Consider the following 55,939-nt stretch of genomic DNA (forward strand, 5'->3'; position numbering starts at 1 on the left):
TGTGAGACTCTTGATACTTTCGCTATCTGATCCGAAGATCAGCTCGCTTCCATCAAGCGCCCACACTTATCGGCTGTTAATTTTTAAAGAGCATTTCTGCGAGAAACCTGAAGTTTCCCAGCAGCGCTGCGTTTTCAGCAGCAGAGAAGCGAGATTATGAACCGTGTTTCTCAGTCAGTCAACAACTTTTTGAACTGCTTCGTTGCGACGACTGGGTTCAACTTCATGTGCGCCGGGGCTCGACAACCCACCCTCCATCGCACCGCTTCCCTTCTTCCCCCGCGCTGCGTTTCCGTTAGCGCGAAAGAGGCGTGATTCTAAGCACCTGCCCCGGTCTGCGCAACCCCCTTTGTGAAAATATTTTGAAAAAGCCCCCGTGCGCTAACGCGCACGGGGGCTTCGGGCTCACTGCCCCGGGCGATCTTACCGACGACCGACACCCGCCGCTCGCCAGGCGCCACCCAGCCACCGCCAAATCAGCGGTTCTTGAATACCGGCTTCCGCTTCTCGACGAATGCCGCCATCCCTTCCTTCTGATCTTCGGTCGCGAACAGCGAATGAAACAGTCGACGCTCGAAATGGACACCCTCGGCCAGTGTCGTCTCGTACGCGCGATTCACCGACTCCTTGACCATCATGACCGCCGGCAGTGAGAACTCGGCAATCGTCGTCGCAGCGGCAATCGCTTCATCGAGCAGTTTGTCGGCCGGCAGCACGCGCGACACGAGCCCCGCCCGTTCCGCCTCGGCCGCGTCCATGAAGCGCGCCGTCAGGCACATGTCCATTGCCTTCGCCTTGGACACGGCGCGCGGCAGACGCTGCGTGCCGCCTGCGCCCGGCATCACGCCCAGCTTGATTTCGGGCTGGCCGAACTTGGCCGTATCCGCTGCGAAGATGATGTCGCACATCATCGCGAGCTCGCAACCACCGCCAAGCGCAAAGCCCGCCACGGCAGCAATGATCGGCTTGCGGATCTCGCGGACGGTCTCCCAGTTACGGGTGATGTAGTCGCCGCGATAAACGTCCATATAGGAATAGGTCGCCATCATGCCGATGTCGGCCCCGGCCGCGAACGCCTTCTCGCTCCCCGTCACGACGATCGCACCGATCGCGTCGTCTGCGTCGAATGCCTTCAGCGCAGCGCCCAACTCATCCATCAGCGCATCGTTCAGCGCATTCAGCGCCTTCGGACGGTTCAGTGTGATCAGCCCGACTCGCCCCCGGGTCTCCACCAGGATGTTCTCGTAAGACATCTATTTCTCCTCGATCAATGAAATGAGAAACGCCTCGCACATGCGAATAGTTTGATGCTACCATTCTCCGACCAACCGGTCGGTTAATTAATCGATCCAACCCTTCCCTATGTCCATCAGGCTGCCGCCATGACCCATGCACTGTTCACGAAGCACGAAGACACGCTGAAACACGCCCTCGCCGCCATCGAGAGCCGCGGGTACTGGAGCCCGTTCGCGGAAATGCCTAGTCCCAAAGTGTACGGGGAAAGCGCCAACGCCGACGGCGAAGCGGCGTTCAAGGCACACCTCGGCAACACGTTCGTGCTCGACCAGCCGGCGTCCGGCGGAACCGTCGGCGCGGAGCAGTCGCCGTACGGGATCGCGCTGGGCATCCGCTATCCGAAATCGACACCCGACGAACTGATTGCCGCCGCCGCCGCGGCCCAGCGCGCATGGCGCGAAGCCGGCCCGAGCGCCTGGATCGGCGTCAGTCTGGAAATCCTCGCACGGCTGAATCGCGCGAGCTTCGAAATTGCCTACAGCGTGATGCACACGACGGGCCAAGCGTTCATGATGGCATTCCAGGCCGGGGGCCCGCACGCGCAGGATCGTGCGCTCGAAGCGGTCGCCTACGCCTGGGACGAGTTGCGCCGCATCCCGGCCGATGCACACTGGGAGAAGCCGCAAGGCAAGAACCCGCCGCTCGCGATGCACAAGCGCTATACGATTGTCCCGCGCGGCACCGGCCTCGTGCTCGGCTGCTGCACATTCCCGACCTGGAACGGCTACCCCGGCCTGTTCGCCGACCTGGCGACCGGCAACACGGTAATCGTCAAACCTCATCCGGGCGCGACCCTGCCGCTCGCGATCACGGTCCGCATCGCCCGCGACGTGCTGCGCGAAGCCGGCTTCGATCCGAACGTCGTCACGCTCCTCGCGACCGAGCCGAACGACGGCGCCCTCGTGCAGGACCTCGCGCTGCGTCCTGAAATCAAGCTGATCGACTTCACGGGCAGCACGCAAAACGGCACGTGGCTCGAACACCATGCCCATCAAGCACAGGTGTATACCGAGAAGGCCGGTGTCAACCAGATCGTGATCGACTCGACCGACGACCTGAAGGCCGCGGCCAAGAACATCGCGTTCTCGTTAGCGCTGTACTCCGGCCAGATGTGCACGGCACCGCAGAACATTTACGTGCCGCGCGACGGCATCCGGACGGCAGACGGCCATGCAAGCTTCGACGAAGTCGCCCAGGCGATCGCCGTCTCCGTGCAGAAACTGACCGGAGACCCGGCTCGCTCGGTCGAACTGATCGGCGCGATCCAGAACGACGGCGTGGTCGCGCGTATCGACGACGCCCGCAAGCTCGGTCGTGTGCTCGCTGACAGCCAGACGCTCCAGCATCCGACATTCGCCGACGCTCGCGTGCGCACGCCGCTCGTGCTGCAACTCGACGTGGCCGACCAAGCGAAATTCACGCAGGAGTGGTTCGGCCCGATCTCGTTCGTGATCGCGACCGACTCGACCGCGCAATCTCTCGATCTCGCCGGCAAAATCGCCGCGGAACATGGTGCGCTGACGCTCTCCGTCTACAGCACCGACGACAAGGTCCTCGACGCTGCGCACGATGCAGCGGTGCGTGGCGGCGTCGCGCTGTCGATCAACCTGACGGGCGGCGTATTCGTCAACCAGTCGGCTGCATTCTCCGACTTCCACGGCACCGGCGCGAACCCGGCCGCCAACGCGGCGCTCGCCGATCCGGCGTTCGTCGCCAACCGGTTCCGCGTGGTGCAAAGCCGCGTCCATGTTGCGCCGAAGGCTGTACCTGCGGAAGCCGGCCAAACGGCATAACTCGAATGGCCGACGTGCAAACGCCGTCACGTTCTCTACCATGAACGAATCTGCCAACCGGCAGGTTCGTTGCACATCGACACCCCCATGACCGACGCCTACATCTGCGACGCGATTCGCACCCCCATCGGCCGCTACGGCGGCTCCCTGAAAGACGTTCGTGCCGACGATCTCGGTGCGGTGCCGCTCACGGCGCTGATCGAACGCAACCGCAATGTCGACTGGTCGGCCATCGACGACGTGATCTACGGCTGCGCGAACCAGGCCGGCGAAGACAACCGCAACGTCGCGCGCATGTCCGCGCTGCTCGCGGGCCTGCCGACCGCCGTGCCGGGTACGACGCTGAATCGGCTCTGCGGTTCGGGCATGGACGCCGTCGGCACCGCCGCGCGCGCGATCAAGGCGGGCGAGGCACGCTTGATGATCGCGGGCGGCGTCGAAAGCATGACGCGCGCGCCGTTCGTGATGGGCAAGGCTGCCAGCGCATTTGCGCGTAAGGCCGACATCTACGACACGACGATCGGCTGGCGCTTCATCAATCCGCTGATGAAACAGCAATACGGCGTCGATTCGATGCCGGAGACGGCCGAGAACGTCGCGGTCGACTACGGCATCAGCCGTGCCGATCAGGACCTGTTCGCGCTGCGCAGCCAGCAGAAGGCCGCGCGTGCGCAGCAGGACGGCACGCTCGCCGAGGAAATCGTCCCGGTGACGATTCCGCAGAAGAAAGGCGACCCGCTCGTCGTATCGCGTGACGAGCATCCGCGAGAAACGTCGCTCGAGGCGCTCGCGAAGCTGAAGGGTGTCGTGCGCCCGGACGGCTCGGTGACGGCCGGCAACGCGTCGGGCGTCAACGACGGCGCATGCGCACTGCTGCTCGCCAACGCGGAAGCCGCCGATCAGTATGGGCTGCGCCGCCGCGCACGCGTCGTCGGTATGGCGACCGCAGGCGTCGAACCGCGCGTGATGGGGATCGGCCCGGCGCCGGCCACGCAGAAACTGTTGCGCCAGCTCGGGATGACGATCGACCAGTTCGACGTGATCGAGCTGAACGAAGCGTTCGCCTCGCAAGGTCTCGCGGTGTTGCGCATGCTCGGTGTCGCCGACGACGATCCGCGCGTGAACCCGAACGGCGGTGCGATCGCGCTCGGTCACCCGCTCGGCGCATCGGGCGCTCGGCTCGTGACCACGGCGCTTCACCAACTCGAGCGTACGGGCGGCCGCTTTGCACTCTGTACGATGTGCATCGGCGTCGGCCAGGGCATCGCGATCGCCATCGAGCGCATGTAACCGACGCGCCGCGCGCCTATAACGAAGTCATGAAGGAGACACTGCATGTCATATCAGGCGATCCAGTTGGATATCGATCAGACTGCCCGCGTGGCCACGATCACCCTCAACCGCCCGGACAAGCTGAACAGCTTCACGCGAGCGATGCACCGCGAACTGCAGTCTGCGCTCGATGAAGTCGAGACGGCCGGCGCACGTGCGCTGATACTGACGGGTGCGGGGCGCGGCTTTTGCGCAGGCCAGGACCTGGCCGATCTCGACTTCACGCCGGGCGCGTCCACCGACCTCGGCACGCTGATCGACGAGCATTTCAATCCGCTGATCCGCCGCCTGCAACGCATGCCGATTCCGGTGATCGCCGCCGTCAACGGGACTGCGGCGGGCGCCGGCGCGAATCTCGCACTCGCCTGCGACATCGTGTTCGCGGCACGCTCGAGCAGCTTTATCCAGGCCTTCGTCAAGATCGGGCTCGTGCCCGATTCGGGCGGTACGTGGTTCCTGCCGCAACGCGTCGGCATGGCACGCGCGCTGGGGCTGGCCCTGACCGGCGACAAGCTCGGCGCCGAACAGGCCGAACAATGGGGCTTGATCTGGCGCGCGGTCGACGACGATGCGCTCGCCGCGTTGGCGCGTCAGCTCGCCAATCAGCTCGCGCAGCAACCGACGCTCGCAATCGCGTCGATCAAGCAGTCGATGCGCGACAGCGTCACGAATACGCTCGATCAGCAGCTCGACCTCGAACGCGACCTGCAGCGTAAGCTCGGCCAGTCATACGACTACGCGGAAGGCGTGAAGGCGTTCATCGAGAAGCGTGCGCCGCGCTTCGAGGGGCGTTGACATGACCACCTCCAACGACGCGCTCACCCCCGATGCGCTCGCCCGTGCGACGGCACGGGCCATGTACGACGCAGACGCCTGCAGCCGCGCGTTCGGCATGGAAATCGCCGAAGTGCGGGCCGGCTACGCACGCCTGCAGATGCGCGTACGGCCGGAATTCCTGAACGGACATCAGACCTGTCACGGCGGCATCATCTTCACGCTCGCCGATTCGACGTTCGCGTTCGCATGCAACTCGTACAACCTGAATACCGTTGCGGCCGGCTGCTCGATCGAATACCTGCGTCCCGTGTACGGCAACGACCTGCTGACGGCCGAAGCGATCGAGCAGACGCGCAGCGGCCGGCACGGCATCTATGACATCCGCGTCACGAACCAGACAGGCGAAACGGTCGCGATGTTTCGGGGCAAATCGGCCCAGATCAAGGGCACGGTGCTGCCGGAAGAACGTTGACGTCCACCGCTCGCTCATAACAATCACTGGAGACAGGCATGACTACCCCGCTACCGCTCGAGCCGATCGAGACCGCCTCGCGCGACGAGCTTACCGCACTGCAGCTTGAACGCCTGAAGTGGTCGCTCCGGCATGCGTATGACCACTCTCCCGTCTATCGCCGCAAATTCGACGAAGCGGGCGTGCATCCCGACGACCTGAAGACGCTCACGGATCTGTCGCGCTTCCCGTTCACGACCAAGAGCGACCTGCGCGACAGCTACCCGTTCGGGATGTTCGCGGTGCCGCAGGACCAGATCTCGCGCATTCACGCGTCGTCGGGCACGACCGGCAAGCCGACCGTCGTCGGCTATACGGCGCGCGACATCGACACTTGGGCCAATCTCGTCGCGCGCTCGATCCGCGCGGCCGGTGCGCGGCGTGGCGACAAGGTTCATGTCAGTTATGGATACGGGCTGTTCACCGGCGGGCTCGGCGCACACTACGGCGCCGAACGCGCGGGACTGACCGTGATTCCGTTCGGCGGTGGCCAGACCGAAAAGCAGGTGCAGTTGATCCAGGATTTCCGGCCCGACATCATCATGGTGACGCCGAGCTATATGCTGTCGATCGCCGACGAGATCGAGCGCCAGGGCCTCGACCCCGCACAAAGCTCGCTGCGCATCGGCATCTTCGGCGCGGAGCCCTGGACCAACGACATGCGCGTGGCCATCGAGCATCGGATGGGCATCGACGCGGTCGACATCTATGGGCTGTCCGAAGTGATGGGTCCCGGCGTCGCATCGGAATGCGTCGAGACCAAGGACGGCCCGACCATCTGGGAAGATCACTTCTATCCGGAAATCATCGACCCCGACACCGGCGAGGTATTGCCGGACGGCGAACTTGGCGAACTGGTCTTCACGTCGCTGACGAAGGAAGCGCTGCCGATCATCCGCTACCGGACGCGCGACCTCACGCGTCTGCTGCCCGGCACCGCCCGCACGATGCGCCGGATGGAAAAGATCACCGGGCGCTCGGACGACATGATGATCGTGCGGGGCGTCAACGTCTTCCCGACGCAGATCGAGGAGCAGCTGCTGAAACAGCGTGCGCTCGCACCGCACTATCAGATCGTGCTGACGAAGGAAGGTCCGCTCGACGTGCTGACGCTCAATGTCGAGCCGTGCCCCGAAACTGCCCCCGACACGGCGGCGATCCATGCGGCGAAACAAGCGCTCGCGCACGACATCAAGTCGCTGATTGGCGTGACGGCCGTGATCAATGTGCTGCCCGTGAACGGGATCGAGCGTTCGGTCGGCAAGGCACGCCGCGTGATCGACAAGCGCAAGGGCTGATACCCCCAGCCCCCCGCCCCCCGACCGCCGCGCGCAACAGCAATCGCGAGGCAAAAAAACAGCCCGACCGGCCAACACCGATCGGGCTGTTTCGCTTTGATGCCGGGCTACACGTATACGCCGGCACCACCGCGCATCACGAATTCGGGAACAGCAGCCACATCCGGCCGATCTGCTTCATCCGTCCGGCCTGGTCGCCGGCGTCGTCGCCCAGCCCCCAGAAATAGTCCGCCCGCACGCCGCCCTTGATCGCGGAACCCGTGTCCTGCGCGAACACGAGCCGGTTCATCGGCGTATTCGTCAGCGGACGCGTGGTCTGCAGGAACACCGGTGTGCCGAGCGGGATCGACGACGGATCGACCGCGATCGAACGCTCCGCCGTGAGCGGCACGCCGAGTGCGCCGATCGGGCCGTCCGCGCCGCCGTGCGGCGCATCTTCCTTCGTCGGCATGTCGCGGAAGAACACGAATCGTGGATTCGTATCGAGCAACGCATCCACGCGAGTCGGGTTTGCCTTCGCCCAAGCCTTGATGCCCTGCATCGTCGCCTGCGCGGGCGTCAGCTCGCCGCGATCGAGCAGCCACTTGCCGATCGAGCGATACGGCTGGTTATTGGTGCCGCCGAAGCCGACCCGCATCACCGAACCGTCGTCGAGCAGCACGCGCCCCGAACCCTGTACCTGCAGGAAGAACGCCTCGATCGGATCATCGACCCACACGAGTTCGTTGCCGTTCAGGATGCCTGCCCGCTCGAGCTGGGCGCGAGCGGGCAGCGCGGCACCGGCGCGATAGCCAGCCGGCCAGCGGTACAGCGCGTACTGGTAAGGGCCGCGACGCACGCGGGAGCCGTGCAGCAGCGGCTCGTAATAGCCGGTCACGAGCCCGTCGAGCGTGCCGTCGGTGTTCGCCAGCTGAAACGGCGTGAAATACGTTTCGAAGAATGCACGTGCGCTGCCGACGTCGAGCTCGTCGAGTCGGTCGGCGGCCGCGCAGGCGCGCTGCCATGCGGGCTGGCGCGCGAGCCGCACGCAGTTCTGCCGCAGCGCGGCCGTCGCGCCGATCAGCGAATCGTCCTGCCACCCCGGCACCTGCTGCCACGCGACCGGCGTGAGCCGCTTCGCGGCAACCTGCCCTGGCACGATCGCCGCGCCGGTCGGCGGCTTGAGCGCCGACGTCCGCGTCGGCGCGCCGCCGCATGCGGCAAGCAGCGCTGCCGTCGCGGCCGCCACAACCCAGCCGGCCGCCCGGGGCCCAAACCACATACAATGTTCGTTCTTGATGGAAACCGCCATGTCAGATTTTCTCGACCAATATCCGATGCTCATCTTCGCGCTCGAGGCTTTCGTAGCGCTTGCCCTGCTGATCTTCATCGTCGTGTGGACGTCGTCGGGCAGGAAGAAGCACGCCCGCGGCAACGACCGCCAGCCGCGCTGACCGGCCCCGCACGCTCAATGCAGCGTGCGCGGCATGTGCAGCGCGAACTCGTCGACCGGCGCGTCGAACCGCTCGCCGTCCTCCGCCACGCAGAAGTACGCACCGCGCATCGTGCCGACCGGCGTCGCGATCACGGCCCAGCTCGTGTATTCGAACTGTTCGCCCGGCTGCAGCAGCGGCTGGTGCCCGACGACGCCGAGCCCCTTCACTTCCTGCACGTGGTTTTCGCTGTCCGTGATGATCCAGTGACGCGCGATCAGCTGCGCCGCGACCTGCCCGGTATTGCGGATGGTCAGCGTGTACGCGAATGCGTATTGACGTCGATCGGGGTCGGATTGTTCCGGCAAGTAGCTGGTTTTCACCGAAACGGTGAACTGATACTGACTCATGATGTTTCCGCTGTAGGTAACCGCCCGCGCCAACTCGAGCGGCAGGGCCGCGGGCGCGCCGCACTGGTTCGGCATTCTATTCGGAATCGGGCCGCAACCGCACGGCCCGTCGCCGCGCACCGGGTCGCCGGACGGTAGAATGGCGGTTTTGCGCCGCAGCGTCCCCGCTCCCCTGTCATGACTCAATTCCGCATCGCTCCCAGCATCCTGTCGGCCGACTTCGCACGGCTCGGCGAAGAAGTCCGCAACGTGGTCGCCGCCGGCGCCGACTGGATTCACTTCGACGTGATGGACAACCATTATGTGCCGAACCTCACTATCGGCCCGCTCGTCTGCGAGGCGATCCGCCCGCACGTGCAGGTGCCGATCGACGTGCATCTGATGGTGCGCCCGGTCGACCGGATCGTGCCCGATTTCGCGAAAGCCGGCGCAAACCTGATCAGCTTCCACCCGGAAGGTTCGGACCACATCGACCGTACGCTGTCGCTGATCCGCGATCACGGCTGCAAGGCCGGCCTCGTGTTCAACCCGGCGACGCCGCTGAACTATCTCGACCACGTGATGGACCGCCTCGACTTCGTGCTGCTGATGTCGGTGAACCCGGGTTTCGGCGGCCAGTCGTTCATTCCAGAAACGCTGAACAAGCTGCGCGAAGCACGCGCGCGCATCGACGCATACACCGAGCGCACCGGCCGCGAGATCCTGCTCGAGGTGGACGGCGGCGTAAAGGCCGACAACATCGCGGAAATCGCGGCAGCCGGCGCGGATACCTTCGTCGCGGGTTCGGCGATCTTCGGCAAGCCCGACTACCGCAAGGTGATCGACGAGATGCGCGCCGCGCTCGCCACCGTCGAGCGGAGCTGACGTCGTGGCCGATTCCTCGCAGACCCGTCAGGCACCGACCGCAGCCGACGGCACGATCCGTTTCGCGACGCCGCGCATCGACGCGGCGCTGATCGACCTCGACGGCACGATGGTCGACACGGCCGACGATTTCACGGCCGGGCTGAACGGGATGCTCGCACAGCTCGGCGCGCCGGCCACGTCGCGCGACGAGGTGATCGGCTACGTCGGCAAGGGCTCCGAGCACCTGATCCACAGCGTGCTGAAGCCGCGCTTCGCGCCCGACGAGGCGCACGCGCGCTTCGACGACGCGCTCGCGATCTATCAGACCGAATACGCGAAGATCAACGGCCGCCACACGCGCCTCTATCCGGACGTCGCAACCGGCCTCGACGCGCTGCGCGCGGCCGGCATCCGGCTCGCGTGCGTGACGAACAAGCCGCACCGTTTCGCCGTCGAGCTGCTCGAGCAATACGGGCTGATCGATCGCTTCGGCATCGTGCTCGGCGGCGACAGCGTCGCGCGCAAGAAGCCCGATCCGCTGCCGATGCTGACGGCCTGCGACGCGCTCGGCGTCGCGCCGGACGCGGCGGTCGCGATCGGCGACTCGGAAAACGACGCGCTGGCGGGCCGCGCGGCGGGAATGGCGACGCTGACGGTGCCGTACGGCTACAACCACGGCAAAGCTATACAAACGATAAATTCGGATGGTATAGTCGATTCGTTGCTGGTCGCGGCCCGCGCGATTACCGCGCACAACGCCGGCCGGCCAACCATCTGATTATTTCTTCCATCCGCATGTTTCTGAATAAAAAACGGAGTCTGAGCAGCATCGACCGGGGAGCCTGGCCCTGGCGTCGCTGGTCGCGCTAACCTCTTCGATGAGGTACGCTGAGGCACGTCTTCAGCGCCGTTTTTTATCTCGCTGCGCATCCGCGCGCCGATCGTCGCACCACCTCGAGTTCTACCGTGTCCGAACGCTTGCGTTCAGGATCGGCCGCAGGCTCGCGACGTTCACGCCCGGAGTGCCGGCCGGCAACAGGCACTTCTCGATCGACCGCCCTTTCGCCGACGGCAGCCCGCGCAGCGTCAAGTGATCCCTGGCGCACTCCGCCGCTCGTCCCGAACAGGACCGGAACATGACCGAACTCGAATTCCAATCGCTGGCGAACGAAGGCTACAACCGCATCCCGCTGATCGCGGAAGCGCTCGCCGACCTCGAAACGCCGCTGTCCCTCTACCTGAAGCTGGCCCAGCCTGAACGCGCGGGCGCCAACTCCTTCCTGCTCGAGTCGGTGGTCGGCGGCGAACGCTTCGGCCGCTATTCGTTCATCGGCCTGCCCGCACGCACGCTGGTGCGCACCCGCAACGGCGTGTCCGAGGTGGTGCGCGACGGCCAGGTCGTCGAGACGCACAACGGTGACCCGTTCGAATTCATCGAGTCGTTCCAGGCGCGCTTCAAGGTCGCGCAGCGCCCGGGCCTGCCGCGCTTCTGCGGCGGCCTCGCCGGTTATTTCGGCTACGACGCGGTGCGCTACATCGAGAAGAAGCTCGCGAACACCGCGCCGCGCGACGATCTCGGCCTGCCCGACATCCAGCTGCTGCTCACCGAGGAAGTCGCGGTGATCGACAATCTCGCCGGCAAGCTCTACCTGATCATCTATGCGGACCCGGCCCAGCCAGAGGCCTATACGAAGGCAAAGCAACGCCTGCGCGAACTGAAGCAGCGCCTGCGCACGACCGTGCAGCCGCCCGTGACGTCGGCGAGCGTGCGCACCGAGACGTTCCGCGAGTTCAAGAAGGAAGACTATCTGGCCGCCGTGCGCCAGGCGAAGGAATACATCGCGGCCGGCGAACTGATGCAGATCCAGGTCGGCCAGCGGCTCACGAAGCCGTACCGCGACAATCCGCTGTCGCTGTATCGCGCGCTGCGTTCGCTGAATCCGTCGCCGTACATGTATTACTACAACTTCGGCGATTTCCACGTGGTCGGCGCATCGCCGGAAATCCTCGTGCGCCAGGAAAAGCGCGGCGATGACCAGATCGTCACGATCCGTCCGCTGGCCGGCACGCGTCCGCGCGGCAACACGCCCGAGCGCGACGCGGAACTCGCGACCGAACTGCTGAACGATCCGAAGGAAATCGCCGAGCACGTGATGCTGATCGACCTCGCGCGCAACGACGTCGGCCGCATCGCGGAGATCGGCTCGGTGCAGGTGACCGACAAGATGGTGATCGAGAAGTACTCGCACGTGCAGCACATCGTCAGCTCGGTCGAAGGCAAGCTGAAGCCCGGCATGACGAACTACGACGTGCTGCGCGCGACGTTCCCGGCCGGCACGCTGTCCGGCGCGCCGAAGGTGCGCGCGATGGAACTGATCGACGAGCTCGAGCCGATCAAGCGCGGGTTGTACGGCGGCGCCGTCGGCTACCTGTCGTTCTCGGGCGAGATGGATCTCGCGATCGCGATCCGCACGGGCCTGATCCACAACGGCAACCTGTACGTGCAAGCGGCGGCCGGCGTCGTCGCGGACTCGGTGCCCGAATCCGAATGGCAAGAGACCGAGAACAAGGCGCGCGCGGTGCTGCGTGCGGCCGAACAGGTCCAGGACGGCCTCGATAGCGACTTCTGACCGGAGACTGACCATGCTGCTCATGATCGACAACTACGACTCGTTCACCTACAACCTGGTCCAGTACTTCGGCGAACTGGGCGAGGACGTGCGCACGTACCGCAACGACGAAATCACGCTCGACGAGATCGCGCGCCTGAACCCCGACGCCATCTGCCTGTCGCCCGGCCCGAGCAACCCGCAGCACGCGGGCATTACGCTGGACGTGCTGCGCGAATTCGCGGGCAAGAAACCGATCCTCGGCGTCTGCCTCGGCCATCAGGCGATCGGCGAAGCATTCGGCGGCCGCGTCGTGCGCGCGAAGACCATCATGCACGGCAAGGTGAGCCGGATCGAAACCGACTGCCGCGGCGTGTTCGCCGACCTGCCGAAGCATTTCGACGTCACCCGCTACCATTCGCTCGCGATCGAACGCGAATCGCTGCCCGACTGCCTCGAGGTGTCCGCGTGGACCGACGACGGCGAGATCATGGGCGTGCGTCACAAGACGCTGCCGATCGAAGGCGTGCAGTTCCACCCGGAATCGATCCTCTCCGAGCACGGCCACGCGCTGCTCGAGAATTTCCTGAAGCAGAATCGCGCGACGGCCCGGGCGGCCGCGCCGGCGGCCTGACGGGAGACGCACGATGACGATTACCCCGCAGGAAGCGCTGCAACGCACGATCGAACACCGCGAGATCTTCCACGACGAGATGCTGCACCTGATGCGGCTCATCATGCGCGGCGACATGTCTCCCGTGATGGCGGCCGCGATCATCACCGGGCTGCGCGTGAAGAAGGAGACGATCGGCGAGATCACCGCCGCCGCGACCGTGATGCGCGAATTTGCGAACCACGTCGAGGTGCAGGACAACTCGAACTTCGTCGACATCGTCGGCACGGGCGGCGACGGCTCGCACACGTTCAACATCTCGACCGCGTCGATGTTCATCACGGCCGCGGCCGGCGCGAAGGTCGCGAAGCACGGCAACCGCGGCGTGTCGAGCAAGTCCGGCAGCGCCGACGTGCTCGAGGCGCTCGGCGTGAACATCGATCTGCAGCCCGACCAGGTTGCCGCGTCGATCGCCGAAACCGGCATGGGCTTCATGTTCGCGCCGAACCATCATCCGGCGATGAAGAACATCGCGGCCGTGCGCCGTGAGCTCGGCGTGCGGACGATCTTCAACATCCTCGGCCCGCTGACCAATCCGGCCGGCGCGCCGAACCAGCTGATGGGCGTGTTCCATCCCGACCTCGTCGGCATCCAGGTGCGCGTGATGCAGCGCCTCGGCGCGCAGCACGTGCTCGTCGTATACGGCAAGGACGGGATGGACGAAGTGTCGCTCGGCGCCGCGACGCTCGTCGGCGAATTGCGCGACGGCGAGGTGCACGAATACGAGATCCATCCGGAGGACTTCGGCCTGCAGATGGTGTCGAACCGCACGCTGAAGGTGGAAAATGCCGAAGAATCGCGCACGATGCTGCTCGGCGCGCTGGACAACAAGCCGGGCGTCGCACGCGAGATCGTCACGCTGAACGCGGGCACCGCGCTCTATGCGGCCAATATCGCCGAATCGATCGCGGACGGCATCCAGCTCGCCCGCGAAGCGGTCGCGAGCGGCAAGGCGCGCGCGAAGGTCGACGAACTCGTGCGTTTCACGCAGCAGTTCAAGCGCTGACTCCCTTTACGAATCAAGCAGGAACCCACATGAGCGACATTCTCGACCGAATCATCGCCGTCAAGCGCGACGAAGTCGCGGCGGCCATGCGCAGCACGCCGCTCGAGGCACTGAAGCTGGACGCATCCGCGCGTGACCTGCGCGACTTCGTCGGCGCGCTGCGTGCGAAGCAGGCGGCCGGCAACGCGGCGGTGATCGCCGAAATCAAGAAGGCGAGCCCGTCGAAGGGCGTGCTGCGCGAGCATTTCGTGCCGGCCGACATCGCACGCTCGTATGCGGAGCACGGCGCCGCGTGCCTGTCGGTGCTGACCGACGAGCAATTCTTCCAGGGCAGTGTCCGCTATCTCGAGGAAGCGCGCGCGGCCTGCACGCTGCCGGTGCTGCGCAAGGACTTCATCGTCGATGCGTACCAGATTCTCGAAGCGCGCGCGATGGGCGCCGACGCGATCCTGCTGATCGCGGCCGCGCTCGACACGCCGCTGATGCAGGACCTCGAGGCGTATGCGCACTCGCTCGGCCTTGCGGTGCTGGTCGAAGTTCACGACCGCGACGAGATGGAACAGGCGCTGACGCTGAAGACACCGCTGCTCGGCATCAACAACCGCAACCTGCGCACGTTCGAGACGTCGATCCAGACCACGCTCGACATGCTCGACATGATTCCGCCGGACCGCATGGTCGTGACCGAGTCGGGCATCCTGTCGCGCACCGACGTCGACACGATGCGCGCGGCGAACGTGAACGCGTTCCTCGTCGGCGAGGCGTTCATGCGCGCCGAGCAGCCGGGCGAGGAACTCGCGCGGATGTTCTTCTGATGGCGATCGAAAAGGAAATCAAGCTTGCGCTGCCGGCCGGCCAGGCCGATGCCGCGCGGCGCTTTTTCGAGACGCTGACCGGCGAAGCCGGCGATGTCATCGCGCTCGCGAACGTCTACTACGACACGCCCGATCTCGCGCTGGCCCGTTCGAAAAGCGCGGTGCGCGTGCGCCGCACGCCGCACGGCTGGCTGCAGACGTTCAAGACGGTCGGCAGCGCGGAAGCCGGCCTGCATCGCCGCCATGAATGGGAGTTGCCCGTCGCCGGCGATGCGCTCGAAATCGATGCGCTCGTCTCCGCGTGCGACGTGCCGAACGCGGCCACCGCGCTGCGCGACGCGGCGCCGGCGCTGCACGCGCTGTTCCGGACGGATTTTTCGCGTACGCTGTGGCGCATCGCAATCGGCGGCGCAACCGTCGAGGCCGCGGTGGACATCGGCGAGATCGTCGTCCAGGCGGAAAACGATACGCGCCGCGAACCGATCAGCGAAATCGAACTCGAACTGATCGACGGCCCGGAAGCTGCGCTCGCGACACTCGCCGCCGAACTGCAGCAAGCGCTGCCGGGCCTCGCCCCCGAAAACATCAGCAAGGCGCAGCGCGGCTACCGGCTGCGCGCGCAATAAACCCGCATCACGCATGGCAACCCGCAAGACTCTCCGCACGCCGCAACAGGCGTCGCTGTTCGACGATCCCGTGCCGGAAACGGCGCAGGACGATGTTTCCGCCTCGGCGCCCGCGCCGGCCGCGGCTGGGCGCAGGCCCGCAAAGAAGGCCGCGGCAGCCGCCCCGGCCTCCGCCGCGCCGCAGCCCGCTGCCGCCGCGCACGTCCCACACCTCGCCGCGCAGTTCGACGCGCTGCCGGCCGTCTGGCGCGACGTGCTGAAACCCTTCATCGACAGCGATGCGTATGCACCGCTGTGCCGCTTCGTCGACGACGAACGCGCGGCCGGCAAGACGGTCTACCCGACCGACGTGTTTCGGGCGTTGCGCCTGACGAGCCCGGACGACGTGAAGATCGTGATCCTCGGCCAAGACCCTTACCACGGCGACGACCGCGGCACGCCGCAGGCGCATGGCCTGGCGTTCTCGGTGCCGCCGGCCGTGCGCACGCCGCCGTCGCTGCGCAACATCTTCAAGGAAATCGCCGCGAATTTCGGCCACGACACGCCGCGTCACGGCTGCCTCGATACCTGGGCGCGCCAGGGCGTGCTGCTGCTCAACACCGTGCTGACGGTCGAGCGCGGCGCGGCCGCGAGCCACGCGAGGCGCGGCTGGGAACAATGCACGGACACGCTGATCCGCGAACTCGCCAGCCGCCATCGCGGCCTCGTGTTCATGCTGTGGGGCGCGCATGCGCAGGCGAAGCGCGCGCTATTCGATGCGAGCGCGCACTGCGTGCTCGAGGCGCCGCATCCGTCGCCGCTGTCCGCACACCGCGGCTTCCTCGGTTGCCGCCACTTCGCGCTCGCGAACGACTATCTGGTCGAAGCGGGTCGCGAGCCGATCGACTGGCGCCTGCCGGAGGTGGCCGAAACGCTCGCGTAACCGTTCCGCGTTCAACTTCCCGCTTTCGTCTGCATCACGTGAAAACGCCGCGCCCCTTTCGGGACGCGGCGTTTTTTTATCTGGCGACGCAGCGGGTGCAACGCACCCGCATCGGCCTTACGCGGCAGCGATCGCTTCGCGGGCGCCGGCGAGCGCGGCGCTCTGTGCATCCGGCCCGAGGTTCAGGCCTTCCGCGTGGATGAAGCTCACGTCGGTCAAGCCGATGAAGCCGAGGAACGTGCGCAGGAACGGCGTCTGGCTGTCGTTCGGCGTGCCGAGGTACTTGCCGCCGCGCGCCGTCACCACGTGAACCTTCTTGCCCTTGATCAGGCCTTCCGGACCGTTCTCGGTGTAGCGGAACGTGACGCCTGCACGGGCGATCCAGTCGAAATACGTCTTCAGTTGCGACGAGACACCGAAGTTATACATCGGTGCGCCGATCACGATGATGTCGGCGGCCTGCAGTTCAGCGATCAGTGCATCGCTCTTCGCGACGATCGCATTCTGTTCCGCGCTGCGCTGGTCGGCCGGCGTGAAGAATGCGCCGAGCACCGATTCATCGAGGTGCGGCAGCGCGTCGGCCAGCAGGTCGCGAACCACGACCTTCGCGCCGGGGTTCGATTGTTGCAGCTTTGCCGTCAGTTCGTTGGCCAGCAGCGTGGATTGCGCACCTTGCGAGCGCGCCGCGGAATTGATTTGCAGAATGGTCGTCATGTCAGGCTCCGGTTTGGTTGCGCTTCGGTAGCGCGAGTGACGCCATTGTGCGTGGCCGCATGGTCGCGAAAAAGCGGGTTCAAGGCGACGGATTGTTGCAACAGCAGAACAATCGTTGATCGCGCCCCGAAACCCGCTCGTGCATGCTCAGCCCTTCAGCCAAGCTTCCCGGGCCTTGTGCGCGGCAGCCGGCTTTGCGGCGGCCGTGAGCCGGTAGCGCGCGACTTCCGGCCCGTCGAGCTTCAGTTTCGCGGTCCGCAGCTCGTCACGGCGGAATGCGTGCACCTCGACCTTGTCGCCCGGGCGGTAGCGCGCGAGCAGCGTGTCGAGATTCGTGCCGGTGACGCGCAGCCCGTCGAGCGCGATCAGCGTGTCGCCGGCCGACAGCCCCGCGCGATGCGCGCCGCCGCCTTCGTATACCGCCGCCAGCGTGCAGTCCGCGCCGCCGCGCAGGCGCGCGCCGATCGTCGGCTTCGCGGCCGCGCCAGGCGCGACTTCCGGCGCGAGCGTCACGCCAAACGGCGCGAGCAATTCGGCGAGCGGCAGGTCGCGCGTGCCGTGCACGGCGTCGGAGAACAGCCTGCCGAGCGCGACGCCCGTCGCTTCCTCGATCAGCGTCTCGACCTCGTTTTCCTCGACGCCCGCCTGCTTGCCACGATAGAACTCGCGTCCGTAGCGTTGCCACAGCAAGCGCATCACGTCGTCGAGCGACTTGCGGTTGCGCGTCTGCGCGCGGATCGCGAGATCGAACGCGAGCGCGACGAGCGAACCCTTCGTGTAGTAGCTGACGATCGCATTGGTCGCGTTCTCGTCCTGGCGGTAGTACTTGATCCACGCGTCGAACGAACTTTCCGCGACGCTCTGCTTCAGCCGCCCCGTGCCGCGCAGCACGCCGCCGATGGTGCGCCCGAGCGCCGCGAAATATTCGTCCTGCGACATCAGCCCGCTGCGCACGAGCATCAGATCGTCGTAATACGAGGTGAAGCCCTCGAACAGCCACAACAGCGACGTGTAATTTTCGCGCGCGAGGTCATACGGCACGAACGCGGCCGGCTTGATACGCTTCACGTTCCACGTATGGAAATACTCGTGGCTGCACAGGCCGAGGTACGTGCGATAGCCCTCCGTCGTCTCCGGCCGGCCCTTCACCGGCAGATCGGTGCGGTTGCAGATCAGCGCGGTCGACGCACGGTGCTCGAGGCCGCCGTAGCCGTCGCTGACCGCGAGCGTCATGAACACGTAGCGGTCCATCGGCGCCTTCTTCGACTTCGGCTCGAACAGCGCGATCTGCGACTCGCACACGCGCTTCAGGTCGGCGCGCAGCCGCTCCATGTCGAGCTGCGTCACGCGCCCGGCGATCACGATGTCGTGCGGCACGCCGTGCGCGTCGAACGTCGCCAGCGCGAATTCGCCGATCGTCACCGGATGGTCGGTGAGTTCGTCGTAGTTCGATGCGCGGTACCCGCCGAACCCATAGCGCCGGGTGCCGCGTGCCTCGGGCAGCGACGTACCGACGCGCCACGTGCGGAATGCCGGGCCCGCCGGTTTCGCGATGTCGACCTCGCACGGCGCAGCCTCGTGGCCGGCGACGCTCAGGAACACGGCCGTGGCATTGAAGAAGCCGCCCGATTCGTCGAGATACGCGGAGCGGACCGACAGGTCCCACGCGTACACGTCGTAGCGCAGCGTCAGCGCGCCGTTCACCGGTGCGGCCTGCCACGTGTTCTTGTCGGTTTTCGCGATCCGCACCTTGCGGCCCGCGTCGTTGAACGCGGCGAGCGTCACGATGTTGCGCGCGAACTCGCGCACGAGGTAGCTGCCGGGAATCCACACCGGCAGCGAGAAGCGCTGGCCTTCGGGATCGGGATCGGCGACCGTCACCGACACTTCGAACAGGTGCGCGGCAAGATCTTTCGGGGCAATCGAATAACGGATCGGCTGGGTCATCGTGGGAATCGGACGAAAATCGGACGGAATACGGCAGCGGAAACGAAGAGAGGCGCCGGCTGATATCGCGGGCGCCCCTCGCTGGCCGGGCCATGCAGCCCGGGGTGTCGGTCAGTTTACTTGCTCGACGCGAGCGCCTGGTTCAGCTGGTCGGCCGACACCGCGCCCGGCAGGCGGCGGCCGTCGGGCAGGAAGATCGTCGGCGTGCCGGTGACGTTCATCCCGCGGCCGAGCGCGAGGTTCTTGTCAAGCGCGGTCGTATCGCAGGTGCCGGCGCCGGTCGGCACGCGATGGTCGAGCATCCAGCTCTGCCAGGTTTTCGCGCGGTCGGTCGCGCACCAGATCGCCTTCGACTTCGCGGTCGAATCGGGCGACAGTACCGGATACAGGAACGTGTAGACGGTCACGTTGTCGATCGACTGCAACGTCGTCTCGAGGCGCTTGCAGTAGGGGCAGTTCGGATCGGAGAACACAGCGATCTTGCGTGCGCCGTTGCCCTTGACGACCTTGATCGCGTTCGCGAGCGGCAGGCTCGCGAAATCGATCTTGTTGAGGTCGGAAAGGCGCGCGTCGGTCAGGTTCTTGTGCGTCTTGGTGTCGACGAGATCGCCGAGCAGCACGTAGTCGCCGGCTGCATCGCTATAGATGATCTGCGTACCGAGGTTCACTTCGTACAGGCCTGCGACCGGAGATTTCGACACGCTCTTGATCGGCGCGTCGTTGCCGAGACGCGCTTGCAGCGTGGCTTTCAGCTTGTCGGTGGTCTGGTCGGCCTGCGCGGTGCAGCCGAGCGTCGCCATCGTGACGGCCAGCGCCAGCGATGCGATGCGGATCGTTTTTTTCATCCTGTAGTTCCTTCAGCTCAATCGGAGTGCACGTCACAGTGTACGCCGTAACGGAACCCTGTCCGACAGGCCGAAGGCGCGAAGGTTCGATCAGCCGAGCGCGGCCGACACGAGCCAGCGCTTCACGAGCGGTTGCGCACCGACGAACGCCATGCCCGCGTTGCGCACCGCCTTCGCAAAGGAGCCAGGCACCGCGAACAGCCGCTGCAGCCCGTCGGTCGCGACCATCAGCGCGCGGATGTCCTCGCGGCGCGAACGCTCGTAGCGGCGCAGCAGCACCGTATCGCCGAGGTTGCGGAAGCTCTCCTTGTTCGCGATCGCATCGGCGAGCGCCGCGACGTCGCGCAGCCCGAGGTTCATCCCTTGCCCCGCGAGCGGGTGGATCAGATGCGCGGCATCGCCGACGAGTGCGACACGCGGGGCGATCAGCTTGTCGACGGTCTGCAGCGCGAGCGGGAAGCCGGCCGCGGGCGTCACGCATTCGAGTGCCCCGACCTGACCGTGCGACACGCGCTCGACTTCGGCCGCGAGCTGCGCCGGATCGAGTGCGAGCAATTCGTCCGCGTGCGCGGTGTGCGCGGACCACACGAGCGATACGTGACCGTCCGGCAGCGGCAGCAACGCGATGATCTCGCCTTCGTGAAACCACTGGCAGGCCGTCTCGCGGTGCGGCAGCGATGCCTTGAAGTTCGCGACGACACCGGTTTGCCGGTAGTCGCGCCGTTCGACCTTGGCCCCCATTTGCGAGCGCACCCACGAATGCGCGCCGTCGGCGCCGACGACGAGATCGGCTTCCAGCACCTGCCCCGACGACAGCGTAAGCACGGCCGCGTCGTCGTGCACGTCGAAGCCCTGCGCGCGCGCATCGAACCACGTGAGGTTCGGCTGGAACCGCAGCGCGGCATCGAGCGACGTCTCGATCAGCGACGATTCCGCGATCCAGGCCAGTTGCGGCACGGAGGCCTGGTACGCGGAGAAATGCAGTTCCGCGTGCGCATCGCCGTACACGCGCATGTCGTAGACCGGCGCGAGCCGGCCATGGTCGAGCGCCTGCCAGACTCGCAGCCGCTCCAGCAAGGCCTGCGAGCTGGACGACAGCGCGTAGATGCGCGTGTCGAACGCGAGATCGGCCGGGCGCGGCGTGGCCGGCTGGGCGAGCAAGGCGGTCTTGTAGCCGGACTGGGTCAGCGCGAGCGCGGCCGTCTTGCCGACGAGCCCGCCGCCGACCACGGCGACGTCGAAGGTGTGGTGGGCAGTCATGGCGGGCATTATAGCCGCGGGGCCAATCCCTTACGCGGCCGGACTTTGCGGGAAATCAGCATAATCGCGGGCCGGCCCGGCAGCGCGACGGCCCGCCGCATCGGGCATTCGGGGGAAGGCCGGAAACCGGGGCGTCGGCACGGTACAATAGCGCCTTTGAACGTCGGCCCGCCGCGCCCCACGCGCCGGCCGTCCCTATTTTCCCGCGCCGCCGTGCCCTGTCCGGCCGCGCCGCCTTACCCGTCCGAAGGATTCCATGAGTCTCAAATGCGGCATCGTCGGCTTGCCCAACGTCGGCAAGTCCACCCTGTTCAATGCACTGACCAAGGCCGGCATCGCCGCCGAGAACTACCCGTTCTGCACGATCGAACCGAACGTCGGCATCGTCGAGGTGCCGGACGCGCGCCTGAAGGCGCTCGCCGAGATCATCAACCCGGAGCGCATCGTGCCGGCCGTCGTCGAATTCGTCGACATCGCAGGCCTCGTCGCGGGCGCAAGCAAGGGTGAAGGCCTCGGCAACCAGTTCCTCGCGAACATCCGCGAAACCGATGCGATCACGCACGTCGTGCGCTGCTTCGAGGACGACAACGTCATCCACGTCGCGGGCAAGGTCAGCCCGATCGACGACATCGAAGTGATCAACACCGAACTCGCGCTCGCCGACCTCGGCACCGTCGAGAAGGCGCTCACCCGCTACTCGAAGGCCGCGAAGTCGGGCAACGACAAGGAAGCTGTGAAGCTCGCTGCGGTGCTCGAAAAGGTTCGCGCGCATCTCGACCAGGGCAAGGCCGTGCGCGGCCTGGATCTGTCGGACGACGAGCAGGCGCTGCTCAAGCCGTTCTGCCTGATCACGGCGAAGCCGGCGATGTACGTCGCGAACGTGAAGGACGACGGCTTCGAGAACAACCCTCATCTCGACGCAGTGCGCAAGTACGCGGAAAGCGAGAACTCGCCGGTCGTCGCGGTGTGCGCAGCGATCGAAGCGGAAATCGCCGATCTCGACGATGCGGACAAGGAAGCGTTCCTCGCCGACATGGGCATGGAAGAGCCGGGCCTCGACCGCGTGATCCGCGCGGGCTTCAAGCTGCTCGGCCTGCAGACCTACTTCACCGCGGGCGTGAAGGAAGTGCGCGCGTGGACGATCCATATCGGCGACACGGCGCCGCAAGCGGCCGGCGTGATCCACACCGATTTCGAGCGCGGCTTCATTCGCGCGCAGACGATCGCATTCGACGATTTCATCGCGTACAAAGGCGAACAGGGTGCGAAGGAAGCCGGCAAGATGCGCGCGGAAGGGAAGGAATACGTCGTGCACGACGGCGATGTGATGAACTTCCTGTTCAACGTCTGATACGCGCAATGCCGATGCCGCGCGATACGCTCGGCATCGCCTGATGCGCATCCGGCACGAAAAGCAAATGGGCCGATTGGCAAATGCCAATCGGCCCATTTTTCATTCACGGACTTGCCCGTCGGCCAAAGACGAGCACCCCTGCCCGCCTTCGGATCGTCACGTCATCACGTCGCCGACACCCGCCGCCCAGCACCTGCTCGCGCATCACGACCGCGCTTGTTCAACCACGAAGCAAACAACACGAGCAGCGCGAGCACGGCCGTCGCCCCGACTTCCATCCGGTGTTCCTCGCTGACGAACATCACGGTCAGCGTGCCGCAGATGAACACGATCACCGCCCACGTGAGCCACGGGAACAGCCACATCCGCAGCGTCAGGTCGGCGCCGCTCGATTCGAGCGTCTTGCGCATCCGCAGCTGCGAGATCGCGATCACGAGATACACGAGCAGCGCGATCGCGCCCGACGTCGCCAACAGGAAGCCGAATACCTGCTCCGGCATCAGGTAGTTCGCGATCACGGTCAGGAAACCGAATGCGGTCGATGCGAGCACGGCCGCACGCGGCGTGCCGGTCGAATCGGTGCTATGCAGGAACGCGGGCGCGTCCTTGCGCTTGGACAGCGAGAACAGCATCCGCGATGCGGTGTAGAGCGCGGAGTTCAGGCAGCTCGCGACCGACACGAGCACGATCACGTCGATGATCGCCTTCGCATTCGGAACGCCGATCAGCTCCATCGCGCGCTGATACGAGCCGTGCTTCGGCAGCAGCGGATCGTTCCACGGCACGATGGCCGCGACGACGAGGATCGAGCCGAGATAGAACAGCGTGATACGCCAGATGACGGAGTTCGTCGCACGCACGATCTGGCGTTGCGGGTTGTCCGACTCGGCGGCCGCGATCGTCACGATCTCGGTGCCGAGAAACGAGAACATCGTCGTCAGCATCGCCGCGAGCACCGCGCCGGCGCCATTCGGCATGAAGCCCTGGTGCGCGAAGAGGTTCGACACGCCCGATACGGCCGGCGCGGGCACGATACCGACGATCGCCGCGCCGCCGATGCACAGGAACACGACGATCGCGATGACCTTGATCAGCGCGAACCAGAATTCGAATTCGCCGTAGTTCTTGACCGAGAAGAGGTTGGTGATCGTCAGCAGCAACGTGATGCCGAGCGCGAAAATCCAGGTCGCGACGCCGGGGAACCATGCATTGAGAATGGTCGCGGCAGCCGTCGCCTCGATCGGGATCACGAGCACCCAGAACCACCAGTACAGCCAGCCGATGGTGAAACCGGCCCAGTGGCCGATCGCGCGATCGGCATAGGTCGAGAACGAACCGCTGTCCGGATGCGCGACGGCCATCTCGCCGAGCATGCGCATCACCAGCACGACCAGGACGCCCGCGATCGCATACGCGAGGATCGAAGCCGGGCCGGCTTCCGCGATCGCGTGGCCGGAGCCGACGAACAAGCCGGCGCCGATGACGCCGGCAATCGACATCATCGTCACGTGACGCTGCTTCAGACCCGTGCCGAGGCCTGTCTTGCTTCCACTCATGTGTCTCTCTCCAAAAAACGGTTCCGATATGACCGGGTATCGCATGAAGGCGGCGCGGGATTTGTCGTTGTTGATCCGGCAGCCCGCCGCGCATGCGCGGCATGCGGGCAGGGAGCCGGATCGAGCCTGTTCCGGTCGGTGCGCGCCGCAGTCTGCGAAGCTGCGGGTGCGATGCGGCACACGGGGCGCCGGCGCATCGCGTGCGCCCTTTCCGTCGGCTGTTGGTCAGCCGCCTTCGAAGCGAAGGAGTGTAAGCATCAAACGGTTCTTGACTAAGAACCAATTGAAGAATTTCGATGGAACCACTTGTTGCATCGATGCGAACCGATGCAACGCTTGGTCCGGTTCGGCGTCCGCTCATGAGCCGCCGGATCGGGAAACGCGCGGTGAGACATGCCCGCCCGACATCGCAACGGACGCATTCCGTCAAGGTGGTTTGTGTGCCGCGCAGGCGCTGCGCCGGATGCTCAGGTCGCGCCGCCCGGCCCTGCGTCCCGCCATTTGGCCGGCACGATCGCGCGCCATTCTCGCAGAAGCAGGTTTTTCACGGCGTCAGGATGCGCGGCCGACAAGCGCACCAGCACGATCGGCCAGCCCGCATAGTGATCGGTCACGTAATACACGTCGGGCTCCGATTCGATCAGCCACGCCCGCTCGTCGGGGCCGACGCCCCGCACGACGAGCGTGTCGCCGTCCTCGCGCAGGCGCGCGAGCATCTTGCCCTTCACCCTGAGTGCGGGCGTGCCGTACGACTTGCCTTCCTCGACACCCCGCCATGCCAGCACGACCTGCCGAACTTCGTCGAATGTCACGATGCGCCTCCGCCCGTTGGTGATCGACGTCCCGGACACCGTAGCGGAAATCGGGGATGGCGCCTAGCCGAGCGGCGTCTGGCTGCGCGCCCGGCGACGCGCGTCTAGCGGCCCGCCGCGCACGCCGCTACCGGCGCGCGCCCCGTGGCGGCAACGATCGCGAACGCGATCGCATTCGCGGCCGCGCTGGCCAGGATCGGCACGAGATAGCCGCCGCCCGCGTCGTAGATGAAACCGGCGGCGGCAGGCCCGATCAGCGTGCCGAACGCGACGCTCGTGTACAGCATGCCGATGATCGCGCTCACGTTGCGGCCGCCGAAGTAGTCCATCACGACGGCCGGCAGCACGGCGACCCAGCCGCCGTAGAACACGCCGAACACGAGTGCGAACGCGGCCAGCGTCGCGACGCTTCCGGCACCGGCCCACGCCAAGAGCGCGGCCGCCATGCCTGCGAACATCGCGAGCAGCGACGCGCGGCGGCCGAAGCGGTCGGCGACGCCGCCGAGGAAGAAGCGCCCTGCCGTGCTGCCGACGCCGATCGCGCCGAGCAGCAGCACGGCCGTCGACTGCGCGACGCCGTGATCGAGCGCGTACGGCACGAGATGCACGAACGGCACGAACACACCGAACGAGCAGACGAGGCATGCCGCATACAAGCTCGCGAACGGTCGCGACGTGACGGCTTCGCGCACGGTCGCGCCGGCGGGCACCGATGAAGTGGCACCGGGCTGCCCATCGCGCGATTGCGCACGCGCCGCATCGCCGTCGGGCAGCAATCCGCGCCCGCGCGGATCGTTCTCGATCAGCAGCGACATGCCCGCGCCCACCACTACCGCGATCGCCGCGAGGGTGACGTACGCGCCGCGCCAGCCGACGTGCGCGATCAGCGTGGATGCGAGCGGCGGCATCACGAGCGTGCCGACGCCGATCCCCGCGACCGCGAGCCCCGACGCGAAGCCGCGCCGCCGCACGAACCAGCGTTGCACGGCGCCGACGGCCGGCACGTACGCGCAGCCGACGCCGAGGCCGACACCGAGCCCGTACGCGACATAGACCTGCAGCAGCGTATGCGCGGCACCGGCCGCCGCGAGACCCGCTGCCGTCAGCAACATGCCGGCGACGGCGAGCCGCCGTGAGCCGAAGCGATCGGCAAGCGGGCCGCTGACGATGCCGAAGCCGAAATACAGGAAGCCGGCCAGCGAGAACACGAGCGAGATCTGCCCGCGCGATGCCGCGAAATCACGCTGCAGCGATTCGACGAACGCGCTGAACGTGTACGCACTGCCGAAGCCGACGAACGTGACGGCGAATGCGGCCGCCACCACATACCAGCCGTAGAAGACGCGCGATGCGCGCAGGCTGCTCATGACGATCCTCCTTTCAGGTTCCGCCGGACGCCGCACGGCATCCGGATTGCCTCATGGATATAGTTGAACTATGTTGATCGCATCGACAGCGCAAAACCCGCTCACCACGGATACGATTCAATGCAACAACGGTACTCGTGCACGCTCGTCGCCTCAAACGATATTTCATCGGTCTTTCGCTTTAGAAAAACTCAATGATCCGCTCACGCCTGCCACCACTCAACGCGTTGCGTGCGTTCGAGGCGGCCGCCCGCCACCTGTCGGTGAAATCGGCGGCCGAGGAGTTGTCGGTCACGCCGGGGGCGGTGAGCCAGATGATCCGCACGCTCGAGACGCATCTCGGCGTACAGCTGTTCGAGCGCGTGAATCGCGGCATCCTGCTGACCGCCGCGGGCCGCGACTACCTGCCGCCCGTGCGCAACGCGTTCCGGCAGATCGCCGACGCGTCGCAGCGTGTGTCGGGGGCCGCCGACAGCGGCGTGCTGACGGTGAGCGTCACACCGTTTTTTGCGTCCGCGTGGCTCGTGCCGCGCCTCGCGCAGTTCCGCGACGCGTGCCCGGACGTCGACCTGCAGATCGTCACGAGCCACGCGCTCGCCGATTTCTCGCGCGACGGCGTCGACGTCGCGATCCGCCACGGTCTCGGCCGCTACATCGGGCTATGCAGCGAACGGTTGCTCACCGTGGAGATCGTCGCGCTGGCGGCGCCGGCACTCGTCGCGCGGCTGGGCCTTCCGGCCACACCCGCCGACCTGGCCGGATGGCCGCATCTGCACGACGCCGAGCGCAAGGGCTGGCACATCTGGTTCGACGCGCAGCGAATCGCTGATTTCGGCCCGCCGCGCGGCCCCGCGTTCGACGATTCCGGCCTGTTGCTGCAGGCGATCCTCGCCGGCCAGGGCGCCGGCCTGCTGCCGGCGGCGATGGTGCGCGACGAGCTCGCGAGCGGCCGGCTCGTGCAGCTTGCCGACGTCGCCTGGCTCGACGATTTCGCGTACTACCTCGTCTATCCGCCGCATCATGCGGAACGCGCGAAAGTCGCCGCGTTCCGCCGATGGATTCTCGAGGCCGCACAGGCCGACGGCGCGGCATCGATGACCGGCGCGGCGTAGCGTCGCTGCCCCTCTGGGCTGCGGCAACGATCTTCGGCCGATCGGCTAACATGCAGCCCGCACCCGACAACGACATCCGGAGAGCGACCATGCCTGCCCTGCTTCGCCGCATGACGCGCATCGCGACCCTGTCGGCCGCGCTGTTCGTCGCGTGTGCCGCCCTGCCGCTCGCGGCGCACGCGTATCGCGCGTCGCCCGGCTACGCTAACGAAGCCGACCTCGACCGGCACGACACGTACCGCAATCGCGACGGCGACACCATCCATGCGCCGGCCCGTTCGAAATCGGGCCGCGTGCCCGAGGGCGCGAGCGCGCGCTGTCGCGACGGCACGTACAGTTTCAGCCGCCATCGGCGCGGCACCTGCTCGGGGCACGGCGGCGTCGCCGCGTGGCTGTGAACGCGGGTCGGCCGGATGGCCTGCGCGGTGCCAGCGGCAGCCGGCGGCGAAGTACAATACGCGCTCGCGCCGCCAACCCGCGGCGACACCGCCGCGCCCCGCGCGGCACGCTCCGTACCGAATTTCCCGACGCCACGCACGCCCGCGAGCTGCGCGGCCGTCTTAACCTTTTCTGACTTTCACACCCGAATGGCCCAATACGTTTTCACGATGAACCGGGTCGGCAAGATCGTGCCGCCCAAGCGCCAGATCCTGAAGGACATCTCGCTGTCGTTCTTTCCCGGCGCGAAGATCGGCGTGCTCGGCCTGAACGGCTCGGGCAAGTCGACGCTGATCCGCATCATGGCGGGCGTCGACAAGGACATCGAAGGCGAAGCGACGCCGATGCCGAACCTGAACATCGGCTACCTGCCGCAGGAACCGCAGCTCGACCCGACGAAGACGGTGCGCGAAGCCGTCGAGGAAGGCCTTGGCGACCTGTTCCAGGCGAACAAGAAGCTCGAGGAAATCTACGCCGCGTATGCGGAACCGGACGCCGACTTCGACGCACTCGCGGCCGAGCAGGCGAAGTACGAAGCGATCCTCGCGTCGAGCGACGGCGGCAGCCCCGAGCAGCAGCTCGAAGTGGCCGCCGACGCGCTGCGCCTGCCGCCGTGGGACGCGAAGATCGAGCACCTGTCGGGCGGCGAAAAGCGCCGCGTTGCACTGTGCAAGCTGCTGCTCGAGAAGCCGGACATGCTGCTGCTCGACGAACCGACCAACCACCTCGACGCCGAATCGGTCGACTGGCTCGAGCAGTTTCTGGTGCGTTTCCCGGGCACGGTCGTCGCCGTCACCCACGATCGCTACTTCCTCGACAATGCGGCCGAGTGGATTCTCGAACTCGACCGCGGCCACGGCATTCCGTGGAAGGGCAACTACAGCAGCTGGCTCGACCAGAAGGAAGAGCGCCTGAAGCAGGAAGAAGCGTCGGAATCGGCGCGCCAGAAGGCGATCAAGAAGGAACTGGAGTGGGTACGCCAGAACCCGAAGGGTCGCCAGGCGAAATCGAAGGCGCGTATCGCGCGCTTCGAGGAGCTGAACAGCCAGGAATACCAGAAGCGCAACGAAACGCAGGAAATCTTCATTCCGGTCGGCGACCGCCTCGGCAATGAAGTGATCGAGTTCAAGAACGTCAGCAAGTCGTTCGGCGACCGCCTGCTGATCGACAACCTGAACTTCAAGATTCCGGCCGGCGCGATCGTCGGCATCATCGGCCCGAACGGCGCCGGCAAGTCGACGCTGTTCAAGATGCTGACCGGCAAGGAACAACCGGATTCGGGCGAAGTCGTGCTTGGCCCGACCGTGAAGCTCGCGTACGTCGACCAGAGCCGCGACGCGCTCGACGGCTCGAAGACGGTGTTCGAGGAAATCTCGGGCGGCGCCGACGTGCTGACGGTCGGCAAGTACGAAACGCCGTCGCGGGCGTACATCGGCCGCTTCAACTTCAAGGGTGGCGACCAGCAGAAGATCGTCGGCAACCTGTCCGGCGGCGAACGCGGCCGCCTGCACCTGGCGAAGACGCTGATCTCCGGCGGCAACGTGCTGCTGCTCGACGAACCGTCGAACGACCTCGACGTCGAAACGCTGCGCGCGCTGGAAGACGCGCTGCTCGAATTCGCGGGCTCCGTGATGGTGATCTCGCACGATCGCTGGTTCCTCGACCGGATCGCGACGCACATCCTTGCGTTCGAAGGCGATTCGCAGGTCACGTTCTTCGACGGCAACTACCAGGAATACGAAGCCGACAAGCGTGCGCGTCTCGGCGAGGAAGCCGCGAAGCCGAAGCGTCTGCGCTACAAGCCGATCAGCCGCTGAACGGAGCGGCCCGTGCACCCGGCCACGCGGAGCCGGATGCAGAAAGCGGCCGCTGCCGGCTCCGCAAAACGAAAAAGCGGGCTCGTGGCCCGCTTTTTTGCATCCGTCTGCCGTCGTCTGCCGGAAGACTACGCGAGCGCGCCCAGCTCGCGCAAACGCGCCTCGGTCGCGGCCGCGCTCGTGTGATGAATGCCGTGCCAGCCGAGCGCCGTCGCGGCCGCCGCGTTCTTCGCATTGTCGTCGATGAACACGAGTTCGTGCGGCGCGATGCACGGCAGGAACGGATCGATCCGCGCATGCATTTCGCGGTAGATCGCCGGATCGGGTTTCACGAGTTTCACGCGGCCCGACACGACGATGTCCTTGAAGCGCCGCAGCACCGGGAAGTTGTCCCACGCATACGGAAACGTCTGCGCGGACCAGTTGGTCAGCCCGAAGAGCGGCATTCCCTGCGCATCGAGCCGGTCGACGAGCGCGGCGCCTTCGTCGAGCACGCCGCCGATCATCTCGTGCCAGCGCGCGTAGAACGCGCGGATCAGCGCTTCGTGCGCCGGAAACTTCTCGACGAGCTCGCTCGTCCCTTCGTCGATCGTCTGCCCGCCGTCCTGGCGGATCACCCACTCCATCGCGCACACGTGCGTGAGGAACCAGCGGCGCTCGGCTTCGTCCGGAATCAGTTGCCGGTACAGATACTCGGGGCTCCAGTCGATCAGCACGCCGCCGAAATCGAACACCACCGCCTTGATCGTCATGCGAACTCCGCGGCGAGCACGTCGGCAAGCGGACGCGGCGTCACCGAATTGCCCGACAGCGTATTGTTTTCCCACACGAAGTGGTGATGCGCGACGATCTGTGCGGCCGACAGGTGCGTGCGCTCGTTCGTCGTGTGCAGGTCGGACACGACGGTCGTCCGATAGCCGAGCAGTGCCGCGCGGCGTGCAGCCGAATCGACACAGAACTCGGTCGCATAGCCGCAGATCAGCACCGAGCGGATGCCGTGGCCGTCGAGCTGCGCGGCGAGCGGCGTGTCGTGGAACGAATCGCTCATCTGCTTGCGGATGCGCCAGTCGGCACGACCGACGATCAGTTCCTCGTGCAGTTCCCAGCCGGGCGTGCCGGGAACGATATCGTCGTCCGCGTCGCCGTCGTGCTGCACGAAGCACACGGGCGCGTTCGCCGCGCGCGCCGCCGCCGTCAGCCGGTTGATGCCCGACACGACGTCGTCGAGCCGGTACGCGGGCCGCGCCCGCTGCACCAGCCCGCGCTGCATGTCGATCACGATCACTGCGGTGTCTGCCATCGGTTGCCCTCTCGATCATGGTCCGGCCGTCGTGCGGCCGTTGTCGCTCGTTGCGCCTGGCGTCAGATCGGCTGCGTGCGCGCGTCGAGCCACGCCTTCGCATCGCCGCTCACGTGCCGGCCGACGCGCTCACGCACGGTCGCGTGATACGTGTTCAGCCACGCGCGCTCCTCTTCATGCAGCATCTCGACCAGCACGCAGCGCGTGTCGATCGGACAGAGCGTCAGCGTCTCGAACGCGAGGAAGTCGCCGAACTCGGTCTGCCCGCCCGCGCGGTTCACGACCAGGTTCTCGATCCGGATGCCCCATTTGCCGGGCCGGTACACGCCCGGCTCGATCGACGTGATCATCCCCTCTTCCATCGCGGTGTACGGCTCGGCCGGCGCGTAGTGCGAGATGACCTGCGGGCCCTCGTGCACGTTCAGGAAGTAGCCGACGCCGTGGCCGGTGCCGTGACCGTAGTCGAGCCCGGCCGCCCACATCGGCGCACGCGCGATCGCGTCGAGCATCGGCGAGCGGATGCCGCGCGGGAAGCGCGCTCGCGACAGCGCCATCATCGACTTCAGCACGATCGTGAAATCGCGGCGCTGCAGATCGCTGACAGTGCCGACCGGCACGACGCGCGTGATGTCGGTCGTGCCGGTCACGTACTGGCCGCCCGAATCGACGAGCAGCAGGCCGTCGCCGGCGATCGTCGCGTGCGACTCGGGCGTCGCGCGATAGTGCGGCATCGCACCGTTCGCGTTGAAGCCGGCGATCGTCGCGAAGCTCGGCGACACGTAGCCGGGGCGCCGTGCGCGCGCGGCAGTGAGCTGCTCGTCGATCGTCAGCTCGGTGATCGTCTCGCGGCTCACCGCCTGCTCGAACCACGCGAAGAATTCGGCGAGCGCGGCGCCGTCGTGCTCCATCGTCACGCGCACGTGCTCGATCTCGGCGGACGTCTTGCGCGACTTCGCGAACGTCGACGGGTTCACGGCCTCGACCAGCTTCACGCCGGCCGGCACGGCCTCGAGCGTGCCGAACGTCACGCGGCGCGGGTCGATCAGCAGCGTCGCGCCGTCGGGCAGCGCCGCGAGCGCCGCGCGCGCGGCGTCATACGCGCGAACGTCGACGCCGTCCTGCGCGAGCGACGCGGCCAGCGCCGGCGACACCTTGCCGTCGGTGACGAACAGCGTCGCGCGATCGGCGCCGATCATCGCGTGCGCGACGAACACCGGGTTGAAGTTGACGTCGGCTCCGCGCAGGTTGAACAGCCACGCGAGATCGTCGAGCGTCGACACGAAATGCCATTGCGCGCCCTGCGCGTGCATCGCGCGGCGCACTTCGGCGAGCTTGCTTGCGCGCGTCGTGTCGGCCTGCGGCGCCACGTGCTCGAACACCGCGTCGCCCGGCAGCCCCGGGCGCTCCGGCCAGATCGCGTCGAGCAGGTCGAGATCGGTGCGCAGCGCGATGCCGCGCGCGTTCAGCGCGGCCGTCAGCGCGCGTGCTGCCGCGACGCCGAGCACGGCGCCGTCGACACCGACCGTCGCCCCGGCCGGCACGTTCTGAGCGAGCCAGTCGACATGCGGCGCGCTTTGCTGGCCGCCCGTCATCTTCATCAGCTGGACGCCCGTGCCGGCGAGTTCCGCCTCGGCCTGCACCCAGTAACGGCTGTCGACCCACAAGCCCGCGAAATCCGCGGTCACGACCAGCGTGCCGACCGAGCCCGTGAAACCGGACAGCCAGCGGCGCGCCTGCCAGCGTTCGGGCAGGTACTCGGACAGGTGAGGATCGGCGGACGGCACGAGATAGGCGGCCAGGTCCTCGCGGACCATCGCACCGCGCAGCAGCGCGAGGCGGGCCGGCACCGACGAGACTTCGGGGAGACGGGCATTCATGATTTCACCTGAGAGCTTTCAGCGACGGGCAGACACCGCGACCGTCACGGCTACGGCGAGGAACGCGACACCGGTGCAGACCGGCCATTCGAGCGTTTCGCCATCGTAAAACAGTCCAGAGAGATTGCCGGCCATGCGCGCGGCGGCGGCGCCTGCGATGCCGACGAGCACCGCGATCCACCATGCCGGCCGGCCCGTGCGCCGCATCGGATGCAGCCACCGGCCGAACAGCCCGACGGCCGCTCCCAGGACAAGGATTCCAAACCAGTTCATTCGACGCCTTCTATAAATTCAGATTCGTCCCATAGGCGTGAACGTTGCCAGCGACTAGCATCGATTCATCCATCGAACCCGAGACCAGCCGGGCGCCGCGAACATTCGAGTGTAGGGGCCGACCCGACGTTATGGCAAGCGCGCTCCGGCAGCCGTATTGAAGAAATCCTCATGCGAATCGCCCTGATCGATCCGGAAGCACGTCATGCTGCGCTCCTGAACCGCCTCCTCTTCGCCGGCGGTCACGTGTGCCACACGTTTCCGTCCAGCACCGCGTTCTTCGAGTGGCTCGCTACCGACACCTGCGACATGCTGATCACCTGCAATTGGGCCGGCGATCAGCCGGCCGAGGAGGTCATTCCGCGTGCGCAAGCGATCCTGCCCGGCCTGCCGGCCATCGCCGTGATGCAGCTGCCGCGCGAAAGCGAAGTCGTGTCATGCCTGCACGCGGGCGCCGACGACTGCCTCGTGCGCCCGGTGAGCGGGCCCGAGCTGCTCGCACGGGTGAATGCGCTGAGCCGGCGCGCTGGCGTCCGGCGGCCGCCGAATCGCTCCCGCGAAATGTATGGAGAATACGCATTCGATGCGACCCACGGCCTCGTGCGCTTCGGCGACGTGGTCGTCTCGCTGACGCCGAAGGAGTTCCGCTTCGCGCAACTGCTGTTCGCGAACCTGTCCCGGCCCGTGTCGCGCGCCCATATCCTCGAAACCGTGTGGGCCCGCCGCCGCGACATGAAGTCGCGCACGCTCGACACGCACGCGTCCCGGCTGCGCAGCAAGCTGCAGCTGCTTCCGGAGCATGGCTACCGGCTTCTGCCGCTCTACGGCTACGGCTATCAGCTCGACCGCGTGCCGATCGAGCCCCCAAATTCGAGGCCACGCCACGCTGATGCCCGGTATGCCGCGAGTGAGGAAATCACCGAAACGCTATAATATGGCGCTAAACGATAGCCCTCGATATGCAACTCCTCACGATCGGAATCAATCACCACACTGCGCCTGTCGCCCTGCGCGAACGCGTGGCGTTTCCGCTCGAGCAAATCAAGCCGGCTCTCGTCACGTTCAAGAACGTGTTCCTCGGCCCCCAGGCGCCCAATTCGCCCGAAGCGGCGATTCTCTCCACCTGCAACCGCACCGAACTCTATTGCGCGACCGATGATCGGGCCGCACGCGAGGGGGCGATTCGCTGGCTGTCGGAGTACCACCGGATTCCGGTCGACGAGCTCGCACCGCACGTCTACGCGCTGCCACAGTCGGAAGCCGTCCGGCACGCATTCCGCGTCGCGTCGGGCCTCGACTCGATGGTGCTCGGCGAAACGCAGATTCTGGGCCAGATGAAGGACGCGGTGCGCACCGCGACCGAAGCCGGCGCGCTCGGCACCTACCTGAACCAGCTGTTCCAGCGGACGTTCGCCGTCGCGAAGGAAGTGCGCGGCACGACCGAGATCGGCGCGCAATCGGTGTCGATGGCCGCCGCGGCCGTCCGCCTCGCGCAGCGCATCTTCGAAAAGGTATCGGATCAGCGCGTGCTGTTCATCGGCGCCGGCGAGATGATCGAGCTGTGCGCGACGCACTTCGCCGCGCAGAGCCCGCGCGAGCTCGTCGTCGCGAACCGCACGGCCGAACGCGGCCAGCGGCTCGCCGAACGCTTCAACGGCCGCGCGATGCCGCTGTCGGATCTGCCCGCCCGCATGCACGAATTCGACATCATCGTGTCGTGCACCGCGTCGACGCTGCCGATCATCGGCCTCGGCGCGGTCGAACGCGCGGTGAAGGCACGCCGCCATCGGCCGATCTTCATGGTCGACCTCGCGGTGCCGCGCGACATCGAGCCGGAAGTCGGCAAGCTGAAGGACGTATTCCTCTACACCGTCGACGATCTCGGCGCGATCGTGCGCGAAGGCAACGCATCGCGCCAGGCCGCGGTTGCGCAAGCCGAGACGATCATCGAGACGCGTGTGCAGAATTTCATGCAGTGGCTCGACACGCGTAGCGTCGTGCCGGTGATTCGTCACATGCATACGCAGGCCGACGCGCTGCGCCGCGCGGAAGTCGAGAAGGCGCAAAAGCTGCTCGCGCGCGGCGACGATCCGGCGGCAGTCCTCGAAGCGCTGTCGCAGGCGCTCACCAACAAGCTGATCCACGGCCCGACGAGCGCGCTCAACCGCGTGAACGGCGCCGACCGCGATTCGCTGATCGACCTGATGCGCGGCTTCTACCAGCACGCGCCGCGCTCGAACGACCAGTCTGGCCACTAGCGCCGGCCGGTTGCTCTGCCGCCGGCCGGTCGTTGTCCTGCCGCCGGCCTATCCTTTCCGAATACCCTTGCCCCGGGAGCGCCGCTCCACACCATGAAGACGAGCATGCAACGCAAGCTCGACCAGCTGTCCACACGGCTGGCCGAACTGAACGACCTGCTGAGCCGCGAAAACGTCACGGCCGATCTCGACCAGTACCGCAAGCTGACGCGCGAACATGCGGAACTCGGCCCGGTCGTCGAGCAGTACGCGCTGTGGCGCCAGTCGCGCAACGACGAAACCGCCGCGCAGGAGCTGCTCGCCGATCCGTCGATGCGCGATTTCGCCGAAGACGAGATCCGCAGCGCGCGAGAGAGCATGGCCCGCCTCGAGGTCGAGCTGCAGAAAATGCTGCTGCCGAAGGATCCGAACGACGACCGCAACATCTTCCTCGAAATCCGCGCGGGCACGGGCGGCGACGAATCGGCGCTGTTCGCGGGCGACCTGCTGCGCATGTACCTGCGCTTCGCGGAACGCCAGCGCTGGCAGGTCGAGATGATGTCGGAGAGCGCGTCGGATCTCGGCGGCTACAAGGAAGTGATCGTGCGGATCGCCGGCCAGGGCGCGTATTCGCGCCTGAAGTTCGAGTCGGGCGGCCATCGCGTGCAGCGCGTGCCGGCGACCGAGACGCAGGGGCGCATCCATACGTCCGCGTGCACGGTCGCGGTGATGCCGGAAGCCGACGAGATCGGCGAGGTCGAGATCAATCCGGCCGACCTGCGGATCGACACGTTCCGCGCATCCGGCGCGGGCGGCCAGCACATCAACAAGACCGATTCGGCGGTGCGCGTCACGCACATCCCGACCGGAATCGTCGTCGAATGCCAGGACGACCGTTCGCAGCACAAGAACAAGGATCGCGCGCTGAAGGTGCTTGCCGCGCGCATCAAGGACAAGCAGTATCACGAGCAGCACGCGAAGGAAGCCGCGACGCGCAAGAGCCTGATCGGCTCCGGCGACCGCTCGGAGCGGATCCGCACGTACAACTTCCCGCAGGGCCGGATGACCGACCACCGGATCAACCTGACGCTGTACCGGCTCGAGGCGCTGATGGACGGCGATCTCGACGAACTGATCAGCGCGCTCGTCAGCGAGCACCAGGCCGAACTGCTCGCGTCGCTCGGCGACGCCGACTGAGATCGCGATGCCCGACACCACTGCCGACGATCTGCTGCGCGCGTCGCCGCTCGACGCGGTCGATGCGCGCGTGCTGCTCGCGCACGCGCTCGGCTGGACCCGCACGCAACTGATCACGCGCGGCGACGTGCCGCTCGACGCTGCCGCGGTCGAACGCTATCGCGCGCTCGAAGCGCGCCGCGTCGCCGGCGAGCCGGTCGCGCAGCTCGTCGGGATGCGCGAGTTCTTCGGCCGGCCGTTCGACGTGACGCCCGACGTGCTGATCCCGCGCCCCGAAACCGAACTGCTCGTCGAAGCCGCGCTCGACGCGATCGACGGACGGCCGCATCCGACGGTGCTCGATCTGGGCACCGGCAGCGGCGCGATCGCCGTGTCGATCGCGGCCGAACGGCCCGACGCGCGCGTATGGGCGCTCGACCGTTCGCCGGCCGCGCTCGCAGTCGCGCAACGCAACGCGAACAAGCTGCTCGACGCGCGCCGCCCCGGCGGCCCGCTGCACTGGCTGCAGAGCGACTGGTACGCCGCGCTCGATCCGGCACTCGCGTTCGACACGATCGTCAGCAACCCGCCGTACATCGCGCAGCACGATCCGCACCTCGCGCAGGGCGACCTGCGGTTCGAGCCGCGCGGCGCGCTCACCGACGATGCCGACGGTCTCAGCGCGATCCGCACGATCGTCGCGGGCGCCGGCGCCTACCTGAGACCCGGCGGCACGCTATGGATCGAGCACGGCTACGACCAGGCCGAAGCCGTGCGCGCCTTGCTCGTGTCACGCGGCTTCATTTCGGTCCAGTCGCTCGCCGATCTGGCCGCGATCGAACGCACGACGGGTGGCCGCCTGCCCGGCTGATGGCCGGCCCGCCCGGTTGAAATCCGCTATCATTTCGTTCTAACGCCCCGCAAACGCAAGGTCAGTCATGGACACCCAACAACGTATCAAGCAAATCGTCGACGAAAACCAGGTCGTGCTCTTCATGAAGGGCAACGCGCAATTCCCGATGTGCGGCTTCTCGGGCCGCGCCGTGCAGGTGCTGAAGGCCTGCGGCGTCGACCAGTTCAAGACGGTCAACGTGCTGGAGGACGACGAAATCCGCCAGGGCATCAAGGAATTCTCGAACTGGCCGACCATCCCGCAGCTGTACGTGAAGGGCGAATTCATCGGCGGGTCGGACATCATGATGGAGATGTACCAGTCCGGCGAACTGCAGCAACTGTTCGCCGCCGCGTAACACCCCCTTCCCGATGGCATCTCCCAGTGCGCCGCCACGCCGGCTGATCGTCGCGATCACCGGCGCCACCGGTGCAGTCTATGGCGTGCGGCTGCTCGAATTGCTGCGCGCCGCCGGCGGCGTCGAAACGCATCTGCTGGTTTCGAACGCCGGCTGGCTCAATATCCAGCATGAACTGAAGCTGCCCAAGGCCGAGGTCGAAAGCCGGGCGGATGTCGTGCATTCGGTGCGCGATGTCGGCGCGACGATCGCATCCGGTTCGTTCGCGACCGATGGCATGGTGATCGCGCCCTGCTCGATGAAGACGCTCGCGAGCGTCGCGCACGGCCTGTCGGACAACCTGATCACGCGTGCGGCCGACGTCACGCTGAAGGAACGCCGCCGTCTCGTGCTGATGGTGCGCGAAACGCCGTTCAACCTCGCGCATCTGCGCAACATGACCGCCGTGACCGAAATGGGCGGCATCGTGTTTCCGCCGCTACCCGCGTTCTACGCGATGCCGAAGACGATCGAGGAACTCGTCGACCAGACCGTCACCCGCGTGCTCGACCTGTTCGCACTCAGTGCACCGATGACGACGCCGTGGGCCGGCATCAGGCCGGCAGGGTAAGCCGCTCGACACGGCGCTCCGGCGTCGTTCTTCACGCATCTTCGCTGATTCCGCCGTCTTCCCGCTCGATCCGGCAACCTCGAGCCGTCGCCTGCCGCCGAACGCCCGAAGCCGGCCGAATTATCAACTCACACGATTCAATCAAATTCCGCTAAGCCGATTTATCAATGATTGGTGTGCGTCTATAGTCACAGGCAAATCCCTTTTTGCAGGCTCCCCACCATGAACCGCTTGCCCTCGCTTTACCTGTCCCACGGCGCCCCTACCCTGCCGATCGACCCGACACTGCCGTCCGGTGCGTTCACGCACCTCGGCGCCGAATTGCCTCGCCCGCGCGCGGTGCTGATGTTGTCCGCGCACTGGGGCACGCAACAGCCGGTCGCGAGCGTGGCCGCGCATCCTGAAACGATCCACGACTTCTACGGCTTCCCGCGCGCGCTGTACGAAATCCGGTACCCGGCACCCGGCGCACCCGAGGTCGCCGAACGGGCGGCCGCGCTGCTGAACGCGGCCGGCATCGCGACCGCGACGACCGAGCACGGCCTCGACCACGGCGCGTGGGTGCCGATGCTGCTGATGTTCCCGGAGGCTGACGTGCCCGTCGCGCAGTTGTCGATCCAGCCCCGCGCGGACGCAGCCCATCACTTCGCACTCGGCCGCGCGCTGCGGCCGCTGCGCGACGAAGGCGTGATGGTGATCGGCTCGGGCCAGATCACGCACAACCTGCGCGCGGCCGATTTCAGCGCGGCGCCCGAGGATGCGGACCCGCGCGTCGCGGAATTCACCGACTGGTTCGAGGCGAAGCTCGCCGCGCGCGATGTCGACGCGCTGCTCGACTATCGCCGGCAGGCGCCGCACGCGACGCTGATGCATCCGACCGACGAACACCTGCTGCCGGTGTTCACCGCGCTCGGCGCGGCCGACGACGACTATCAGCTCGGCATCCAGTCGCTCGGCACGTATCAACGCGTGCTCGCGATGACGAACTACGTGTTCGCGAGCGCAGCCGCCTGAATCCGGCGACAAAGCCGGCGGCCGCAAACAAAAAGCCCGCCCGAGCAGCGCTCGGACGGGCTCTTTTTACGCTTTCCGCCACCGCCGATTCCGGTGGCGAGTCACGCGTCAGGCACCGACCCCTTCGAGGATCTCGTCGTGCGACTCGCGCTCGTCGAGATACTGCGTCCGGTAGCCCGTATTCACGCCCCAGAAGTAGAACACCAGCGAGATGGCCGCGACGATCAGCATGTCCCAGCCGTACGGCAGCACGCCGTGACCGCCGAACTCCTTGCTGCCGATCAGCGACAGCACGGCCATCGTCGGCAGGTACGCGACCAGCCACCACGCGGCCTTCAGGTCGGCGCCCCAGCCGGTCCAGCCCGACTTCGCCTGGAAGTAGAAATACACCGGCAGCGCGACGATCATCAGCAGGATGATTTCGCCCGTCAGCGGCCACTTCGCCCAGTACAGGATCAGCGACGCGCAGACGAACGCGAACGGTGCAATCAGCTTCATCAGCGGGATCGACAGCGGACGCTCGATGTCGGTCGCCGCGCGGCGCAGCGCCATCAGGCTGATCGGGCCGGTCAGGTACGAGATCACCGTCGCGACCGAGATCACCGCCGCGAGCGAGCTCCAACCGCGGAAGAAGAACAGGAAGATGAACGACACGAGCAGGTTGAACCACATCGCCTGGCGCGGCACACCGTAGATCGGATGCACGTTGCCGAACATCTTCGGCATCGTGTTGTTGCGCTCCATCGCGTAGATCATGCGGGTGGTCGTCGCCATGTAGGTCGTACCGGTGCCGCTCGGGCTGATGAACGCGTCGACATACAGCAGGATCGCGAGCCAGTTCAGGTTCAGCGCGATCGCGAGTTCCGCGAACGGCGACGAGAAGTTGAAGTGCGACCAGCCCTTTGCGACGTCGGCCGGATTCACCGAGCCGATGTACGCCATCTGCAGCAGCACGTAGATCACGAGTGCGATCAGGATCGAGGAGATCACCGCGAACGGCACGCTGCGCGACGGATTGCGCGCTTCACCGGCCAGGTTCACCGGGCTCTGGAAGCCGTTGAACGCGAACACGATGCCGCTCGTCGCGACCGCGGTCAGCACGGCCGACCAGCCATACGGCGCGAAGCTCGCATTCGACGCGGTGCCGAGGTTTTCCGGGTGGAAGCTCGACAGCATCAGGCCAAGGATCGTGAGGCCGGGGATCAGGAACTTGAAGATCGTGATCGCGGTGTTCGCACGCGCGAACGCCTTGACGCCCCAGTAGTTCAACATGAAGTAGATGACGACCAGCACGGCGGATAGCAGCAGGCCGGGGGTCGTCAGCTCGCCGTTCACGAACAACGCGTGCGCCCACGGATACGGCCACGTGCTCATGTACTGGATCGATGCTTCCGCTTCGATCGGAATCACCGATACGATCGCGATCCAGTTCGCCCACGCGCTGATGAAGCCCACCAGCGAACCGTGCGAGTAGCGCGCGTAGCGCACCATGCCGCCCGACTCGGGGAACATCGCGCCCAGTTCGGCATACGTCAGTGCAATCGCGAGAATCACGACCGCGCCGATGATCCATGCGCAAATCGCTGCCGGGCCGGCAATCTTCGCAGCCTTCCAGGCGCCGAACAGCCAGCCCGAGCCGATAATCGAACCCAGCCCCGTCAGCATCAGTGCAAACGGGCCGATGTTCCGTTGAATAGAACTCTTCACATCCTCTCCTATGTCTCAAAAAGCATGGTCGGCCTGCTGTCCGGGATCGGCTCGGATAGCACCGCGCATGCAATTTTGGGGGGAAGGATCACCCGATCGGGGCAACCCTTCCGCGCGGCGCGTAGTTTAACGGTTGCACCTGCAAGTTGGCGCCAAAATCGTTCGGCCCCTACAAAAAATTCGCATCGTTTGCAAGGTTTGTAAACCTGAACCCCGCAATAACCCTGAGTGCATGGAAATACGGTTGACCGCGCGACCGAATAGCCGTATAAACAACGTTGCAGGATTTCAAGCGGCGAGTGAATTGGTTCTTTCGTAGTTCGCCCATCAACGGTACTCCGGTTGGTCCTATTACCCCCTTCCTTGATTTTCCGCACCCATGGGCCTCGGCCCCGTTTTATCTTTTTAGGAACAAGTAACATGGCAACCGGTACCGTCAAGTGGTTCAATGACGCAAAGGGCTTCGGCTTCATCACCCCGGAAGGCGGCGGCGACGATCTGTTCGCGCACTTCTCGGAAATCCGCGTCGAAGGCTTCAAGACGCTGCAAGAAAACCAGAAGGTTGAATTCGAAGTGAAGACGGGCCCGAAGGGTCTGCAAGCTGCGAACATCCGTCCGGTCTAAGTTCGGCGCGATATTTCGTGTAAAAAAGCCCCGCTTCGGCGGGGCTTTTTGTTTTCCGGCGCGGGCCGCCTTGCGGCCACCGCCGACCCGAATGGCCTTCGCTCAGCCGAACAGCCGCTGCGCGTGAATGCCGAGCCCGGTCGCGACGCTCGCGAGGCGATCGCCGAATACCGGCTGCGCGTCCGGGAATGCGCCGGCGAGCGCACCCGACAGGAACGCGAGCCCGGTCGAGCCGCCGGTGAAATACAGCGCGCCGACATCGCGCGGCGCGACGCCCGCAAGCCGTACCGTTTCGCGCGCGGCGTCGACGATGCGCGCGGTGTCGTCGACGCTCGCATCGACGAGACGTTCGGCGTCGAACGCGATCTGCAGATCCTCTTCCACGTCGTTCAGGTCGATCATCGTCTCCCCGCCCGCCGCCACGCCGATCTTCGCTTCTTCCGCGCGCGCCATCAGCGCATGCCCGAGCCGTTGCTCGACCACGCGCGTGAGCCGGTCGTACTGCCGTACGTCCTGGTACAGATGCTTCATCAGCTTCAGCTCGCCCAGCCGCTTCGGCGTGTAGACCGTGTTGATCAGGTGCCAGGTCGCAAGGTCGAAGTAGATCCGGTTCGGCAGCTCGCGCCCCTCGGGATCGAGCGCGCGGTAGCCGAACGCGGGCAGGATCGCCGCCAGCTCGACGCGGCGGTCGTAATCGGTGCCCGCGACGTGCACGCCGTGGTGAGCAAGCACGTCGTCCTTGCGTTCGAGGCGCGCCATCCGCTCCGGCCCGACGCGCACCAGCGAGAAGTCGGACGTGCCGCCGCCGATGTCGGCGACCAGTACGAGCCGCTCGGCCTGCTGGCGCGACTCGTAGTCGAACGCGGCCGCGATCGGCTCGTACTGGAAATGCACGTCCGTAAAACCGACCGATCGCGCGGCCGCTTCGAGCTGGTCCTGCGCGAGGCGGTCGGCGCGCGCATCGTCGTCGACGAAGAACACCGGCCGGCCGAGCACCGCGCGCCCGATCGGCGCGCCGGCGCGCGCTTCGGCCTTGCGCTTCAGGTGCGTCAGGAAACGCGCGATGATCTCCGTGTACGCCATCGCGCTGCCGTCGCCGAGATCGGTCGTGGTTTCCGCGAGCGGCGAGCCGAGGATGCTCTTCATCGAGCGCATCAGGCGGCCGTCGAAACCGTCGATATAGGAGGCCAGCGCCGCGCGGCCGTACTCGACCGTCTGCTCGTCGTTGTTGAAGAAGATCGCGGTGGGCAGCGTCAGGTGGTCGCCCTCGACGGGCGCGAGGCGCATGCCATCGCCGTCGGGCAGCGCCACGGCGGAATTGGACGTGCCGAAATCGATCGCGCAGTAAGTCATGGGAAGGTGCCGCAGCAGGGCCGGCGCGAAAACGGAAAGGACGGGCTTTTTATCATGAAGCCCGCCGGATCACAACCGGATCGCCCACCGATGCCGGCGCAACCGGCCCGGGGTCGCGATCAGGCGCCCCCGCGGCGCACCGGCGACGGGTGCGGACGGGTCATCCAGCGCCACCACGCCGCCCGCGTGCTGCGCGCGCGCAACTGCCGCGGACAGCGTGCTCGACGAGCGCCTGCCCGATTGCGGATCAGGCTGCGGCGTCGAAACCCTTCTTCCAGGCGCCCGCATAGACGACTTCGCCGATCGCATGACGCGTGCGCGGCGCCTTTTCGCGATCGCGCAGCACCGGATCGAGTTTGTCTACGTTGCCGTAGTGGCCGAGCGAGATGATCGCCGGAATCGCGACGTCGGCCGGAATCTCGAATGCGTCGCGGAACGCCTTCGCGTCGAAACCGCTCATCTGGTGTGCAGCAAGACCCAGCGCGTGCGCCTGCAGCACCAGCGACATCGCGGCCGCGCCCGCGTCGTACAGCGCGGTCGGCGCCGGCTCGCCCTTCGGCGTGAGCGTGTGCGCGGTCACGGCGATGAGCACCGGCGCCGGCGCGTTCCAGCCCTGGTTGAACGGCACCAGCGTCGCGAATGCGCGCTTGAACGCCGCTTCGTCCTGCGTGCGATCGAACACGATGAAGCGCCACGGTTGGGCGTTGTACGCGGACGGCGCCCAGCGAGCGGCTTCGAGCACCGCGTGCAGATCGGCGGCGCTGATCGGCTCGTCCGAGTACGCGCGCGGGCTCCAGCGGCCGGCGATCAGGTCGTGAATCGAAACAGTGGTGGGAGCAGGTTTGACGGACATGCGGTTCCTCGCTGACATCGATGAAGGGGCGCGAACGCCCGGCGAACCGAAAGCATAACCGCTTGAGGCGTCACGCGCCCGATCATCCCGCGCAATGCAAATCACGGATCCCGCATTGACCGGACGCACCCGTGCATGGGCCGGCCGAAGCGCCGCGCTCAGGCGGCCTGCGCGGCCGCGCGGGACGGGCCGCGGTTGATCCGCAGCACGATCAGCGCGCCGATGATGCAGAGCCCGCCCGAGATCATCGACGCGATCGTATAGGTGCCGAGGCTCGCACGCAGCAGCCCCGCGCCGAGCGCCGCGAACGCCGCGCCGAGCTGGTGGCCGGCGACGATCCAGCCGAACACGACCGGCGCCGCGGCCTTGCCGAACACGTCGGTGGCGAGCCGTACCGTCGGCGGCACGGTCGCGATCCAGTCGAGCCCGTAGAACATCGCGAAAAGCGGCAGCCCGAAGAAATCGATGCCGAACGCATGCGGCAGGTAGATCAGCGACAGCCCGCGCAGCCCGTAGTACCAGAACAGCAGCACACGGTTGTCGTAGCGGTCGGACAGCCAGCCCGACAGCGTCGTGCCGAACAGGTCGAATACACCCATCGCGGCGAGCAGCGATGCGCCCTGCACTTCGGTCATCCCATAGTCGCTGCACATCGCGATCAGGTGCGTGCCGACATAGCCGTTGGTGCTCGCGCCGCAAATGAAGAAGCTGAAGAACAGGAGCCAGAAGTCGCGCGAGCGGCTCGCCGTCAGCAGCGTGCGGAACGCGACCGCGAGCGGGTTCTCCTTCGTCGCGTCGGGCGCGGCCGGCGCGTCGGCCGGCTCGCCGTAGGGGCGCAGCTTCACGTCGGCCGGCCGCTCGGGCAGCAGGAACGCGACCAGCGGAATCACGATCGCGGCCGCCACCGCGACGACCAGCACGACCGGCCGCCAGCCATGACGCTGCGCGATCGCCGCGAGCATCGGCAGGAACACGAGCTGACCGGTGGCCGTGCTCGCCGTGAGGATGCCCATCACCAGGCCGCGCCGCGCATGGAACCAGCGCGTGACGAAGGTCGCCGACAGCGTCAGCGCGACGACGCCGGTCGAGCAGCCGACCATCAGGCCCCAGATCACGACCATCTGCCAGCTCTGCGTCATCATCGACGACAGCGCGACGCCCGCGCTCATGGTCACCAGCGCGGTCAGGATCGTCGGCCGCAGCCCGAAGCGCTGCATCGCGGCGGCCGCGAACGGGCCCGTCAGGCCGTACAGCGCAATGTTCACCGAAATCGCCAGCGAAATCGCCGCGCGGCTCCAGCCGAGTTCGCGCTCGAGCGGCACCATCAGCACGCTCGGTGTCGCACGCGTCCCGGCCGCGGCCAGCAGGATCAGGAAAACCACCGCCGCCGCGAGCCATCCATAGTGGAAACGCCCGCCGATTCGTGTCACTGCCCAGTTCATGTCGTCGCTCTCCAATTGGCGGGCCGGCACCCGCGCGCCGGCCCCGCGTCACCACCAGGCCACCTCCGCCGCATGCTGCATCGGCTGACCGGGGCCGATACCTGGCATCTGTCTGTCGATCCGGCCGGCATTGTTACCGCTCGGTCACAAGTGTGTTGCGATCGTAGTGACCAGTCGGTAACATGTCAAGCAATTCATCACGCAGTCGAGGGTCATCATGTCGGGCATCGAGGCCGCCAACAAGCCGCCGGCACGTCGCACGCGCCAGCCGATCGCCGCGGCCGCCGCGCAGGAACACCTGCTACGCGCCGCCGAGGAGCTGTTTTACAAGGAAGGGGTGCGCGCGGTCGGCGTCGAAGCGGTCGTGGAACGCGCGGGCGTCAACAAGATGAGCCTGTACCGCCAGTTCTCGTCGAAGGACGAGCTGATCCTCGCGTATCTCGAACGGATGGATGCGTGCTTCTTCGAGCGCCTCGATTCGAGCGTCGCGAAGCATCCCGGCCAGCCGAAGGCGCAGTTGATCCAGTATTTCGTCGATCTCGCGGAGCGCGCGACGCAGAAGGACTATCGCGGCTGCCCGTTCGTCAACGTCGCGGCCGAATTCCCCGATGCGTCGCATCCGGCGCGCGAACGCGTCGCGCAAAACAAGGAGCGGCTGATGAAGCGGCTCGTCGAGCTATGCGAATGCGCAGGCGCCCGGCAGCCGAAAGCGCTGGCCGATGCGCTCGCGCTCGTGGTCGAGGGCATCTACGCGGCCAGCCAGACCTACCGGCACGGCGAAACGCCGATCGGCACCGCGCCCGCGCTGGTCACGCAACTGATCGAAGCCGCCTGCGCGTGACAGGCGGCGCACGCCCGAACCCCGCGTGCCCGCTCCCGCTACAATGCGGCCCTCGCTTCCGCCTTGCCCGACTGCCCTCGCCATGACCGATACCCGCCCCGATTCGCACGACGACATCCTCGCCGCCACGCGGCACTGGCTCGCGCGCGCGGTGATCGGGCTCAATCTGTGCCCGTTCGCGAAGAGCGTCTACGTGAAGGATCAGGTGCGCTATGCGATCAGCGAAGCGACGACGCTCGAGGACGCGCTCGCCGACCTCGAAACCGAGTTGCGCGCGCTCGAAGCGGCGGATCCGCAGCAGGTCGACACGACGCTCGTGATCTATCCGCGCGCGTTCGCTGATTTCGTCGACTACAACGACGCGCTGTTCTTCGCCGACCGGCTCGTGCGGCAACTGCGGCTCGACGGCGTGCTGCAGATCGCGAGCTTCCATCCCGAGTACCGGTTCGAAGGCAGCGAAGCCGACGACATCGAGAACTACACGAACCGCGCGCCGTATCCGATCCTGCACCTGCTGCGCGAGGACAGCATCGCACGCGCGGTCGACGCGTTCCCGGACGCGTCCGCGATCTACGAGAAAAACCAGGAAACGCTGCGCCGCCTCGGCCACGACGGCTGGCGTGAATGGATGCGCCGGCCGGGCGACGACGTCTGACGCGTCGCGCGCCGGCCGTCCGCCGCGCGGCAAACGGGCCGCGAGTCGGCCTGCCTCAGTCCGGGGCCTGCTCGACGGCCTCGCCCGCCGCGGGCACCGGCGCGAAGAAGCGCTCGTTCAGTTCGGCGAGCCCGAACATGCCGAGGATCTCGTTCAGCCGCTCGCCGGGCTTGCGGCGCGGCAGGTTCTTGTACTGCGCGATGATCAGCTCGTTCTTCATCGAATGTTCCCAGCCGACCAGCTCGGTCACGCTGACCTGATAGCCGTGCGCCTCGAGCTGCAGGCAGCGCAGCACATTGGTGATCTGGCTGCCGAATTCGCGCGTATGCAGCGGATGCCGCCACACTTCGGTCAGCGCGTTCGCGAGCGACTTGCCCTTGTTCCTGCGCAGCACGCCCGCGACTTCCGCCTGGCAGCACGGCACCAGCACGATGTGCTGCGCGCGCTTCGCGAGCGCGAAACGGATCGCATCGTCGGTTGCCGTGTCGCATGCATGCAGCGCGGTGACGACATCGACCGTTTCGGGCAGCTTCGGCGACGTGATCGAATCGGCGACCGACAGGTTCAGGAACGACATGCCGCCGAATCCGAGTCGCGCGGCGAGTTCGGTGGAACGCGCGACGAGCTCCTCGCGCGTCTCGATCCCGTACACGTGCGACGCGAACGCCGGTGTGCCGTGCCCCGGCTGCTGCTTGAAGAACAGGTCGTACAGGATGAAGCCGAGATACGACTTGCCGGCGCCGTGATCGACGAGCGTCACGCCGCCCTTGTCGGCCTGCACGCTCGCGAGTAGCGGCTCGATGAACTGGAACAGGTGATAGACCTGCTTCAGCTTGCGGCGGCTGTCCTGGTTCAGCTTGCCGTCGCGGGTGAGGATGTGCAGCTCCTTCAGCAGCTCGATGGACTGCTCCGGACGGATTTCGTAGGTCTTGTTCGACATCGTGAAGCGTCGCCGGGCCACGGTCGGTCGACCACGGCCCGGCGGCGGGAATTCGTGAGGAATGGCGACAGTTTACCGAAAATACGCGATCAGGCTCGCGCGCCGAGCCGCCAGAGCGACGTGACCTCGGCGCGGCGTGCCGCGTGCAGCGGGTCGTCCGCGTCGGCCGACTTAGGGTGCGCGGGGCGGATGTCTTCGCGGCCGAGCACGACGAGCCCGGCTTCGTCGATCCATTGCAGCAGCGTATCGCGCGGCCGCAGGCCGAGATGTTCGGCGAAATCGGACAGGATCAGCCAGCCTTCGCCGCCCGGTTCGAGATGGTCGGCGAGCCCCGCGAGGAAACCGCGCAGCATGCGGCTGTCAGGATCGTAGACCGCGTATTCGATCGGCGCGCTCGGACGGGCCGGCACCCACGGCGGGTTGCAGACGACGAGCGGCGCGCGGCCGGCCGGAAACAGGTCGGCTTCGACGACCTCGACGCGCTCGGCATGACCGAGCCGCGCGACGTTCTCGCGAGCGCATGCGAGCGCGCGCGGATCCTGATCGGTCGCGACGATGCGCTCGACACCGCGCGACGCCAGCACGGCCGCGAGCACGCCGGTGCCCGTGCCGATGTCGAACGCGAGCGACGTCGCGGGCAGCGGCGTGCGCGCGACGAGTTCGACGTATTCGCCGCGCACCGGCGAAAACACACCGTAATGCGGATGGATCGGCGCGCCGCCGAGCGCCGGAATCGGCACGCCCTTCTTGCGCCATTCGTGCGCGCCGACGAGGCCGAGCAGCTCGCGCAGCGACACGACCGACGGCGCGCCGCCCGGGCCGTATGCTTCCTCGCACGCTGCACGCACGTCGGGCGCGCGGCGCAGCGGGATCGTGTAGTCGGCGTCGAGCGGGATCAGCAGCATCCCGAGCGTGCGGGCACGCTGCGATTGCGCGAGGCGATGCAGGTTGAATGCGTCGACGCCCACCGCGGCCTTCGCCTTCTTCGGCTTGCGTTCGACGCGGCGCGCCATCGCCTGCACGAGCTGGCGCGCGTTCTGGAAGTCGCCCTGCCAGACGAGCGCGGTGCCCTCGCACGCGTGGCGGTACGCGGCGTCGGCGGTGAGGCGGTCGTCGGCGGGCACGGCGCGCCTGGGCGGCTGCACGCCGGCTTCGGAGCGCCAGCGCACGGCATGTTCGGCGCCGTCGGCGTCGGTCCAGTGGAAAACGGGGAAATCGGTCACGCGAGCTCGGCTACGGTTGGCTTCAGACAGGCGGCGCTACAGGAGCGCGCCGCGCGGACCACACCATACCGCGCTTTGCCCGCGCGGCAAAGCACGGGCGACCGCCCTGGCATTGCGCAGGCAGCCTACCCGCCCCACCCCGGCATCGCCGGCATGCGCAACGTGCCCGCATCGCGGAAATGCACGCTGCCGAGCACGCCGCCCGCGAGCCGGCCGCGCAGCGCGTACGGCAACTCGCCGTTGGCCGCCGCGCCGGGCAGGTTCCACGCCTGCCGCGCGGCGGCGAACGCCGACACCGAAACGGGCACGTCGATCACGGCCTCGCCGAAGCGCGGCACGACGCCCGCGCGATCGCTCACGCCGCTCGCGAACGGCGTCCCGTTCAGTTCGAGTGCGACCGAAATGCCGTCGTATTCGATCGGCGTGTCATTCGGGTTCTGCACGCGCAGTTTCAGGCTGAAGCGCATCTCGAGGCCCTGGCCGACCAGCGGATCGAGCCCGGCGACGGTCACGCTCACCGGCTCGCGCGTCAGACCCGCGCAACCGCCGAGCACGAAGACGGCGGCGAACAGCAGCAGCATGGCGCGCAGCGGCGCGATATGGAACAGGGCTCGTGGCATGGGCTGGCCTCCTTGCGGCAATCGATTTGACGGATCGTCGCTGCATTGTACCGAGCGCGCCACGCTCCACCCTGATTCGTAGTTTCCGCGCACCGCCGAGATCGTTAATAGATTAAAACTACGAAAACAAACAGTCGAATGGAAAGCGAATTAATGCCTTCCAGCATTCAATGGTGCGCAAAAAATTCAATCGAATCACTTTCTAATTTTTTCGTTTCCTTTACCCAAAACCATCAAGTATATTTACGCATCCTTCGAGCAGGCCGACAAACCTTCAAGCCGCATGACGGCGATTTTACGGAACGGCGACACGCCGTCCTTCCGTCCTGCGGCCTTGCACGGCCAGCCCCGTGGGTCGTCGGTTCAAAGGGAATGCACGCCCGCGCAGGGCGGGCGGCCCCGTGTCGTGCGCGCGAAATCAATTCAGTACAACACGCGCCCGGCCATTTTGAACCGGCAAGTTAACCGACATCCGGAAACACAGAGGGGGCAGTAAACCATGATTACCTTCACGTAGTCGGCCGGCCGTCTTTTCGAATAATCCGTCATTGGCATTTCTCGTCGCTGTTGATTAACGGCGAGGGATTTCCTTTGCCGGCGTTTTCGCAGCACTGAACGATTCTTTCAACAATCGAGGTTTCAGTCATGTCGATCAACATTCACAAGATGCGTTACCTGCCGCTGGTCGCCGCACTCGCGCTCGCCGGGTGCGGCGGCGACGACAGCGGTGTCGGCTCGGCTTCCGCGCTCAGCTCTGCCGGCGCGCCGCACTCGAGCTCGTCGCCCGCCGCCAACACGCCGCCGAGCGCGTCCAATGTCGACAAGAGCGTGTCGCCTGTCGAACTGCCGGACACCGTGGTACCCGTCAACTACCGGTTGTGGTTCCGACCGAACGATGCGCTGAACGCGTTCGACGGGCGCGCCGACGTCGAGATCAAGGTGCTCAAGCCGGTCAACAACATCGTGATCGCCGGCCACCGGATCAAGTTCACGAACGGCCGCATCACGCTGCAGCCGGGCAACATCCAGCTGATCGCGACGCCGCAGGACAAGGGCGACTTCTACCAGCTGCGTCCCGTCGCCGGCACGATCTCGCCGGGCAACTATTCGCTCCACATGGAGTGGTCGGGCATCATCAACTTCAAGTCGTACGACGATCCGGCCACGCAGACGGGCGGCAGTTGTGGCGACGATCCGTATCCGGGCTGCTCGGCCGCGGAAGGCGTGTTCCGTGTCGACCTGAAGAGCACCGACGGCACGACGAGCGGCGCGATCCTCACGCAGGGCGAAACCAACCTGTCGCGCCAGTGGTTCCCGGGTTGGGACGAGCCGGCATTCCGGCCGACTTATGAAGTGACGGCCGAAGTGCCGCAGAACTGGCGCGTCGTGTCGAACGCGGCCGAGAAGCCGTCGACCAACGTCGGCGGCGGCTACAAGCTCGTGCAGTTCGAGAAGACGCCGCCGATGCCGTCGTACCTGCTGTTCTTCGGCGGCGGCATGTTCGACACCTACGAGGACGATTTCTCAAGCCCCCTGCCGGGCGGCAAGGGCGGTCTGCACCTGCGCGTGTTCACGCCGCCGGGCATGAGCGACTGGGCGAAGCCGGCGATGGACCGCACCAAGCAGGCGCTCGACTTCTACTACCGCTACACGGGCATCCCGCTGCCGCTGACGAAGTTCGACACGGTCGCCGCGAACGATGCGTTCAAGGAGCAGAAGGACCTGAACTTCGGCGGGATGGAGAACTGGGGGTCGATCCTCGAGTTCGCCGACGACATCCTGCCGCAACCGGGTCAGCCGATGTCGCACTACGGTAACGAGGTGCTGACGCACGAAGTCGCGCACCAGTGGTTCGGCGACCTCGTCACGACCGACTGGTGGGACAACGTCTGGCTCAATGAATCGTTCGCGACGTTCTTCGAGACGAAGACGACGATCCAGTTCTTCCCCGACGAGTTCAGCTGGCTCGATCAGGTGAAGAACAAGTATCGCGTGATCAATCGCGACATCGGCCCGAACGCATTCCCGGTCGCGCCGAACTTCAATGACTGGGCGTCGAACGACTTCGTGCTGAGCGCGAGCGCGTTCACCTACGACAAGGGCGGCCACGTGCTGAAGACGCTCGAGAACTATCTCGGCGAGCAAACCTTGCGCAAGGGCTTGCAGCAATACCTGGTCGATTACTCGTTCGGCAACGGCACACCGAAGCGCCTGTGGGATGCGCTGTCGAAGGCGAGCGGCCAGCCGGTCGGCCCGATCGGCGACAGCTACGTGCGCCAGACGGGCGTGCCGCTGATCTCGCTCGACACGCAGTGCGACATGACGAAGAACCAGACGGTCGTCACGCTGAAACAGCAGCCGTTCCCGAACAAGAACGCGTATCCGGGCCTGCAGTGGACGGTACCGATCACGCTCGCGTACGGCCAGGGGCTCGCGAAACACACGACGCTCGCGCTGAAGGATACGCAGACGCAGACGCGGATCGACGGCTGCACGGGCGTGGTCGCGGATCCGAGTGGTCTCGACTACTACGTCGTGAACTACAGCGATGCCGCGTGGAGCGGCCTGCTCACGCAGGTCAACGGCTCGACCGATCCGGTGCTGCTCGCGAACCTGAAGAGCGAGGCCGCACTGCTCGTCGCGAACAACCTCGCGCCGGCTTCGCGTTCGACGTCGATCGGCTCGGTCGCCTCGCCGGCCGCGATGAAGCTGCGCCAGACGCCGAGCTTCGGCGGCATCGCGCCGACGGTGAAGGAACGTCCGTCGCTGCGCTACCAGGGCATGTTCAAGCCGCGCAAGACGCTGGTTCAGTAACGTCGTGGTCCGGCCGGCCGGTGCCGCGGAGTTTGCGGCGCCGGCCGGCGTTCAATCTTTCACGTCCTTCGGCAGGCTCCGGATGCGGGGCCTGTTTTTTTGCGGCCGCCGCTAGCGATCATCGCGCCGGCGAAACGCCCACCACGCGGCGAGCGCGGTAAAGCCCGCGACCAGCAGCACCATCAGCCAGAACCCGTGCTTGTTCTCCGAGAACGGCACGCCGCCGACGTTCATCCCGAAGAAGCCCGCGACGATGTTGATCGGCAGCGCGATCACGGTCACCAGCGTCAGCGTGAACAGCGTCCGGTTGTTCTGCTCGTCGAGCCGCGAACCGATCTCTTCCTGCAACAGCTTGATCCGCTCGTTGAGCCCCGACAGGTCGGCGAGCACCAGCGAGAACTCCTCGGTCGACTCGCGCAGTTCCTGCACGTCTTCGGCATGCAGCCACGCGGGCGGCTTCGCGAGCAGCCGGAAGATCGACCCCGGCTCGGGCGCGAGCATGCGCTGCAGCCGCGTCAGCGTACGACGCATCGCGCCGAGTTCGACGCGATTCGACGTGAGCCGTTGCGACAGGAAGCGATCCTCGATGCGGTCGACGTCGATGCTCGTGCGCCGCATGATCTGGATCAGCAGGTCGGCCTGGTCGCGCAGCAGGTGCACGAGCAGTTCGGCCGGCGACCGGAACTGTTCGCCGTCGCGCACGCAGGCGCGCAGCGTGTCGACCGAGCGCAGCGGCTTGAGCCGCGCGGTGATCATGATGCGCCGCTCGACGTGGACGAACAGCGTCGCGATTTCCGACGGCGTCAGCTCGAGATTGAACATCACGTCGTTCACGATCGCGCGCAACGCGCCGTCCTCCTGCTCGATGCGCGTCGAGCGCGATCCTTCGTGAAGGAATTCGAAGAAGCTGTCGGGCAATCCGAGGTGCGTGCGCATCCAGCGCTCGCTCGCGCCGTGCGCGAGATTGAAGTGCAGCCAGACGAAATCGTCCGAGGCAGCTGCCTCGCGCGCGCGGCACGTGCGCAGCCATGCGGCGGCCGCGTCGGCATCGAGCATCGCACCCGATCCGCCCGGGACGAAGCGGAATCCGCACACCATGCCGGAGGTATCGGCGCCGTAAGTCTGTACGATCAGATCCATCGTGTCGAAGGTCGTGCGGCGCGGCCGCGCCGCGCATCGCGCATTGCGGCGCCACGCCGGGAAATGAAAGGAAACGTATGCCCGACGTATGCGACATTTTCGTGACGGGGTCACATACGGACGTCCGGCGTCGGACAGCCCCAAAAAGCAATGCGCCGCCCATTGGGCGGCGCATGTGCGATGAGCAGGCCGGCGTGACGCCTCGCTACTGCCGCGTCTCCGACTGCGCGGCGGTCGGGCAGGCCGGATCCTTGCCCCAGTGGCCGTCGCAGACGCGCCACCGGCACAGCTGATCCTCGAAGAAGCCGCGCTCCGAGCACTCCTTCACGCGCACTGCGAGCGAACCGCCCGTCGTGGCGGCCGTCTTGGTCGGCACGACCTGCCCCTTCTGCGCGGCGACCTTCTTGTCCGCCGGCTTCGTGCGTGCGACGAGCGCGGCGAGCAGGTCCGCATCCGGATCGTCCTTCCCGGCGGCCTTTGCGCTCGCGGTACGGGTCGTCGCGTCGCGACGCTTCTTCGCCTGCGCGAGCTCCGCCTGCTGTTCCTTGTGGTGCTTGCGGGCCTCCGCCTTCGCGTCGGCCTTCGCATCGGCCTTGCTGCGTGCGGCGACCTTGCCGCTCTGCGCGGCGTCGGCCTTCGCGGTTTTCGCTGTCGCAGCCGCGGCGGCGGCGCCAGCCGTGGCCGCGCCCGATGCATCGTCGGCACCGTTCGCGAGCGCGCGCGACAAGCGGCTGTTGTCCGCGCCCGACGCGCCCGATGCGGACGCAACGGTCTGGGACGCCGCATCGTCATTGACGATCGTGGCCGGTTGCGCGGCAGGAGCGGCCGACGCGGCATTCTGCGCGACCTGCACGGCGCCGCCGCTGGCTGCCTCGGCCTTCGCCGCTGCCTGCGCGGGCGCGGCGGCCACGACGGCCTGCTCGCCGGATTGCTGCTGCCAGCGCCATGCCCCCCAGCCGCCGACGGCGACCACGAGCGCGACGACAGCCGCGATCGGCCCCTTCAGCGAGCGGCGCGGCGCTTCGGCCGGCGGCGTGACACGTCCTTCCAGATTCGCGAGAATGCGCGACTGCTGCGGTCCACCCTCACCTGCCGGTTTGGTATCGGACAGCAGGCTCGGCGGGGTTTTCGAATTTGAATTTTCCGGCGCACTCATTCAGCGTCTCATTGAATCCTGGTTTAATTCACCGCGATAATATAGCCCGGCCTCTCAAAGCAGCCTGATTCTAAGAGCAAGCATTGCAAAACACAATCAATTCCAATTTCCGGGGATTTCGTTGATTGCCGTCGCACTCGTCGCCTATTTCGCCCTTGCCGTCGCGGTCGCGGCACTGTTGCTTTTACCGGGTATCCGCACGGCGGTTTTCGAATCCGTCGCCCAGTTTCACGGCCGCCTGACGCGCCGCGCGAACGCTCGCGCCGCACGCACGCGAAGTCAAATTGTTAAATCGGCAACCGTTACGCGCGGCGCATTAAGCGATGTGCAAAATTTACTGATTCGGCGGCGCTTGATGATTATGGTGTCGGCAGGTATTCTTGCGACGCCGCCATTGGTGGCCATTGCGTTACGCGGTCGGCAATTGTTTCAGTACGACGACACGGCGCGCGTGCCGGACGAGAAGATCGCCGCGCTGCTGCAGGGCGAACAGCTCGTGCCGCCCCCGCCGTTGCCGCCGGAAGTCTTTGCCACGAAGGAAGTCGAACAGGTGCGGCCGGCACTGAAGGACGCGAGCCGCGACTGGAACCTGCTGGATCCCGATTTCCGTACGCGTTTGCTGCTGGTCTACAAGATCATGCACGAACAATATGGTTACGAGATGGCGCTGCTGGAAGGTTATCGGAGCCCGGAACGACAGAACCGGCTCGCGCAAATGGGCACCAACGTGACCAATGCGGCGGCCTTCCAGAGTTATCACCAATTCGGGCTCGCGAGCGACAACGCGTTTCTGCGCGACGGCAAGCTGGTCATTTCCGAGAAAGATCCCTGGGCGATGCGCGGCTACCAGTTGTACGGACAGGTTGCCGAACAGGTCGGCCTGACCTGGGGAGGCCGATGGAAAATGATGGATCTCGGGCACGTGGAATACCATAAACCCGGTTTTAAACTGGGACGCGGCAGCTAGTCAGGGCTGCCGGACAAGAAATAATGAGGGCGGCATGGGGCTTTTTAATCATCCGGCAGGAAACGATTTGAGCGGCGCAATCGATCGGGCATTCCGTTGCACGATTTTTTCCAATCGCCGCTTCCGTTTTAATTCTCACAGCGTCCTTTCATTATTGCGCGCGCCTTCTCCGATGCCGCGGGCGCATTGATGCCAGCCCCCTTCATCCCGTTTGACAGCATGGCGACACATCGCGGCGCCACGCTTGCCGCTCGGCGCGCCTGCGTCGCCTCACCGAATCGCACCGGAACCTGAACGTCCTATGCAACGCATCCTCAAC

Annotated in this window: 54 protein-coding genes (1 of these 54 cut by a window edge); 31 read left to right on the plus strand and 23 right to left on the minus strand. The window is 66.4% G+C overall.

The window, feature by feature from the left end:
• Positions 1-476: 476 nt before the first annotated feature.
• Positions 477-1,253, minus strand: coding sequence for an enoyl-CoA hydratase (locus LGM71_RS30185; protein WP_059532675.1), 777 nt, complete (start codon positions 1,251-1,253; stop codon positions 477-479).
• Positions 1,254-1,382: 129 nt separating this feature from the next.
• On the opposite strand from LGM71_RS30185, the gene paaN reads away from it, so the two are divergent.
• From paaN to paaK, 5 genes are all read left to right on the plus strand, one after another.
• Positions 1,383-3,089, plus strand: coding sequence for a phenylacetic acid degradation protein PaaN (paaN, locus tag LGM71_RS30190; protein WP_151052063.1), 1,707 nt, complete (start codon positions 1,383-1,385; stop codon positions 3,087-3,089).
• 87 nt (positions 3,090-3,176) lie between these two features.
• Positions 3,177-4,379 carry a 3-oxoadipyl-CoA thiolase gene (gene pcaF / locus LGM71_RS30195; RefSeq protein ID WP_226118154.1) on the plus strand — a complete coding sequence of 401 codons (1,203 nt, stop codon included), beginning with the start codon at positions 3,177-3,179 and terminating at the stop codon, positions 4,377-4,379.
• A gap of 45 nt (positions 4,380-4,424) precedes the next feature.
• The gene (gene paaG, locus LGM71_RS30200; protein WP_124629057.1) at positions 4,425-5,216 is read left to right on the plus strand and encodes a 2-(1,2-epoxy-1,2-dihydrophenyl)acetyl-CoA isomerase PaaG; all 792 of its coding nucleotides are present in this window, start codon (positions 4,425-4,427) and stop codon (positions 5,214-5,216) included.
• A gap of 1 nt (position 5,217) precedes the next feature.
• Complete coding sequence (paaI, locus tag LGM71_RS30205; protein ID WP_226118156.1) at positions 5,218-5,670, plus strand: hydroxyphenylacetyl-CoA thioesterase PaaI; 453 nt, start codon at positions 5,218-5,220, stop codon at positions 5,668-5,670.
• 38 nt (positions 5,671-5,708) lie between these two features.
• Positions 5,709-7,007 carry a phenylacetate--CoA ligase PaaK gene (gene paaK / locus LGM71_RS30210; RefSeq protein WP_226118158.1) on the plus strand — a complete coding sequence of 433 codons (1,299 nt, stop codon included), beginning with the start codon at positions 5,709-5,711 and terminating at the stop codon, positions 7,005-7,007.
• Positions 7,008-7,143: 136 nt separating this feature from the next.
• Here paaK and LGM71_RS30215 read toward each other — a convergent pair whose 3' ends face one another.
• Entirely contained in the window at positions 7,144-8,268 is a 1,125-nt protein-coding gene (locus LGM71_RS30215; RefSeq protein WP_226118160.1) for a murein transglycosylase A, read from the minus strand.
• A 28-nt stretch (positions 8,269-8,296) separates the two neighbouring features.
• Here LGM71_RS30215 and LGM71_RS30220 point away from each other — a divergent pair, with 28 nt between their 5' ends.
• A complete protein-coding gene (locus LGM71_RS30220; protein ID WP_006758475.1) occupies positions 8,297-8,440 on the plus strand; it encodes a hypothetical protein in 144 nt (47 codons plus the stop codon).
• Between the two features lie 14 nt (positions 8,441-8,454).
• Here LGM71_RS30220 and apaG read toward each other — a convergent pair whose 3' ends face one another.
• Positions 8,455-8,829: a Co2+/Mg2+ efflux protein ApaG gene (apaG, locus tag LGM71_RS30225; RefSeq protein ID WP_057924835.1), complete on the minus strand. Its 375-nt coding sequence runs from the start codon at positions 8,827-8,829 to the stop codon at positions 8,455-8,457.
• A 177-nt stretch (positions 8,830-9,006) separates the two neighbouring features.
• Here apaG and rpe point away from each other — a divergent pair, with 177 nt between their 5' ends.
• From rpe to LGM71_RS30265, 8 genes are all read left to right on the plus strand, one after another.
• Complete coding sequence (gene rpe, locus LGM71_RS30230; protein ID WP_006482066.1) at positions 9,007-9,693, plus strand: ribulose-phosphate 3-epimerase; 687 nt, start codon at positions 9,007-9,009, stop codon at positions 9,691-9,693.
• 4 nt (positions 9,694-9,697) lie between these two features.
• Positions 9,698-10,453 carry a phosphoglycolate phosphatase gene (locus LGM71_RS30235; protein ID WP_226118162.1) on the plus strand — a complete coding sequence of 252 codons (756 nt, stop codon included), beginning with the start codon at positions 9,698-9,700 and terminating at the stop codon, positions 10,451-10,453.
• A 358-nt stretch (positions 10,454-10,811) separates the two neighbouring features.
• Positions 10,812-12,305 carry an anthranilate synthase component I gene (trpE, locus tag LGM71_RS30240; RefSeq protein WP_124629065.1) on the plus strand — a complete coding sequence of 498 codons (1,494 nt, stop codon included), beginning with the start codon at positions 10,812-10,814 and terminating at the stop codon, positions 12,303-12,305.
• Positions 12,306-12,318: 13 nt separating this feature from the next.
• Complete coding sequence (locus LGM71_RS30245; protein ID WP_059608057.1) at positions 12,319-12,918, plus strand: aminodeoxychorismate/anthranilate synthase component II; 600 nt, start codon at positions 12,319-12,321, stop codon at positions 12,916-12,918.
• Between the two features lie 13 nt (positions 12,919-12,931).
• Positions 12,932-13,963 (plus strand): anthranilate phosphoribosyltransferase, encoded by a 1,032-nt coding sequence (gene trpD, locus LGM71_RS30250; protein ID WP_226118164.1) that lies wholly within the window; start codon positions 12,932-12,934, stop codon positions 13,961-13,963.
• 29 nt (positions 13,964-13,992) lie between these two features.
• Positions 13,993-14,778 (plus strand): indole-3-glycerol phosphate synthase TrpC, encoded by a 786-nt coding sequence (trpC, locus tag LGM71_RS30255; protein ID WP_151052110.1) that lies wholly within the window; start codon positions 13,993-13,995, stop codon positions 14,776-14,778.
• Complete coding sequence (locus LGM71_RS30260; RefSeq protein ID WP_226118166.1) at positions 14,778-15,404, plus strand: CYTH domain-containing protein; 627 nt, start codon at positions 14,778-14,780, stop codon at positions 15,402-15,404. The genes trpC and LGM71_RS30260 overlap by 1 nt, the downstream gene beginning before the upstream one ends.
• Positions 15,405-15,417: 13 nt before the next feature.
• Positions 15,418-16,326, plus strand: coding sequence for a uracil-DNA glycosylase (locus LGM71_RS30265; RefSeq protein WP_174913543.1), 909 nt, complete (start codon positions 15,418-15,420; stop codon positions 16,324-16,326).
• 117 nt (positions 16,327-16,443) lie between these two features.
• On the opposite strand, the gene LGM71_RS30270 is transcribed toward LGM71_RS30265, so the two are convergent.
• The 4 genes from LGM71_RS30270 to LGM71_RS30285 all read right to left on the minus strand — a co-directional run bounded on the left by LGM71_RS30270 (position 16,444) and on the right by LGM71_RS30285 (position 21,101).
• Positions 16,444-17,040, minus strand: a complete 597-nt coding sequence (locus LGM71_RS30270; RefSeq protein ID WP_059449745.1) for an FMN-dependent NADH-azoreductase — start codon at positions 17,038-17,040, stop codon at positions 16,444-16,446.
• A gap of 147 nt (positions 17,041-17,187) precedes the next feature.
• A complete protein-coding gene (locus tag LGM71_RS30275; protein WP_226118168.1) occupies positions 17,188-18,987 on the minus strand; it encodes a M61 family metallopeptidase in 1,800 nt (599 codons plus the stop codon).
• Between the two features lie 116 nt (positions 18,988-19,103).
• Positions 19,104-19,832, minus strand: a complete 729-nt coding sequence (locus tag LGM71_RS30280) for a DsbC family protein (protein WP_059608050.1) — start codon at positions 19,830-19,832, stop codon at positions 19,104-19,106.
• A gap of 90 nt (positions 19,833-19,922) precedes the next feature.
• Positions 19,923-21,101 carry a UbiH/UbiF family hydroxylase gene (locus tag LGM71_RS30285; RefSeq protein WP_059608049.1) on the minus strand — a complete coding sequence of 393 codons (1,179 nt, stop codon included), beginning with the start codon at positions 21,099-21,101 and terminating at the stop codon, positions 19,923-19,925.
• A gap of 247 nt (positions 21,102-21,348) precedes the next feature.
• Here LGM71_RS30285 and ychF point away from each other — a divergent pair, with 247 nt between their 5' ends.
• Complete coding sequence (gene ychF, locus LGM71_RS30290; protein WP_151051943.1) at positions 21,349-22,443, plus strand: redox-regulated ATPase YchF; 1,095 nt, start codon at positions 21,349-21,351, stop codon at positions 22,441-22,443.
• Between the two features lie 167 nt (positions 22,444-22,610).
• Here ychF and gabP read toward each other — a convergent pair whose 3' ends face one another.
• From gabP to LGM71_RS30305, 3 genes are all read right to left on the minus strand, one after another.
• On the minus strand, positions 22,611-24,002 hold the full coding sequence (gabP, locus tag LGM71_RS30295; protein ID WP_059600629.1) for a GABA permease: 1,392 nt from the start codon (positions 24,000-24,002) through the stop codon (positions 22,611-22,613).
• Positions 24,003-24,469: 467 nt separating this feature from the next.
• Positions 24,470-24,814: an MmcQ/YjbR family DNA-binding protein gene (locus LGM71_RS30300; protein WP_059600634.1), complete on the minus strand. Its 345-nt coding sequence runs from the start codon at positions 24,812-24,814 to the stop codon at positions 24,470-24,472.
• Between the two features lie 104 nt (positions 24,815-24,918).
• Positions 24,919-26,181: an MFS transporter gene (locus tag LGM71_RS30305; RefSeq protein ID WP_226118170.1), complete on the minus strand. Its 1,263-nt coding sequence runs from the start codon at positions 26,179-26,181 to the stop codon at positions 24,919-24,921.
• 194 nt (positions 26,182-26,375) lie between these two features.
• Between LGM71_RS30305 and gcvA the strand changes: the two genes are divergently transcribed.
• The 3 genes from gcvA (at position 26,376) to ettA (ending at position 29,548) form a co-directional block, all read left to right on the plus strand.
• Complete coding sequence (gene gcvA, locus LGM71_RS30310; protein ID WP_151048919.1) at positions 26,376-27,293, plus strand: transcriptional regulator GcvA; 918 nt, start codon at positions 26,376-26,378, stop codon at positions 27,291-27,293.
• Between the two features lie 89 nt (positions 27,294-27,382).
• Positions 27,383-27,691, plus strand: coding sequence for a DUF3761 domain-containing protein (locus LGM71_RS30315; RefSeq protein ID WP_226118172.1), 309 nt, complete (start codon positions 27,383-27,385; stop codon positions 27,689-27,691).
• Positions 27,692-27,880: 189 nt separating this feature from the next.
• Positions 27,881-29,548, plus strand: coding sequence for an energy-dependent translational throttle protein EttA (ettA, locus tag LGM71_RS30320; protein ID WP_059465278.1), 1,668 nt, complete (start codon positions 27,881-27,883; stop codon positions 29,546-29,548).
• Positions 29,549-29,676: 128 nt separating this feature from the next.
• On the opposite strand, the gene LGM71_RS30325 is transcribed toward ettA, so the two are convergent.
• The 4 genes from LGM71_RS30325 to LGM71_RS30340 all read right to left on the minus strand — a co-directional run bounded on the left by LGM71_RS30325 (position 29,677) and on the right by LGM71_RS30340 (position 32,998).
• Entirely contained in the window at positions 29,677-30,300 is a 624-nt protein-coding gene (locus tag LGM71_RS30325; protein WP_226118174.1) for an HAD family hydrolase, read from the minus strand.
• On the minus strand, positions 30,297-30,848 hold the full coding sequence (locus LGM71_RS30330; RefSeq protein WP_059682192.1) for a cysteine hydrolase family protein: 552 nt from the start codon (positions 30,846-30,848) through the stop codon (positions 30,297-30,299). Before LGM71_RS30330 ends, LGM71_RS30325 begins: the two co-directional genes overlap by 4 nt.
• A gap of 62 nt (positions 30,849-30,910) precedes the next feature.
• A complete protein-coding gene (locus tag LGM71_RS30335; protein WP_226118176.1) occupies positions 30,911-32,725 on the minus strand; it encodes an aminopeptidase P family protein in 1,815 nt (604 codons plus the stop codon).
• 18 nt (positions 32,726-32,743) lie between these two features.
• Complete coding sequence (locus tag LGM71_RS30340) at positions 32,744-32,998, minus strand: hypothetical protein (protein WP_059449757.1); 255 nt, start codon at positions 32,996-32,998, stop codon at positions 32,744-32,746.
• Between the two features lie 171 nt (positions 32,999-33,169).
• Between LGM71_RS30340 and LGM71_RS30345 the strand changes: the two genes are divergently transcribed.
• From LGM71_RS30345 to LGM71_RS30375, 7 genes are all read left to right on the plus strand, one after another.
• Entirely contained in the window at positions 33,170-33,931 is a 762-nt protein-coding gene (locus LGM71_RS30345; RefSeq protein WP_059607892.1) for a response regulator transcription factor, read from the plus strand.
• Between the two features lie 26 nt (positions 33,932-33,957).
• Positions 33,958-35,256 (plus strand): glutamyl-tRNA reductase, encoded by a 1,299-nt coding sequence (gene hemA / locus LGM71_RS30350; protein ID WP_059607891.1) that lies wholly within the window; start codon positions 33,958-33,960, stop codon positions 35,254-35,256.
• A gap of 93 nt (positions 35,257-35,349) precedes the next feature.
• Positions 35,350-36,432 (plus strand): peptide chain release factor 1, encoded by a 1,083-nt coding sequence (gene prfA / locus LGM71_RS30355; protein WP_124629087.1) that lies wholly within the window; start codon positions 35,350-35,352, stop codon positions 36,430-36,432.
• A gap of 7 nt (positions 36,433-36,439) precedes the next feature.
• On the plus strand, positions 36,440-37,282 hold the full coding sequence (gene prmC, locus LGM71_RS30360; protein WP_059607889.1) for a peptide chain release factor N(5)-glutamine methyltransferase: 843 nt from the start codon (positions 36,440-36,442) through the stop codon (positions 37,280-37,282).
• A 67-nt stretch (positions 37,283-37,349) separates the two neighbouring features.
• Positions 37,350-37,661 carry a Grx4 family monothiol glutaredoxin gene (grxD, locus tag LGM71_RS30365; RefSeq protein ID WP_011883132.1) on the plus strand — a complete coding sequence of 104 codons (312 nt, stop codon included), beginning with the start codon at positions 37,350-37,352 and terminating at the stop codon, positions 37,659-37,661.
• Between the two features lie 13 nt (positions 37,662-37,674).
• Positions 37,675-38,271 carry a UbiX family flavin prenyltransferase gene (locus tag LGM71_RS30370; RefSeq protein WP_059607888.1) on the plus strand — a complete coding sequence of 199 codons (597 nt, stop codon included), beginning with the start codon at positions 37,675-37,677 and terminating at the stop codon, positions 38,269-38,271.
• Between the two features lie 222 nt (positions 38,272-38,493).
• Positions 38,494-39,285, plus strand: coding sequence for a DODA-type extradiol aromatic ring-opening family dioxygenase (locus tag LGM71_RS30375; RefSeq protein ID WP_226118178.1), 792 nt, complete (start codon positions 38,494-38,496; stop codon positions 39,283-39,285).
• 108 nt (positions 39,286-39,393) lie between these two features.
• On the opposite strand, the gene LGM71_RS30380 is transcribed toward LGM71_RS30375, so the two are convergent.
• On the minus strand, positions 39,394-40,992 hold the full coding sequence (locus LGM71_RS30380; RefSeq protein ID WP_124629094.1) for an APC family permease: 1,599 nt from the start codon (positions 40,990-40,992) through the stop codon (positions 39,394-39,396).
• A 420-nt stretch (positions 40,993-41,412) separates the two neighbouring features.
• On the opposite strand from LGM71_RS30380, the gene LGM71_RS30385 reads away from it, so the two are divergent.
• Positions 41,413-41,616 carry a cold-shock protein gene (locus LGM71_RS30385; protein ID WP_006477070.1) on the plus strand — a complete coding sequence of 68 codons (204 nt, stop codon included), beginning with the start codon at positions 41,413-41,415 and terminating at the stop codon, positions 41,614-41,616.
• 102 nt (positions 41,617-41,718) lie between these two features.
• On the opposite strand, the gene LGM71_RS30390 is transcribed toward LGM71_RS30385, so the two are convergent.
• From LGM71_RS30390 to LGM71_RS30400, 3 genes are all read right to left on the minus strand, one after another.
• The gene (locus LGM71_RS30390; protein WP_226118180.1) at positions 41,719-42,969 is read right to left on the minus strand and encodes an Hsp70 family protein; all 1,251 of its coding nucleotides are present in this window, start codon (positions 42,967-42,969) and stop codon (positions 41,719-41,721) included.
• 247 nt (positions 42,970-43,216) lie between these two features.
• Positions 43,217-43,822 carry a nitroreductase family protein gene (locus tag LGM71_RS30395; RefSeq protein WP_124629097.1) on the minus strand — a complete coding sequence of 202 codons (606 nt, stop codon included), beginning with the start codon at positions 43,820-43,822 and terminating at the stop codon, positions 43,217-43,219.
• 158 nt (positions 43,823-43,980) lie between these two features.
• Positions 43,981-45,264: an MFS transporter gene (locus LGM71_RS30400; RefSeq protein WP_059607883.1), complete on the minus strand. Its 1,284-nt coding sequence runs from the start codon at positions 45,262-45,264 to the stop codon at positions 43,981-43,983.
• A 217-nt stretch (positions 45,265-45,481) separates the two neighbouring features.
• Between LGM71_RS30400 and LGM71_RS30405 the strand changes: the two genes are divergently transcribed.
• Together LGM71_RS30405 and LGM71_RS30410 are read left to right on the plus strand one after the other, a co-directional pair.
• Positions 45,482-46,105 (plus strand): TetR/AcrR family transcriptional regulator, encoded by a 624-nt coding sequence (locus LGM71_RS30405; RefSeq protein ID WP_226118182.1) that lies wholly within the window; start codon positions 45,482-45,484, stop codon positions 46,103-46,105.
• 82 nt (positions 46,106-46,187) lie between these two features.
• Positions 46,188-46,760: a DUF1415 domain-containing protein gene (locus LGM71_RS30410; protein WP_226118184.1), complete on the plus strand. Its 573-nt coding sequence runs from the start codon at positions 46,188-46,190 to the stop codon at positions 46,758-46,760.
• 55 nt (positions 46,761-46,815) lie between these two features.
• On the opposite strand, the gene LGM71_RS30415 is transcribed toward LGM71_RS30410, so the two are convergent.
• The 3 genes from LGM71_RS30415 to LGM71_RS30425 all read right to left on the minus strand — a co-directional run bounded on the left by LGM71_RS30415 (position 46,816) and on the right by LGM71_RS30425 (position 49,543).
• Positions 46,816-47,700: a class I SAM-dependent methyltransferase gene (locus LGM71_RS30415; protein WP_226118186.1), complete on the minus strand. Its 885-nt coding sequence runs from the start codon at positions 47,698-47,700 to the stop codon at positions 46,816-46,818.
• Positions 47,701-47,789: 89 nt separating this feature from the next.
• Positions 47,790-48,923 (minus strand): methyltransferase, encoded by a 1,134-nt coding sequence (locus LGM71_RS30420; protein WP_226118188.1) that lies wholly within the window; start codon positions 48,921-48,923, stop codon positions 47,790-47,792.
• 125 nt (positions 48,924-49,048) lie between these two features.
• On the minus strand, positions 49,049-49,543 hold the full coding sequence (locus tag LGM71_RS30425) for an LEA type 2 family protein (protein WP_124629101.1): 495 nt from the start codon (positions 49,541-49,543) through the stop codon (positions 49,049-49,051).
• A gap of 645 nt (positions 49,544-50,188) precedes the next feature.
• Here LGM71_RS30425 and LGM71_RS30430 point away from each other — a divergent pair.
• Positions 50,189-52,357 (plus strand): M1 family metallopeptidase, encoded by a 2,169-nt coding sequence (locus LGM71_RS30430; RefSeq protein WP_124629103.1) that lies wholly within the window; start codon positions 50,189-50,191, stop codon positions 52,355-52,357.
• Positions 52,358-52,468: 111 nt separating this feature from the next.
• Here the strand turns inward: LGM71_RS30430 and LGM71_RS30435 are convergent, their stop codons facing one another.
• Both LGM71_RS30435 and LGM71_RS30440 read right to left on the minus strand, forming a co-directional pair.
• The gene (locus LGM71_RS30435; RefSeq protein WP_226118190.1) at positions 52,469-53,497 is read right to left on the minus strand and encodes a transporter; all 1,029 of its coding nucleotides are present in this window, start codon (positions 53,495-53,497) and stop codon (positions 52,469-52,471) included.
• Between the two features lie 205 nt (positions 53,498-53,702).
• Positions 53,703-54,653, minus strand: a complete 951-nt coding sequence (locus LGM71_RS30440; protein ID WP_226118192.1) for a phage tail protein — start codon at positions 54,651-54,653, stop codon at positions 53,703-53,705.
• A 121-nt stretch (positions 54,654-54,774) separates the two neighbouring features.
• Here LGM71_RS30440 and LGM71_RS30445 point away from each other — a divergent pair, with 121 nt between their 5' ends.
• On the plus strand, positions 54,775-55,620 hold the full coding sequence (locus tag LGM71_RS30445) for a M15 family metallopeptidase (protein WP_059607874.1): 846 nt from the start codon (positions 54,775-54,777) through the stop codon (positions 55,618-55,620).
• A 301-nt stretch (positions 55,621-55,921) separates the two neighbouring features.
• On the plus strand, positions 55,922-55,939 hold the start of the coding sequence (gene tssM, locus LGM71_RS30450) for a type VI secretion system membrane subunit TssM (RefSeq protein WP_226118193.1). The gene runs 3,936 nt beyond the window's last position; only the first 18 of its 3,954 coding nucleotides appear in the window; the start codon lies at positions 55,922-55,924; its stop codon lies beyond the right edge, outside the window.

The organism is Burkholderia sp. AU33545, from assembly GCF_020419685.1.
Classification (GTDB): Bacteria; Pseudomonadota; Gammaproteobacteria; order Burkholderiales; family Burkholderiaceae; genus Burkholderia; species Burkholderia diffusa.

What these genes read in the sequence shown, in the direction of transcription:
- LGM71_RS30435 (WP_226118190.1), bottom strand. Translation starts at nt 53,497, where the DNA reads ATGGATCTGATCGTACAGACTTACGGCGCCGATACCTCCGGCATGGTG.
- LGM71_RS30405 (WP_226118182.1), top strand. Translation starts at nt 45,482, where the DNA reads ATGTCGGGCATCGAGGCCGCCAACAAGCCGCCGGCACGTCGCACGCGC.
- LGM71_RS30425 (WP_124629101.1), bottom strand. Translation starts at nt 49,543, where the DNA reads ATGCCACGAGCCCTGTTCCATATCGCGCCGCTGCGCGCCATGCTGCTG.
- LGM71_RS30325 (WP_226118174.1), bottom strand. Translation starts at nt 30,300, where the DNA reads ATGACGATCAAGGCGGTGGTGTTCGATTTCGGCGGCGTGCTGATCGAC.
- trpC (WP_151052110.1), top strand. Translation starts at nt 13,993, where the DNA reads ATGAGCGACATTCTCGACCGAATCATCGCCGTCAAGCGCGACGAAGTC.
- trpE (WP_124629065.1), top strand. Translation starts at nt 10,812, where the DNA reads ATGACCGAACTCGAATTCCAATCGCTGGCGAACGAAGGCTACAACCGC.
- LGM71_RS30390 (WP_226118180.1), bottom strand. Translation starts at nt 42,969, where the DNA reads ATGACTTACTGCGCGATCGATTTCGGCACGTCCAATTCCGCCGTGGCG.
- LGM71_RS30340 (WP_059449757.1), bottom strand. Translation starts at nt 32,998, where the DNA reads ATGAACTGGTTTGGAATCCTTGTCCTGGGAGCGGCCGTCGGGCTGTTC.
- paaG (WP_124629057.1), top strand. Translation starts at nt 4,425, where the DNA reads ATGTCATATCAGGCGATCCAGTTGGATATCGATCAGACTGCCCGCGTG.
- LGM71_RS30245 (WP_059608057.1), top strand. Translation starts at nt 12,319, where the DNA reads ATGCTGCTCATGATCGACAACTACGACTCGTTCACCTACAACCTGGTC.
- pcaF (WP_226118154.1), top strand. Translation starts at nt 3,177, where the DNA reads ATGACCGACGCCTACATCTGCGACGCGATTCGCACCCCCATCGGCCGC.
- paaN (WP_151052063.1), top strand. Translation starts at nt 1,383, where the DNA reads ATGACCCATGCACTGTTCACGAAGCACGAAGACACGCTGAAACACGCC.
- LGM71_RS30275 (WP_226118168.1), bottom strand. Translation starts at nt 18,987, where the DNA reads ATGACCCAGCCGATCCGTTATTCGATTGCCCCGAAAGATCTTGCCGCG.
- LGM71_RS30410 (WP_226118184.1), top strand. Translation starts at nt 46,188, where the DNA reads ATGACCGATACCCGCCCCGATTCGCACGACGACATCCTCGCCGCCACG.
- LGM71_RS30220 (WP_006758475.1), top strand. Translation starts at nt 8,297, where the DNA reads ATGTCAGATTTTCTCGACCAATATCCGATGCTCATCTTCGCGCTCGAG.
- LGM71_RS30345 (WP_059607892.1), top strand. Translation starts at nt 33,170, where the DNA reads ATGCGAATCGCCCTGATCGATCCGGAAGCACGTCATGCTGCGCTCCTG.
- LGM71_RS30280 (WP_059608050.1), bottom strand. Translation starts at nt 19,832, where the DNA reads ATGAAAAAAACGATCCGCATCGCATCGCTGGCGCTGGCCGTCACGATG.
- LGM71_RS30330 (WP_059682192.1), bottom strand. Translation starts at nt 30,848, where the DNA reads ATGGCAGACACCGCAGTGATCGTGATCGACATGCAGCGCGGGCTGGTG.
- LGM71_RS30305 (WP_226118170.1), bottom strand. Translation starts at nt 26,181, where the DNA reads ATGAGCAGCCTGCGCGCATCGCGCGTCTTCTACGGCTGGTATGTGGTG.
- paaI (WP_226118156.1), top strand. Translation starts at nt 5,218, where the DNA reads ATGACCACCTCCAACGACGCGCTCACCCCCGATGCGCTCGCCCGTGCG.
- LGM71_RS30215 (WP_226118160.1), bottom strand. Translation starts at nt 8,268, where the DNA reads ATGTGGTTTGGGCCCCGGGCGGCCGGCTGGGTTGTGGCGGCCGCGACG.
- LGM71_RS30185 (WP_059532675.1), bottom strand. Translation starts at nt 1,253, where the DNA reads ATGTCTTACGAGAACATCCTGGTGGAGACCCGGGGGCGAGTCGGGCTG.
- rpe (WP_006482066.1), top strand. Translation starts at nt 9,007, where the DNA reads ATGACTCAATTCCGCATCGCTCCCAGCATCCTGTCGGCCGACTTCGCA.
- LGM71_RS30335 (WP_226118176.1), bottom strand. Translation starts at nt 32,725, where the DNA reads ATGAATGCCCGTCTCCCCGAAGTCTCGTCGGTGCCGGCCCGCCTCGCG.
- LGM71_RS30415 (WP_226118186.1), bottom strand. Translation starts at nt 47,700, where the DNA reads ATGTCGAACAAGACCTACGAAATCCGTCCGGAGCAGTCCATCGAGCTG.
- gcvA (WP_151048919.1), top strand. Translation starts at nt 26,376, where the DNA reads ATGATCCGCTCACGCCTGCCACCACTCAACGCGTTGCGTGCGTTCGAG.
- LGM71_RS30395 (WP_124629097.1), bottom strand. Translation starts at nt 43,822, where the DNA reads ATGTCCGTCAAACCTGCTCCCACCACTGTTTCGATTCACGACCTGATC.
- grxD (WP_011883132.1), top strand. Translation starts at nt 37,350, where the DNA reads ATGGACACCCAACAACGTATCAAGCAAATCGTCGACGAAAACCAGGTC.
- LGM71_RS30385 (WP_006477070.1), top strand. Translation starts at nt 41,413, where the DNA reads ATGGCAACCGGTACCGTCAAGTGGTTCAATGACGCAAAGGGCTTCGGC.
- LGM71_RS30430 (WP_124629103.1), top strand. Translation starts at nt 50,189, where the DNA reads ATGTCGATCAACATTCACAAGATGCGTTACCTGCCGCTGGTCGCCGCA.
- paaK (WP_226118158.1), top strand. Translation starts at nt 5,709, where the DNA reads ATGACTACCCCGCTACCGCTCGAGCCGATCGAGACCGCCTCGCGCGAC.
- hemA (WP_059607891.1), top strand. Translation starts at nt 33,958, where the DNA reads ATGCAACTCCTCACGATCGGAATCAATCACCACACTGCGCCTGTCGCC.
- LGM71_RS30265 (WP_174913543.1), top strand. Translation starts at nt 15,418, where the DNA reads ATGGCAACCCGCAAGACTCTCCGCACGCCGCAACAGGCGTCGCTGTTC.
- LGM71_RS30375 (WP_226118178.1), top strand. Translation starts at nt 38,494, where the DNA reads ATGAACCGCTTGCCCTCGCTTTACCTGTCCCACGGCGCCCCTACCCTG.
- LGM71_RS30270 (WP_059449745.1), bottom strand. Translation starts at nt 17,040, where the DNA reads ATGACGACCATTCTGCAAATCAATTCCGCGGCGCGCTCGCAAGGTGCG.
- LGM71_RS30285 (WP_059608049.1), bottom strand. Translation starts at nt 21,101, where the DNA reads ATGCCCGCCATGACTGCCCACCACACCTTCGACGTCGCCGTGGTCGGC.
- apaG (WP_057924835.1), bottom strand. Translation starts at nt 8,829, where the DNA reads ATGAGTCAGTATCAGTTCACCGTTTCGGTGAAAACCAGCTACTTGCCG.
- ychF (WP_151051943.1), top strand. Translation starts at nt 21,349, where the DNA reads ATGAGTCTCAAATGCGGCATCGTCGGCTTGCCCAACGTCGGCAAGTCC.
- ettA (WP_059465278.1), top strand. Translation starts at nt 27,881, where the DNA reads ATGGCCCAATACGTTTTCACGATGAACCGGGTCGGCAAGATCGTGCCG.
- gabP (WP_059600629.1), bottom strand. Translation starts at nt 24,002, where the DNA reads ATGAGTGGAAGCAAGACAGGCCTCGGCACGGGTCTGAAGCAGCGTCAC.
- trpD (WP_226118164.1), top strand. Translation starts at nt 12,932, where the DNA reads ATGACGATTACCCCGCAGGAAGCGCTGCAACGCACGATCGAACACCGC.
- LGM71_RS30260 (WP_226118166.1), top strand. Translation starts at nt 14,778, where the DNA reads ATGGCGATCGAAAAGGAAATCAAGCTTGCGCTGCCGGCCGGCCAGGCC.
- LGM71_RS30370 (WP_059607888.1), top strand. Translation starts at nt 37,675, where the DNA reads ATGGCATCTCCCAGTGCGCCGCCACGCCGGCTGATCGTCGCGATCACC.
- LGM71_RS30315 (WP_226118172.1), top strand. Translation starts at nt 27,383, where the DNA reads ATGCCTGCCCTGCTTCGCCGCATGACGCGCATCGCGACCCTGTCGGCC.
- LGM71_RS30440 (WP_226118192.1), bottom strand. Translation starts at nt 54,653, where the DNA reads ATGAGTGCGCCGGAAAATTCAAATTCGAAAACCCCGCCGAGCCTGCTG.
- prfA (WP_124629087.1), top strand. Translation starts at nt 35,350, where the DNA reads ATGAAGACGAGCATGCAACGCAAGCTCGACCAGCTGTCCACACGGCTG.
- LGM71_RS30400 (WP_059607883.1), bottom strand. Translation starts at nt 45,264, where the DNA reads ATGAACTGGGCAGTGACACGAATCGGCGGGCGTTTCCACTATGGATGG.
- prmC (WP_059607889.1), top strand. Translation starts at nt 36,440, where the DNA reads ATGCCCGACACCACTGCCGACGATCTGCTGCGCGCGTCGCCGCTCGAC.